This is a genomic window from Flavobacterium zhoui (assembly GCF_042787235.1).
Classification (GTDB): domain Bacteria; phylum Bacteroidota; class Bacteroidia; order Flavobacteriales; family Flavobacteriaceae; genus Flavobacterium; species Flavobacterium zhoui.
The window spans coordinates 346,030-403,700 of the sequence record NZ_JBHZPY010000001.1 but is presented as its reverse complement, the minus strand read 5'-3'; the positions used below and the strand labels follow the sequence as shown (position 1 = coordinate 403,700).

The window sequence follows — 57,671 nt, the reverse complement described above, 5'->3', positions numbered from 1 at the left end:
CGCATGAAGCCAATGACCTGCATTAGGAATTGTTTCAATAGTAAAATTAGGGAAATGCTGCTTTATACTTTCGAAATCAGTGTCTAAAATATAATTAGAATTTCCACCACGTATGAACAATGTTGGTTTCTCAAAAATGGCATTTGGTGACAAAGGAACTCCTATTTCATCCATTTTTTTATTAAAAACTTCCAAATTAAATCGGAAAGCGAGTTGTCCCGGTTCTTGCCAATACAAACTTTTCATCAGGAATTGTCTCGTTCCAAAATCAGGAATATATTGAGACATAATTTCCTCGACTTCGTTTCGAGTTGGTTTTTTGAAGAAATCAACTGCGTTTAATCCAGCCAGAATATCCTGATGGTGCTGCGGATAAAATTTTGGTCCAATATCAGCAACAATCAATTTATCTACTAATTCCGGATGCGTTGTCGCCAAAAGCATGGCTACTTTCCCACCCATGGAATGTCCTATTATATCTATATTTTCTAAATTATGCGCTTCACAATATTCGAAAATATCTTGAACCATTATTTCATAGCTGAATTCATCTGAATGCAAACTACGGCCGTGATTGCGCAAATCGATCATATGAACTTGAAAACCTTCGGCACCAAACTGAGTGCCTAGTGTTTTCCAATTATCCGACATTCCCAAAAAGCCGTGGAGAATTAAAAGTGGTTTGCCTGAACCTTCTATTTTTGAGTAGAGCATTTTGATTTTAGATTTTAGATTGCAGAATTACGTGCGTGAGGGATAGCAGTGGAAATCCTTTTTTATCATGAAACGATAGTGGAATGAAAAAAAGATTGCAACGGATAGCCCGACCACGCTGCAACGTTAGTGAAAGTGTGGTCACGCCCAAATTATTTTATTTTAATTTTTGCAAATACATATTGATCACATTATCCAATCCCAAATAAATGGCTTCAGAAATTAAGGCATGCCCTATAGAAACTTCCAGCAGTCCTGGTAGGTTTTCTTTGAAAAACTGAATATTGTCTAAACTTAAATCGTGACCTGCATTAATTCCCAAACCGATTTGATTGGCCAAAATTGCCGATTCCATATACGGCTGTATACCTCTTTTGTTACCCAAACCGTATTCGTGTGCGAATGCCTCGGTATACAATTCGATTCTTTCAGTTCCAATTTTTTTTGCGCCTTCAATCATTTCTAGAACCGGATCCACAAAAATAGAAGTTCGGATTCCGTTGCGTTGAAATTCTTGCACAATTTCGGTTAAATATTCGGCATGTTTTATGGTATTCCAACCTGCATTGGAAGTTATCGCATCGACAGCATCTGGAACTAAAGTAACTTGGCTAGGTTTGATTTCGAGAATAAGATCGATAAATGTTTTCTCTGGATTTCCCTCAATATTATATTCGGTGTAAACAATGGATTTCAAATCTCTGGCATCTTGATAACGGATGTGACGCTCATCTGGACGCGGATGAATGGTGATTCCTTCTGCCCCGAACTTTTGAATATCAGTTGCTACCTTTAATAAATCGGGAACATTTCCTCCACGCGCATTTCGTAAAGTAGCTATTTTATTGATGTTTACGCTTAATTTTGTCATTGGAACACTTTTTGATTATGAAAAATAGTATTTGTTGTGACAAAAATACAAAGTAAAACCTAGGAGTTTTTGCTTATTTTTGATTATTTTGCATGAAATATTGAGATTGATTTATGACAGAAATTACAGAGTATATTACTAATGATTTTAAACCGATTGACAGCCAAGATACTATTGCGGATGTTCAAGACTTTTTTAATGATGTGCACTTTTCACATTTTCCTGTAATTGAGGAAGAAGTTTATATTGGCAGTATGGCCGCAGATGATATTGTAACTTTTGAAAACAAGAAAAAAATAGCAGATTACAGATTTACGCTCGAAGGATTTTTCGTTAGAACAAATACAATCTGGCTGGACGTATTAGAAATTTTCGCAAAGAATCATACTAACTTAGTACCTGTTTTGGACGAAAACAATAAATATGTTGGCTATTATGAAATCGAAGACATCATGCGATTTTTTCATGAAACTCCCTTTTTGAAAGAGCCTGGGGGAATTATTATTGTCAAAAAAGGAGTGTTAGATTACTCAATGGGGCAAATTACTCAAATAGTTGAAAGTAATAACGGAAAACTTTTAGGCTTGTTCATCTCTGAAGCAGACGTAGAAAGTGTACAAGTTACGATGAAAATTACGTTGGGAGCCATAAATGAAATCATCCAGACCTTCAGAAGGTATAATTATGAAATCATTTCCGAACATCAAGAAGACAATTACATTAACAGTTTAAAAGAACGTTCTGATTATTTAGATAAATACCTTAATATCTAATAAAAAACAAATTGGAAAATGACAAAATTAGCAGTTTAATTATCTGATTTACACATTATCTAATTATCTAATTTAAATAAATGAAAGTAGCTATATACGGACAATATTATCAGAACAGCACCGAACCGATAATTAAAGACATCTTCGTTTTTTTTAATACCAATAAGGTAGAGATGGTTATTGATTTGGCTTTTTTGAAAATACTCTACGAAAAAAAAATTGTTCAAAAAGAATACAAAACGTTTGAATCTCATACCGAATTAGATGCTAGTTTTGATATGCTGATAAGCATTGGTGGGGACGGAACAATTTTAAGAGCTGCAACCTTAGTGCGAGATTCAGGAGTACCTATATTAGGTATTAATGCGGGCCGTTTAGGTTTTTTAGCAACCGTTCAAAAAGAAAATATTGCCGCGTTTATGCAATTTGTAATTGAAAAAAAATATACCCTTTCAAAAAGAACATTATTAAGTTTATCATGTTCTCCAAACAATGAATCTATTCAGGACATTAACTTTGCCATGAATGAAATCACTGTTAGTAGAAAAGATACTACCTCGATGATTACCATAGACACATATCTTAATGATGAATTTTTAAATTCCTATTGGGCAGATGGATTGATTATTTCCACCCCTACGGGTTCAACGGGATATTCTTTGAGTTGCGGAGGACCCATACTCACCCCCGATGTAAAAAGTTTAGTTATCACACCTATCGCTCCTCATAACCTGAACGCGAGACCACTGGTTGTTCCAGACGAAACCGAAATCCGATTAAAAATTTCTGGCAGAGAGGAAAACTATCTCGTTTCCTTAGATTCCAGAATTACTTCTGTAAAAAACGAATCGATTCTGACGATTAAAAAAACGCCCTTTCAAATAAACATGGTAGAAATTCCTGAAGAAACATTTTTAAAAACGCTTCGCACTAAATTACTTTGGGGAGAAGACAAAAGGAATTAAAGCATTTATAACGAATACTATACGATTCAACCTCTTTTTTACGTTTTCATAAACAAATACCAAATTATACTTGTTTTTAGAAAAAACATACAATTAACTAAATAGGTGTCGAATTATATCGATAATTATTATATTTGCACGCAATTTTTAATTAAATGAACCGTATTCTAAACTTTTTTATATTCCTATTCCCTTTCATGGCAATACAAGCTCAAATTCATGAGATTGGTGTTTTTGTTGGTGGCAGTAACTTCATAGGCGATGTAGGTTCTACAACTTATATATCTCCAAATGAACCCGCAATTGGATTATTATATAAATGGAACAAAAGTCCAAGACATTCCTATCGATTTTCCTACACACAATCAAAAATTACTGCAAACGATCTAAATTCTGAGGAAGCAGGTAGAAATCAAAGAGGGTATCGTTTTGAAAACAGCGTTAAAGAATTCTCTGCTGGGCTCGAATTTAATTTTTTTGATTTTAATCTGCATGAATTAAGAACCAAAATTACACCTTACGTCTACTCCGGTTTAAGTTATGTGCAGTACGAAGGTTTATTTTTTGTAGATGGAAGAACTAGATCAGATACAAATCACGGAACTATCGCAATACCCATGATTTTGGGTGTAAAATCAAATATTACACCTAATTTTGTTTTAGGAATAGAAGTTGCAGCCAGATATACCTTCGCTGATGATATTGACGGAAGCAATCCAAAGAATGAAAATCTAAAATTTTTACAATTTGGTAACATAAATAATAATGATTGGTATGTTTTCTCTGGATTAACCTTAACTTATACTTTTGGTAACAAACCTTGCTATTGTGCAGATTAAAGAAATGGAAATATTAAATAAAATTGACGCAACTAACTTACCCAAACATTTAGCCATCATCATGGATGGTAATGGACGTTGGGCAAAACAACAAGGACTTTTGAGATCTTTGGGACATCAAAGTGGAACAAAATCAGTCAAAGTAATAATCGAAGCCAGTGCTAGATTGGGAATTGAATTTCTTACGCTATACGCTTTTTCGTCAGAAAACTGGAACAGACCAAAACTAGAGGTCGAAACATTAATGAAAGTTCTAATTAATTCATTAAAAAAAGAACTTGTAACACTGCAAAAAAATAACATCAAACTGAATGCTATTGGTAATTTGGAAAAATTACCAAAATCGGCTCAAAAGGAACTTCTTGATGTAATAAATAAAACAAAAGACAACACTAAAATGACTCTAACCCTAGCTTTAAGCTATGGTTCTAGGGAAGAATTAGTCAGTGCTGTAAAAAACATTTGTAGGAAAGTTAAAAATAATATAATTTCAATAGACACTATTGATGATTCAATTATAAATGAGCATCTTTACACGCAAAATTTACCAGATGTAGATTTATTAATACGAACAAGTGGAGAACATAGAATAAGTAATTTTTTGCTATGGCAAATTGCCTATGCAGAATTGTATTTTACTGATATATTGTGGCCAGACTTTAAAGAAGAAGATTTATATGAGGCTATTATTAGTTATCAAAAAAGAGAACGTAGATTTGGAAAAACAAGTGAACAAATTAAATAATTTTTTAGTGTTAAATCAAAAAATAGGAATAGCCCTTACCTTATTAATTTTTGGAAGTTTTACCCAAATTAAAGCTCAAGATCGAGTACCCTTTGACCAAGGAAAAAAATATATCCTAGCAGATGTTGCAGTTGTTGGTAAAATAAGTTTTAATAATCAAACAGTAATAACTTTTGCAGGACTTCAAAAAGGACAAGAAATAACAATTCCAGGTGAAGAAATCAGCGGTGCTATTAAAAAACTTGGAAAATTAGGCCTTTTTGATGAAATTTCGTTTTATGTAAATAAAATACAAAATGACAGTATTTATCTTGATTTAAACCTGGTAGAATTGCCTAAGTTAAACGAGGTGAAATTTGTAGGAATTAAGAAAAATAAAACTGAAGGTCTAATTAAAGACAACAGTCTTACAAAAGGCAAAGTAGTAAATGAAAATTTAATTACTACCACTAAAAACTACATCGAAAGTAAATACAAAAAAGAAGGTTATTACAATACTAAAGTAAATATTACTACTATAAAAGACACATCAAGTGTAAATCAAGTAAATATGCTTGTTACAATTGATAAAGGAGATAAAGTAAAAATACAAAGTATTGATTTTGTTGGGAACGACAAATTATCTGATAAGACATTGCGAAATGCAATGAAAGATACAAAACAAAAAAACCCGCTACGTATTTTAAAAGCATCCAAATTTATACAGGCAAAATACAAAACAGACTTAGAAAAAGTAATCGCCGCTTATAAAGAAAAAGGATATCGTGATGCCAGAATACTTTCGGATTCTGTTACTTATAACAAGAATAAAAATGCATTAGCGATTAAAATAAATGTTGAAGAGGGAAATAAATACTATTTTGGAAATATTAAATTTCTAGGAAATACGGTATATTCTGATCAGTTGTTAAGTAGAATACTGGGCGTAAAAAAAGGAGAAACCTATAACGGAGTCTTACTTGAGAAACGTATTGCGGATAAATCAAAACCAGACAGTGAAGACATTACCAATTTATATCAAAACAATGGGTATTTGTTTTCTAATATAAATGCAGTAGAGGTAAAAACGGCAAACGACACTATCGATTTTGAAATTAGAGTTACTGAAGGTCCATTAGCTTATTTTAATAAAATTACGGTTGTAGGAAATGACAAAACAAATGACCGTGTAATTTATAGAGAATTAAGAACAAAACCAGGAGACAAATACAGCAAAGAAGAATTAGTAAGAACCATTCGTGAGATTGGACAATTAGGATTCTTTGATCCGGAAGCAATTGATCCTAAATTCAAAAACGTAGATTCAGGTGCTGGAACAGTTGATATTGAATATAACCTTGTAGAAAAAGGTTCAAGTCAAATAGAACTTCAAGGAGGTTATGGGGGTGGAGGTTTCATAGGCACTTTAGGTTTGTCATTTAACAATTTCTCAGCGCGTAATCTTTTGAATAAAGAAGCGTACAAACCATTACCAATGGGTGACGGACAGAAGGTATCCTTACGATTACAGGGAAGTACTTATTTCCAAACGTATAGTGTATCATTCTCTGAACCATGGTTTGGGCAAAAAAAGCCCGTACAATTCAGCACCTCACTATCTTATAGCAAACAGTTTTTAAATAATTATATTACACAAAGAGTTGATAAAACTAAAAGCTTTAATATATTAACCTTATCCGTAGGATTAGCAAAAAGATTGACTGTACCAGATGATTTCTTTGTATTGTCACAATCTGTAAGTTACCAACATTATGATTTGAATAATTACAATACAGGATTATTTACTTTTGGAAATGGAACATCAAGAAACTTAGCTTATACTATAGGACTAACAAGAAGTAATAAAGGAGTAAATCCTATATTCCCTACTTATGGATCAGAGTTTAGTATTTCGGCGAAAGTGACACCTCCTTATTCGTTATTGAATGGAACTGATTATGCTACATTAGGAGCTAAAGAAGAGTATAAATTAAAAAACACTGTTGACAGATCAAATACACCAGATGCAAACGGAAATACCGTTAAAATAGGTGACTACATAGATGCAGCTGGAAATAAAGTATTCAGCTATCAAGATGCTGCACCGGACGCTGCATTAGTTGATCAAAAGAAATTTAATTGGTTAGAATATTACAAAATAAAGTTCAAAGCGGACTGGTACACAAAAATTTATGGTAAATTAGTACTACGAACATTGACTGAATTTGGATTCCTAGGAGCATACAATCAAGACAGGGGTGTTGTACCATTCGAAAGATTCTATGTAGGTGGTGATGGATTAGCTAATTACTCGATGGATGGTAGAGAAACGATCCAGTTAAGAGGTTATCCAAACAATTCATTGACACCTGTAAACAGCAAAGGAGAACAAATTGGAGCAACTGTGTATAATAAATTTTCATTAGAAATGCGTTATCCTATTACATTGAAATCATCTGCATCTATTTATGCTTTGACTTTCTTGGAAGCAGGTTCGTCATATAAAGATTTCAAAAGCTATAATCCGTTTGCGTTAAGTCGTTCCGCTGGAGCTGGATTACGTGTATTTATGCCGGCGTTTGGATTATTAGGTATTGATTTTGGATATGGCTTTGATGCTTTACCAGGAACATCAAAACCTAACGGGTGGGAAACTCACTTTATCATTGGACAACAATTTTAAAAAAATGACATAAAATTTTCTAATACTATAACGTTATGAGAAAACAATTTTTATTTCTATTTTTAGCATTTATCATACTAGGTACGATGAATGGGCAAACGAGAGGCACTAAAATAGGCTACATTGACATGGAGTACATTTTACAAAATGTTACCGACTATACTGAAGCCAAGAGTCAATTAGATCAAAAAGCCCAAAAATGGAAGCAGGAAATTGAGATAAAAAAAATAGAGGTCAATAAACTTAAAGATGCCTTAAAAGCTGAAAAAGCTTTATTAACGAAACAACTAATCGATGAAAGAGAAACAGAGATCAAGTTTCTTGAAGGCGAAATAATAGATTATCAGCAAAAAAGATTTGGTCCAAACGGTGATTTAATACAACAAAAAATAGTTTTGGCAAAGCCAATTCAAGACCAGGTATTTACTGCCATTCAAGACATAGCAGAAGCAAAGAAATATGATTTTATCTTTGACAAATCCTCAGATTTGACTATGCTTTTTACTGCAAAAAGATTTGACATTAGCGAACAGGTTTTACGCGTACTGAATCGTACTGAAAAAAGAGAGCAGTTGACAAAAAAACAACTTAAAGATCAAGAAACGAAGGAGAGCAAAGAAGATGCAGTTGATGAAAATCCAGTTTTAGCGGATAGAAAAAAAGTATTAGACGAAAAAAAAGCGGCAAGAGATCAGGTTATTGCTGATAGAAAATTACTTCAAGAACAAAAGAAAAAAGAATATGACGACAGAAGAAAACAACTTTTATCCGAAAGAGAATCTAAAAAAAATGGCACGGTTTCTGCCTCATCTAAAACAGAGGAAACAAAATCAACGGCAGTTGTAAACGATTCCTCTAAATTAGCCTCAAAAAAAGTTATTGAGGACGCTAAAATCAAGCAAGCCGCAGACAGAGCAACAACTTTAGAAGAGCGTAAAAAAGTAATCGAAGATCGTAAAAAAGCCTTAGAAGACAAAAAGAAAAAAATACTGGAAGAAAGAGAAGCGCTGAAAAAAGCCAAAGCTGAAAAATTAAAAGAAAATACAAACAAAAATTAATATTAAATATTTTAAAAACGATGAAACAAATTAAAACTTTACTAATTGCCGCTATACTATTCTTTGGCGCAAATCAAACAATTAATGCACAAGCAAAAACAGCACATGTTGATGTAAGTGAAATTATGGCAAAAATGCCAGCTATGATAGACGCTCAAAAACAATTGGAAAAATTGAGTGGTACTTATGATGCAAATTATAAAAAAATGGTTGAAGAATACCAAACAAAATTAAAAAAATACGATTCAGAATCAGCAACGGTAACTGAGGCAGTAAATGGAGAACGTTCAAAAGAAGTTCAAGATATGCAAAAAAGAATTGTTGATTTTAGAGACAATGCTCAAAAAGAATTGCAACAAAAAGAATCTGATATTGTTAAACCATTGATGGACAAAGTAAGAACTTCTATCCAAAAAGTAGGTAAAGCAAAAGGATTTCAATATGTTTTAGATGGTTCTACACTTTTATTAGCTGACGGTCCAAACTTGACTGCTGATGTGAAAAAAGATTTAGGATTTTAAAAAACACACAATTAGCTTATAAAACTGCTCACCCAAAATTTGGGAATGAGCAGTTTTTTTTTGAAAATAATTTTTAGGATATCTAAATCCTAGCCCTTAACTTTGTTTCTATGCACAACGATCAACCTATAGGAATTTTCGACTCCGGCATTGGCGGAACCTCCATTTGGAAAGAGATACATCAATTACTTCCAAATGAAAAAACAATATACCTAGCCGACAGTAAAAATGCTCCTTATGGCCAGAAATCAAAAGAGGAGATTATTGCTTTAAGCATGAAAAATACGGAACTGCTACTTGAGATGAACTGCAAATTGATAGTAGTCGCTTGCAACACTGCAACTACTAATGCTATTCGTGAATTACGCGAAAAGTATGACGTTTCTTTCATAGGCATTGAACCGGCTATAAAACCTGCCGCAACACATTCTAAGACGCAAATCATAGGCATACTTGCTACACAAGGAACACTGAACAGCGAGCTTTTTAATAAAACTACAGAGAAATATCAAGATACCAAAATAATTGAACAAGTAGGTCATGGATTAGTGCAGCTGATTGAAAATGGAGATATCAATTCGCCAGAAATGACCCAATTACTTACCTCCTATCTCGCACCTATGATTGAGGCTAACATCGATTATCTGGTCTTGGGATGCAGTCATTATCCTTATTTGATTCCTCAAATAAAAAAGATACTTCCAGAACATATTCACATCATTGATTCTGGGGAAGCTGTTGCTAAACAAACTCAAAAAATATTAAAAGAAAAAATAGGTCTTTCTTCAGCCGAAAAAAGCAAACCAATTTTCTATACTAATACTGATTCAAAAGTATTATCTGAAATTTTAGAGAATAAATATACCGTGGAAAAAATCGAATTTTAAGAAATTCAGTTTATTCCTCCTTGAACCAACTGGAATACATTACGTAATTATTAGATATACGTTCAATTTCACCAGCAAAATCAGATTGGTCAATATCTTTCACCTTTTTGGCAGGAACACCAGCCCAAATCGATCCAGAACCTACAACCGTATTTTGCGTAATAACAGCTCCGGCTGCAACAATAGAATTACTTTCAATAATACAATTATCCATAACGATTGCTCCCATTCCAATCAATACATTGTCATGAACTGTGCAACCATGTACAATGGCATTATGGCCAATTGAAACATTATTCCCTATAATTGTTGGATGTTTTTTATAGGTACAATGAATAATCGCACCATCTTGAATATTTACTTTATCCCCTATTTTGATGAAATTCACATCTCCTCTAATTACAGTATTAAACCAAACACTACAAGAAGAGCCAAAACTAACATCACCAACAATAGTAGCATTCTCGGCTACATAACAATCCTCCGGTATAGAAGGAGATTTTCCGTTTACAGACTTAATTAACATGGATATAAGGTAAAATTAATTTATTGCAGGACAATTGCATTCGTATTTTTCAGGTTTGCAAAATAAATTGATTCCCAAAGTAATTTGGTGATAACCACCATTATCAAATTTCATAGCTCCTGATACATGCGAATAAGTATAGGCAAACATGAAATTATTGAAATTAACCCCAACAATGGGCGTGAAATATTGAAGTCTCTGCTTAGAAACTCCAGAACCATTGGTATATTCAGCGCTATCAAAACTTCTACGATATGACAAACCTCCCCATAGTTTTCCAAAATCAAAATCTTTGTATGCTTTCATATTAAGGTCTATTGATTTCTCTTTAGTCTTGTCTACCAGTTGAAATAAAATTGATGGTTCCCACAATATTCTATCCTTATCGCCAAAAACATAACCCGAACTCAACAAGTATTTTCTCAAATTATCACTTTCATATTCCGTGTAAATATCTCTTCTGGTTTCAATAGCATTTTTAACCGTACCATGAACATAAAGGTCTAAATAGTTATAGGAAGCGCCAAAATCAATGTTGAAATAAGAATCTTTTTGTACAATTGTGCCATCAATAATGGGATCAAAATCACCAGACTGTCTAAACTCCGTTTCGTCTAATTGGCTTTGGATTAAACCTCCGCTAATCCCAAAAGACAACTGATTCAAATCAATTTCATCTCTAGAAAACATAAGATGATAGGCATATGTAAACTTTACCCCTTTCTGGGAATGGTACCCATTTTTATCATTAAATAGAATAATTCCAGCCCCTGCCTTTTCCCCTACTCTTCCATTAAAGCTCAGTGTTTGAAGTTCTGGCGCATCTTCCTGACCAAACCATTGTTTACGTGCAGTAAGCCTAATTTTAGCACAATTTGCAGCACCAGCCATTGATGGGTGAATCAAATAATAATTATCTGATAAATAATCCGAATAAACGGCAACTCCCTCTTGTGCAAAGGAACAGTGAGATATAAAAAAAAGAAAGGCTATGAGTCTAATTTTGTTATACATTGTAATACAATTATATAAGATGAGTGTGAAACCAAAAAAATTACAATAACCAGTTGTATAACTAAATTTTTGTTAATTTATTTTATTAATATTCAAATATAGCGATTCGTGGAAAATATCTTTACTAAATTTGTAGAAATTTACAAAGATCATGACAAAAATTAGTATAAAAGAAACACAAAACCCAACCATACTCAAATTTGAATTCCCAGATTTTATAACTCAGAACGAGAGTTTTGAATTCAAAAACATAGATGAAGCTAAAGCATCTCCCCTTGCACAACAATTATTTTACCTGCCATTTGTAAAAACAATTTACATCTCGGGGAATTTTATGGCAATCGAGAAGTACAGCATTGTAGAATGGGACGACGTTAAGGATGCCGTTGCGGAACAAATAGAGACATTTGTAAGCAATGGTGGCACAATCATCAATGTTGACGAAAATAAAACAAAAAAACAACCCGTAACTGTTTACGGAGAAACAACTCCTAATCCAGCAGCTTTAAAATTTGTGGTTAGCAAAATGTTAACAAAAAACGCTATCGAATTCAAAAACATTGATCAAACAGGTGCATCACCACTTGCAAAAGAATTATTCAAATTCCCCTATGTGAAAGAAGTTTTTATCGACGAAAATTACATCTCGGTAACTAAATATGAAATCAATGACTGGCAGGAAATAACATTAGAATTAAGAAGTTTCATTAAACAATATATTGAGAACGGAGGAACAGTTCTAGATGAAAATTTCATTCAAGCAGTCACAGCAAAAGAAGACACCAAAGCAAAAGAGTTTGATAATCTGGATGTGACCTCACAACAAATCATCAACATACTAGAAGAGTATGTAAAACCTGCCGTACAAGCTGACGGCGGAAATATCGCATTCGATTCCTATAACGAAACTGATAAAACCGTAAAAGTAATCCTTCAAGGTGCTTGCAGTGGTTGCCCTTCTTCGACATTTACATTAAAAAGCGGTATAGAAAACATGTTAAAAAGCATGCTTAACGATGATAACATTAAAGTAGAAGCAGTCAACGCTTAAAAACACAACATGTTGACAATGTTAATATTACATTAAAAAATACTGAATTTTAAATTAAAATTTTAAAAAATTTGGTACATTTAATATCTAATTTAACACCTAGAAACTATGTCAGTATTAAAAGTAATTGAAGTACTTTCCAATTCAGAAATTAGTTGGGAAGATGCAGCTCGAAAAGGAGTTGCCAAGGCGGCTACATCGTTAAAAAACATACGATCTGCATATATTAAAGACCACAGTGCAGCCGTAAAAGATGGTAAGATTACAGAATATAGAGTAAATTTAAAATTAACATTTGAACTTGAATAGATTAATTTTAATAATAAAATTTAGGCGTTTCATTCGAGACGCTTTTTTTTGTAATTTCTTTTTAGGAGCAATTCCCGCTATCCGTTTCAATCTTTCTAGTCCTTAACTTATTTCAGGATTCTGAAATAAGTTAAGGACTAGAAAGGATTTCCTCTACTATCGGGGCTAAAAATAAAAACCTCCTTTCAAAAACTACTCCTTATCAATACAACATCTCAACAATCCTCAATAGAAATTCTGAAATGCTAATTCATTGGCGGAAGCCAACGAAAAATAAAATTCGTCTTTTTTAACTATACATTTTAAAGATAAAAAAACATCATTTTACTCACACAAAAACAAGCCATATTTAACACCAAACACTGATTTTCAGCAAACTATTAACGATACGTTGGAACAATTTTAAAAATAAATGCTTAATATTGTAAGACTAATCAAATAAATATATCATGGGAGTATTATCATTTTTAAAGAATTTGTTTGGCTCAGCCAAAGAATCAGCAAATGAATTGGCTGACAAAGCCGAAACGACTTTTGACCAAGTAAAAGAAAAAGCAGCGCCTTATATTGAAAAAGCAGAAACTTTTACAGAGGAAACTTTTGATAAAGCAAAAGAAACTGCAACACCTTATTTTGAAAAAGCTGAATCATTTACTAATGAAACAATAGAAAAAGTAAAAGAAACAGCAGCACCACTTATAGAGAACACAGAAGAATATACTACAAAAGCAAAGGAAGTAGTAAGCGAATATTCTGACAAAGCCGAAGATGCTTTTGCAAAAATGACGGGAAGTTCAAAAGAAACTGCTAAAGTAGTAGAAGAAAAAGTTGAAGATATAGTAGATAAGTCTAAAACAATTGTTGCGGAAAATGTGGAAGTCACAAAAGACAAAGCTGTAGATGCTGTAGATGAATCTAAAACTATTGCTTCAGAAACTGCTGAAACTATTTCTGAAAAAACAAGCAAATTTGCAAATGATACCAATTCAGAAGCGGAAGAAATAGCCAAAAAAAATATAAATAAAATAGAAGAAGACGCAGATTAGATTTTAAAAAATAATTAATTTGTATTTTCGCCATTCAAACTTAACCTTCTCCTATGAGAAGGTTTTTTATTATTAAAAAGATGAACTTAGACCCTAATCAACTTACTGATTACGCCAGTACTTTTGTTAAAGTATTGATAGATTATTCGCCAAAATTGATATCTGCTTTCCTAATTCTATTTGCAGGACTTTATACCATTCGGATTATCAATAGATTTATTAGAAGCATGATGATAAAAAGAGATTTAGACCCTACACTAACTAGGTTTCTTTCAGATATTTTACTTTGGGTTTTAAGGGTTTTATTATTTATAACTTTTATCTCAAATCTGGGAATAGAAACCTCTTCCTTTGTCGCTATCCTAGGAGCAATGGGGCTTGCCGTAGGTTTATCACTTCAAGGGTCATTATCAAATTTTGCGGGAGGAATGCTGATTATTCTCTTTAAACCATTTAAAGTTGGTCATACAATAGAGGCGCAAGGAGTCGTCGGAACAGTAAGCGAAATTCAAATATTTGTTACCAAATTAATTAATGCCAACAACCAAACTATTTTTGTCCCAAACGGATCTTTATCAAACGGCACTATCATCAATTACTCCTTACAAGGATTCAGAAGGGCCGATTTGACAATAGCAATTTCTTACGATACTGATATTAAAAAAGCAAAAGACATCATTACAATCGTTTTAGATAATAACCCTAAAATACTTAAAACACCTACTGCTGAAGTTTCCGTAAAAAACTTAACGGATAACGCGATCCAACTTGCGGTGCGACCATGGGCAAATAATGAAGATTTTGGTGCCGTTTTCTCTGAGACTCTGGAAAGCTGTAAGCTGGCATTTGATGCGGCTGGAATTGTTGTTCAACCTTATGTAAGAGAATCGTCCAAAGTTAATTCTTAATTTAAATACCTTATTTTTTTGAAGTGGTAATCAAAAAATCTTTTAAATAATAGGGCTCAAAATAAGCGACATCTACCGTGTCACCAGTTTTGTATTTCTCAAAACTCAACAAACTCATATCCTTTGCAGATGGATATTTGATTTCATCTAAGAAAATAAAATTTTCCCTATTCAAAACCGCTTTACATTTTTCTGAACAATCACCCACAAAATAAATTGTTTCCTCTAAATCACTAAAGGAACCTTCTGTGATTATTTCAGCTATAATTTCTCGTTTGCTTTCTAAATTTGGAGTGAATATGGCACTGTATACTTCCATTCTTCTGGCATCAATCATTGGAACAATTAACCCATCTGTAACAACAACTTGGGAAGCTAACGTTTTTAATGTATCAACTGCAATTAATGGAATGTCTAAAGCATAGCTTAATCCTTTGGCTGCAGAAACTCCTATTCTCAATCCAGTATAAGAACCTGGACCTTGACTTACTGCGATCGCTGCTAAATCATTGACCGTAATCTCTGCTTCTGTTATGATTTCTTCAATAAAAACATGCAAGCGTTCGGCATGGGAATAACCTTCTTCAGCAATTTCTTTGCATAGAATTGTTTTTCCTTCTTTTGCAAGAGCAACAGAACAGTTTTTAGTAGCGGTTTCGATGTTTAGAATGTATTCCAATTTTATTTTAGGTTAAGAATTTTAGATTTAGGATTACTGAATCATAAATTCATTAATTTATTTATTTTTAATTTTCCCAAAACTTGTCATTCAGACGAAGGAGGAATCTCAAATGATTTCTCCTTCGTCGGAATGACAAAACTTGAGTGACTAATTTATTGATAAAACACAATCACACTACAAATCTCGTTATAAAACTTGGAATTTTAGATTTGCTTTTGAAATTTTAAAAAAATTATTTCTTCTCTTTTTCTTTATCTGTTTTTAGTGTCACTTTATCCCCAGAATTCAGATCCTTTGACACCGTTGTATAAGGACCTGTTATGACAATATCTCCTTTTTTAAGACCGGTTAAAACTTCAATATTCGTATCGTCTTGAATCCCCGTTTTTATTATTCTGATTTTTGCTTTGCCTGCTACTTTCACAAAAACACATTCAAATTTTTTATCGCTTTTAGGAGCTGCTTCTTTAACCTCTGTTTTAGAATCTGGCATCTTGCCAACAACCACAGCCGTAGTATCAGATTTTACCACTACTGAACTTATCGGCACGGACAAAACATTATTTTTAGTTTTGGTAATTATATCAACCGTCGCTGTCATTCCTGGTCTAAAAGGAGAATACGTTGCTGGCCTTCCTTCTAGTAAATCTTGGTATGATTCTTTAAGTATTCTTACTTTCACTTTAAAATTAGTTACTTGATCAGCCGTTAAAGAAGAACTTGCCGAATTAGAAATACTCGTAACGATTCCTTTAAACTGTTTTTTCAAATAAGCATCAACTTCGACTTTAGCTTCGTCGCCCACTTTTATTTTTACAATATCATTTTCATTTACATCTACTTCTACTTCCATATTGTTCAAGTTAGCGACTCTCATTATTTCGGTTCCAGCCATTTGTTGCGTTCCCAAAACACGTTCTCCTAACTCCACATTAAGCATCGAAATTGTACCATCTGCCGGAGCATAAATAATGGTACGGCCAAGATTGTCTTTGGCTTCATTTACTGAAGCAGACGCACTTTGAACATTATAATAAGCTGTTTGCTTTGTTGCTTTTGCTACTTCAAAAGAAGCGACTGCTTTGTCCCAATCTGATTTGGATATAATTCCCTTTTCAAATAACGTTTTGTTTCTGTCGTAACTTGATTTAGCTTCTTTAAAAGAGGCGTCCGCCTGACTTAATCCCGCTTTTGTACCTGATAAATTGGCAACCGTTCTATTTAAACCGGAGGTATATAAATCTGGATTGATTTTTACTAGTAGATCTCCTTTTTTAACTACTTGTCCTTCTTTTACAGGCAATGCAATAACTTCTCCAGAAACCATTGAAGATATTTTTACTTCTATTTCAGGTTGAATTTTCCCAGTGGCAGAAACAGTTTCTATGATTGTGGATGCATTTACGGTAGTTATCTCTACTTCTTTTCCTTTATCTTTATTACCAATAACTCCCGTTTTTGAAAGTATTACCAATAAAGCTATAATTGCTACTACGCTACCAATTAAGATATAAATTGTTTTTTTTGACATGTTAAATTAGTTTTTGATAATTGGAATCCCAAAATAGAATTCCAGTATTTTAATTTTAAAAATATAATCGTATTTGGTTCTAGTAACTTCAGATTGTGCATTTGACAATAAGGTTTGTGATTGGTTAAAATCAAATGAATTCATCAAACCTACAGCATATTTTTCTTTGGCATAATTATAGGCTTCTTGTCTTGATTCTAATGCTACAATAGAAGATTCATGTGCGTTTAAAGCGCCTTTTGCATCTGTAAATGCAGTAAAAACGTTTCTTTGCAAATCTAAATCCTGTTGTTCTAATGCGATTTTTGATTTTTCTAAACTTACTTTTGAACGTTCTACATTATTTCTTACTGAAAACCCATTAAAAATTGGAACGGACAATTGTGCTCCGAATGACTGTCCTTTATTATTGCCAAATTGATCCCAAAACGGCAATGCATTTCCTAATACTGGAGAAAAATTATTTTGCAAAACATTTTGATTTGTCCCTTGTACATACCCAACTATAGATGTAGGATTTGACGTATTAGGCTGAACACCTGCAATTCTGTCACTATAAGCAACCCTGGAACTAAAACTATAGAATCCTTGAAGAGTAGGTTGAAAAGCCCCTTTAGCGATTGCAACATTTTTTTCTGCTATCTCCAAATTGGTTTTGGCAATTTTCAATTCGATTTTATGTTCTTTTGCTTTGTCGTAGATTGCCGCTGGTGTTTGCGCTAAAATATTATTTTCGTCTTTAACTAAAGTATTATCAATTACATCAAAATTTTCGAAGTCTTTTAATTGCAATAATTGAGCTAAACTTAATTTAGAAATCAACAGCGCATTATCCGCAGCAATAACCGTTTGGTTATTAGATGCAACAGTTGCTTTTATATCTAACAAATCTCCACGAGGAATCGATCCTGCATTAACTAATTCTTCTGAACGAGAATACTGTTTTTGATTGATCGCTAATTGTTCCTGTTGCACTTTTAAATTCTCTTTATTAAAAAGAATCTGTAAAAAAGCATTAGCAACATTTAGTGCTACATCTTCCTGCATTTTTTGCAATTGATATTTCGCTGCTACTATCGAAAGATTGGCTCTGCGAAGTGTATTTTGATTTTGTAAGCCTTTATAAATATCAATTCCAATATTTGCTCCTGCAGAGGTAAACTGAGTTGTTTTATTTTGTAAAAGTCCTGTTGTAATATCCTGATTCAAACCAATATTCCAAGAGTGAGACGCATTAGCATTTAACGAAGGAAGGAAATTCCCTATTGCGCCTTTTTTATCAATTGCAGCCGTTTTAGAATCTAATTCGGTTTGCTTGATCGAAATGTTATTTTGTACCGCATAATTTACACATTCTTCCAAGGTCCACTTTTTAGATTGCGCCTGAACTGATAGCCCAAATAGAACAATAAAAACGAAACTTATACAACTCTTTTTTTTCATATTCATTTGATAAAAATACAGCAAAAACACTGTACCAATTTAACATTTTTTAAAAACTATTTGTTTTTTCTAGCTCCGATTTATCTATTAATCGATTACTTCTTTAGACAATAATTTTTAACTTTTATTTAAAAAAACTATAATTTAATTTTCAAATTTAATACTAATGCTGCGAATTATTCAAAATTATCAAAATGAATTCTACTACTAAAAAGGCTAGTTTTCCTGATAATATACCAATAAGACATAATAGCTATCAAAATGTTACAGTTTAACTTCAAAATATAATTGTTTTCTTAATTTTGTTCCTTCAAACAAAAACAAAATGCTAAAATTCTTTTCGATCTTACTTGTCATTCTATTTATTGTATCGATTTCTGGTTGTTCAACTTCCCAAAAGATAGCGACTCTAAAACCGGAACCTGACGATGCCATTCCTTTGGTTTACGAAAATGTTCCGTCTTTTATTAATTTACCCATTAGTGTAAAACTGAAGGATATTGAGAACCAAACTAACGCATTATTAAATGGTTTGATTTACGAAGACAACAACATTGAAGATGATGACATTGAAATGAAAATTTGGAAACTGGCCCCCATTACTATCGTGAACAATCATGGGAGTTCGGGTCAAAAGATAAAAACAATTCTGCCATTAAAAGCTATCGTAAAATATAGAATTGGCACAAAAAAACTTGGCATTTCACTTTATGATACTAGAGAATTCAATCTAAACGGAGTAGTGACTTTGCTGAGCGATGTTAGTTTAACCAATTGGAAACTAAACACTATAACAGAATTAAAATCATTAGACTGGAATGAAAGCCCTACGATGACCGTTTTTGGTAAAAATGCACCCGTAACTTATCTAATTAATCCAGCCGTTAAACTTTTTAAATCAAAAATTGAAAAGAAGATTGATAGTGCGATTGAAAAATCAATGGATTTTAAACCTAATGTTCTGGCAGCTTTGGAAAAAATTTCCACCCCTTTTCAAATGAGTGACGCTTATCAAAGTTGGCTTCGAATTGTTCCAATCGAAATTTACTCTACAAACGCCACACTAAAAAACGACACTTTCCTGCTGGACATGGGAATGAAATGCAATATGGAAACTTTGATAGGAGGTAAACCTGAATCTAAATTTGATGCAACAAAAATCATTTTGAAATCAGTAATTAAAATCCCGCAAGAAATAACCGCTAATATTGTGGCTGTTTCAACTTATGAAGAAGCTTCAAAAATAATGACCAAGAATTTTTCTGGACAGGAATTTGGCTCTGGCAGCAATAAAATAAAAATTCAAAATGTAGCCATTTGGCAAAAAAAAGGTAAAATGATAATTGCTTTAGATGTTACGGGATCTGTCAACGGAACCATTTATTTAGCAGGTTTCCCTCAATATAATGAAAAAACCAAAGAAGTATTTTTTGATCAATTGGATTACGCTCTTGACACTAAAAACAAATTAATGCGCACTGCAAACTGGCTTACTCAAGGATTAGTTTTAAGAAAAATTCAACAGAGCTGCCGCTATTCTATAAAACCAAATTTAGAAGAAGGAAAACAAAGTATGATGAATTATCTACAAAATTATTCGCCCATGCCAGGTGTTTATGTAAACGGAAAAATGGAAGACATTCAATTCCAAAAAATCGAATTAACCAACCAAGCTATCATCGCCTTTATAAAAGTAAAAGGAACTGTAAATGTATCCGTAAATGGCCTAAAGTAGATGAAGATTACAAATAATTAACTGTAACCCAAAGAAGGTTATTTTTTATTCTTTCTCATTCGATAAACCGCATAACCAATACCGCCAACAAGTAAGTAAGGAATCACCATTAGATAAACAATTCCGTCATTTACGGCAGCCGCTTTCGTTTTATTTCCCTCACTGTTTAATGCAGCACGACACATGGCACATTGCGCTTGTGAATTTATAGGAAAAAGGAAAGAGACAAGAAGAAAGAATAATACAACCTTTTTTCTTAAAAAAAAATTTCCTTGTGTCTTGTGCATTGTTTTTGTATTAAGCATAATAAGGGGAAATCATTAAATAGACTATTACACCGGTAACGGCGACATACAACCATATTGGAAACGTAATTTTGGCAATCTTTTTATGCTTGTCAAATTTAGTCGCCAAAGCACGTACATAGGTTACTAAAACTAGCGGAATAATCGCAATTGATAAAATTATGTGTGTGATTAAAATTAAAAAATAAACTAATCTTAAGTTTCCCACATTCAATTTTTCAGCTGCATCTAATTCGCCATTATGATTTACATCTCCAAATATAGTGGAGTCGGCTGTCATGTGATACGCAACATACAACACTAAAAAAGCAATAGAGCAACCAATTGCTGCTTTCATTAAATTCTCATGAAGCTTTCGTTTTTCATTTTTGATAGCGATCACCGCCGAAACTAATAAGACAGCAGTAACACCATTAATAGTAGCATATATGGAAGGTAAAAAATGTAAAGGGGTAACATGAATACCAAAATCTTTAAGTTTCACCTTAAAAAGTATAGCAACCGCTACAGGAATTACTACAGAAAGGATAATGATCCATTTATTATATTTTTGTTCAATCGAATTCTCTTCCATCTTAATCTTTTAATAAAATATTAATGTCTTGTTGAATATCTCTAACTCCTTTTTTATCTAAACCGTCATAATATAAAATTGGATTCCCAAAATCATCTTTTCTACAACGAATATCTCCGTTTTTATCTACTAACGCAAACAAACCAGAATGCTCAAAACCACCATTTACCTTACTGTTCTCACCGGCATAAAGATTAAAACCCTTGTTCGCTAAATTAAAGATATAAGCTCTGTCGCCTGTCAAGAAATTCCAATTAGATGATTTAACCCCAAGTAATTTTGCATGCGCTTTCAAAACTTCTGGAGTATCATGCGAAGGATCTATAGTAATAGAAACAATTCCGAAATTTGGATTACCGAAAAATTTATTTTCAATAGCCAACATGCTCAGATTCATTTTTGGACAAATTGAAGGGCAAGTTGTAAAGAAAAACTCAAGAACATATACTTTACCTTTGTACGTTTCATTACTGATTTTCTTATTGTCTTGATTCACCAACTCAAATTTTGGAGCCGGACCAATTTTTACCAATTTTTGATCATTCTTGGACACAGAACCAATCTTATCCAAACGATCTCCCTTTACGACATCGTTATTTTGAATTCTGTTGACTATTCTTGGAACAGCATATATTCCAAAAAGTAGGATGATAAATGAAATCCCTATATATGATTTGTTTTTAAGCATCGTTTCTATGAATTAAAGTTCTTTAGTGGCATTATGATTTTTTTTAAGCGCAGCGCGATATTCATATAAAATAACTTTAAAATCATCTAACATTTCATTACTCAACTCGGCTAAATGGAATGTATTGTATCCTTCTTTGTAATCTTTCTTTTCTTTCCTCCCTCTAAGATTTCTTTCTTTATCCAATATATACACATTTGGAGTTCCAAAGTTTTTATCCAATTTCCCGACTAATTGCAACTGGTTATAATAAGCAGTAATTTCCTGAGGCGAAGTAAAAAGAAAATGCCATTGCGAAACATCAGTAAAATCATCTAAAGCATCTATGATTTTTCTTGCTTCATTTTCCGTTCCTAAAGGACAAATAACAACAAATTGTAAGTCTGCAAAATCATGATATCTTTGATAAATTTTTTCGTTTAAATTAAAAAAATTACCCCTATTTTTTAAAAGCTCGGTCCCAGAAAATCCTAAAATAGTTATTTTCTTATTCAAGCTGACTTTCTCTCCATTTAGAGATTTCCATTGTCCGAAATCAGCAACTTTAGGAGTAATTACAGGTAGCTTCGTAAAACTATTTATTCCTGACGCGAAAAAAAGATAAGCTACAATAGGCAAAATAAAAAGCACAAAAAGAACGATATTTTTTTTCATTTTTTTGAAAATATTTAAAGTACAAAAATAAAAAAAGGCACGCAATGCGCACCCTTTTATTGAATTAATATCTTGTTAAAAATTCCATTTGATAGTAGAATTCTTAAAAACCTCATAAATATAATTCCCTTCAGTCAAAAGAATGAAAAGCAAATATAATACTAGAAAAATTACTGGTAAAACAACCGCGTTTTTTAAGGTACTTTTTTCGCCTTCCATGTGCATAAAGGCCCATACAATAAAATATGCTTTTACAAGTGTTAAGATTATAAACAACCAGTTTAGCAAACTCATTGCCATAAAACTATTCATGTGAAGAAAGTCTGGCTTAATAATTCCAAAAATTACCTCTACAATCGTTATTACTGACAAAAGAGCAAAAACGGTCCAAATTCTTTTTGTATTAGAAACATGTTCGTGTGACATAATGATAAATCTAAAATTAAACTAAGTAGAAAAATGTAAATACAAATACCCAAACTAAATCGACAAAGTGCCAGTATAAACCAACTTTCTCAACCATTTCGTAACTTCTTCTTTTTTCATACGTACCTACAAGTACATTAAAAAATATTATAATATTTATAATAATCCCCGAGAATACGTGAAAACCGTGAAATCCAGTGATAAAGAAAAAGAAGTCAGCAAATAGTTTACTTCCATATTCATTGTGGGTTAAATTAGCCCCTTCAACAACTAAACTGGCTTGAGTTAATCTCAATTCAGAATCTTTTCTGGAAAGAATTGTTTTATGCTTTTCTTTAGTGATTACCTCTGTTCTTATCAAAAGATCAGGGTGCGCTTTAAATCCTGCTTGAACTTCGGCAACAGAATAAGAAGGCAATGATGATTCTGACATGAACCATTTTCCTTTACTTCTTGTCAACTGCTCTCTTTCCTCAGGCAATGTTGCAGCAAAATCAGCAAGAGCTACTCGATGCCCTTCTTTATCCACAAACTGAAGTAAACTCCCCCCTTTTGTTTCGATCGCACCATATTCTCCTTTTATAAAATTTTTCCATTCCCAGGCTTGAGATCCCACGAAAATCATACCTCCAATAATGGTTAAAAACATATAAATAACAACTTTATCTTTTTTCATTTGATGACCAGCATCAACGGCTAAAACCATTGTTACTGATGAAAAAATCAAAATAAAAGTCATCAATGCCACATAATACATCGGAGCAGATACTCCATGCATAAATGGAAAGTGTGTAAACACTTCATCGGCCAATGGCCAAGTTTCAATAAATTTGAATCTAGAAAATCCGTAAGCCGCTAGAAATCCAGAAAACGTTAAGGCATCTGATACGATAAAAAACCACATCATTAATTTACCATAACTTGCTTTCATTGGCTCATTGCCGCCTCCCCAAGTTTTCTCTTCACTATTTGCAGTAGTAACTGTCGCTTCCATAAAAGTTATTCGTTAAAAAGTTCCCAAATTTACGTTTTTTTCTTATTTAAAGAAATATAAAAACAAAAACAAATAAACCCACAATAAATCAAGAAAGTGCCAGTACATTGCACCCAGTTCAATTCCAAGGGTTTGAGATGAATTATATTTTTGTTTAAAATGATTATAAATTATAATAAGGAGAGAAATTACCCCACCAGCAAGGTGAATCAAGTGTACAACGGTAACAACATATAGAAATGTTGTCGTTATTGAACTTTCACTTCCGGTAAAATAATACCCGTTTTCCACTATTTGTCCGAAACCTACAAACTGTAAAATAACAAACAATATTCCCAATACTAAAGTAGACAAAAGAAACTTAGTAGTGGCACTTTGGTTGTCTTTTCGAATCGCTTTTTTTGCCAAATGAAAAGTAACACTGCAACCAATAATTACTAATGTGCTAAAATAAAACGCTGTCGGTAACTGAAAGTCCTTCAACCAATCGGTTCTTGATTTACTAACTACATAAGCACTTGTAAGCCCTGCAAACATCATTATCATGCTCACCATAGCAAAAAGCAACAGTAACTTGTACGATCTTGCCGTTCTAGATTTGTGGTCTTCTTCGGTTGTCATTGTGATTTCCATAACTATCTTAAAAATTTATCAAATATATAAACTAACTGTAACAACGTAATATACGAAACACTTACCAGCATCAAAGTTCTTGCCGCTTTAGCAGTTCGTTTTTTATACAACCGCACTCCATAATAAAGCATCCAAAGACCCAATAAAAATACCAAACCGGCAGCTACCGGCGTAATAAACAACTGACCAGTGTAACCCAACGCTGGTAAAAGCGAAGCTATTATAAGCCAAACCGTATATAAAATAATCTGCAAAGCCGTTGATTTATCCTTTTTCCCGGTTGGCAACATAAAGAAACCCGCTTTTTCATAATCCTCATACAAAAACCATCCGATGGCCCAAAAATGAGGGAATTGCCAGAAAAACTGAATCAAAAATAAAGTCCCTGCTTCTATACCAAATTCTCCTGTTGCCGCAACCCATCCCAACATAAAAGGAATTGCTCCGGGAAAAGCTCCTACGAAAACTGACAATGAAGTCATTGTCTTCAAAGGCGTATATACACTTGTGTATAGAAATATTGAAATCGCACCAAACATGGCAGTTTTAGAATTGATAGTATACAACAAAATAATCCCAATAATAGTGAGAAGAGTTGCAATAATCAATGCCGTGTTAGATGACATTCTGCCAGCTGGAACCGGCCGATTTTTTGTTCGATCCATCAAAGCATCTAAATCTTTTTCAATAACCTGATTAAAAGCATTAGAAGCCCCTACCATACAATATCCGCCTACGGCAAGTTTCAGCAACACCATCCAATTAAAAGAATGAATATCATTAATGCCAAGCATAAATCCTGCAATTGACGAAAACACTACGCTAACAGCGAGACGCGCCTTAGTTATCTCGCGGAAATCAATGTAAACAGACTTTAATGAAAGGGTATTTTGTGTTGCGTTCAATGCTAGTGGTTATTTTCTTTGTAAAAACTTTTGCAAAAGTAGTTCATCAAAAGGGATTTGACAAAAAACAATTCATAAAAAAGATTTTTTAGAAATATTATTATACCTAGTAATCAAAATACCAATTAAAAACATCCGAACGTATACCCAATGTAAACCAATTGGTACTTTGATTAAAAGTAGTTGCCGTATTCATTTCAGGATCAAAACTTCTGTAAATATAACTTCCGAAAAGTTTTAAATTAGTAGATGGATTTATTAAATATCCTCCTTGAAGATCTGCTATAAAAACGGCGGTTTTATTACCTTGACCGACTTTCACTCCAGAATCGAAAGGCCTGTTTTCATCATAATCTTTATAAATATTTCCTCCATAATTATAACTGTCATCAACCGTATCAAAATCCAATCCTCGAGTTCCTATTGTAAATTTAGCATCACCAAAATACCTTCCTTTATGATAACGTGCTATCGCCAAAAACTCTTTGAAATTTCCGCCCCATTGATGTCCAATACTTTGATTGTTGTGTCCGTAATTTGTAATAGGATTACTGTGAGAATACACATAAGGACGAACATGATTGTATTCCAACTGCAATACTAAATTATCAACCTGAAAAGCATTGTAATATTTAACACCTAACTGGTATCCAAATTTATTTTTCCAGCTATTATCCGCTTTTTTAATATCGCCAAGAGAAAATTCATCCAGAATGAATTGTCCGTAGGCGTTTATCTGATTATCCCATTTATACTTATAGGTCAATCCTAAAACTGCATTTCCACTTCTTGCCGAAGAAGCAAATTCAACCGAACGATAAAATATAATTGGATTTACAAAATTGACATCAAATCCTCTATCATTCGTATTGGTCCAAATTACCGATTCAAATAAACCAATATTTAATTTATTCGTTACATTCCAACTCAAATAATGATTTGCCATGAATTTTGTGGCGTATGTTCTTTCAAGAGTCACCGCCGGGCGAACATCTTTGAGCCACATATACGTATTTGTATATTTTATTTTCCAAAAATTTGTATTGATTTTGAAATACGGATACGGACTCGCTCCATCACTTTCTAATAATGAGCGGTATCCATCTCCAATAAAATTTCTCCCGTAACCCAATTGCAGATCAAAATGTTTACTGGGTGCAAAAGTTATATTGGCTTCCGCCAAAGGAAAATCATACGCATCCGTTTTGAAATTTTTAGAAATTCCCATACCCGGAATAATTGCAGGATTTCCTCCCGCTGGCTTTATAGATTCAGCATAGCGATTGTAATAATCAGCAAATCGACCCTGACTTTCAAAAACCGTAGTTGTAAAATTAATTTGCTTCCCAATACCACCGCGAAAATTTATCCCTCGTGTGTTTATATATGTATAATTTGCTTTGGTCTGCGATGCTTTACCAACTTGTAAATCCAATATCGGATTTAATGTAAACCAATAACCCTCCCCTTGAATTTCTACCGTACTTTCGTTCCATAATTTTCTAGACCACCAGCCAGAAGTATTTTTTTTTAGCTTTTCATTAACTGCCTTAAGATCATAATATTTTGAAACCTCCACATAAGTATACGGTTTAGATGCAGTATGATTATTGCTGCCCACTCGATTTAAAGAAGCATCAAACTGAGAATAATAACTATGGGAAAAAGGAACGTTCAGATGGCTTTCAAACTCAGGGCTTCTAAATTTTTTATAAACGATACTATCTAATTCAGTCAATTGTTTCGTATCGTACTTTATAACTTCTGCGCGAACAAGTGCTTCAGAAGCCAACTGTTCCGGACTTTTTAAGGGTATTGCAATTGTAATGGTATATTTAGAGTAAGTTGGCTTACCGTTATATGTTGACGGTTTAATTTTGGGAAACTTCGCAAAAACTCTTTTCGTTTCATTTATTAAACTTTCATCGACAGCATCCGTATAAATTACTTTAAAAGAGCCATTACTGTCTACTTCAAAAAGAACCTTGACATTGCCGTGATAATTGGTTTGTTTTAAATTTTCCGGGACTTCAAAATTTTGAAAAATAAAATCCAATACTTTATTGTAAAAACAGTTTTTTAATTCCGTGGATTGCAAATTTTCGCAATTTGAAAAAACAGGAAAACGCTCAGCAGAAGGATCTGATTGTAACGAACTATTATTTACTTCTTGTGAATAAATAAAAAACGAGTAAAATAATAAAAATACAGTTGACAAACCTTTTTTCATGTTGACTTTTTTTTGTGAATTCAGTATTCCGAGCTAGAATTTTGTCCATTAGCAATTGATTTTGCACCGGAGGTGCCTATTCTTTTTACACCCAGTCGAATCATTTCAACCGCCTCCTCATATGTCCTTACTCCACCTGCTGCTTTAACAGGTAGTGGTGAGGCATTTTCAAGCATCATAATAATAGACGGAATCGTAGCGCCATTAGGCAAATTGTTTTCTGTTTTATAAAAGCCAGTGGATGATTTTACAAAAACATTAGGAAATGATTCTTGTTTAAAATTTGAAACAACAATGTTTTTAATAAAAGCTGACAATTGAATGATTTGTTTGTCATCAAGTGCAGCTACTTCTATAATCCATTTTACTACTTTCCCATTATCTAAACCTAATAGTGTGCATTTTAAAATTTCATCCTTCACTAAATCTAATTCACCGCGTTTGAATGCTTCGTAATTGCAAACAAAATCTAAATCATCCGCTCCATCTTCAATAGCTTGAATCGCTTCTTCCAGCTTTTCTTCAGCACTTGACCTTCCTTCAGGGAAATCAATCACAGTTCCTATTTGCACGCTTGAATTAGCAGCTGTAATCATTTTATTGGCCAATAAAACCATATTCGGACGAATCATTATGAGTTTAAATTGTTCCTCAATAGCTTCCTGAATATTGTTTTTGACTACCATAGCATTCTCAACTTCACTAAGCCCAGCTTGAGTTGCCGTTTTTAAATAGGTTGCGTCCAGATATTGTTTAATATTCATTGTTCTTTTGGTTTTATAATGATATAAGGTCTAATGAGCAAAAATACATTTTAAATTCACATATTTTTAATATAAACATTTACTTTTTGAACTTACTAACCCTTTTAACACATCCATTATTAACAACGAAATGTTCAGGTATAAAAAATCCCACCTAAGTGGGATTATATTATCTGCTAAATTTTATCTAAACTACGATACTTATTAAATATTAAAACGATGCAAACTGCCAAAATTGCTCCTGCCATATTTGCCAGAACATCAATAAAATCTGCTCTTCTGGTTGTCGTACAGCACCCTTGCAATATTTCTATTCCTATTCCAAAAAAAACAGAAAAAACAAATGAAATACCTAAAGGCTTAAGAACGTTTGAACCTAACTGTTTTTTAAAAAACAAAAACCAAAATACCGTAAATACAAAATGAAAGCTTGCATGTACAAATTTATCTAAATAGAGTATACTTACACTTGGAAGATTACTTGAAGCCGTTAAGCAAAAATAGGCTATAACTCCTGTCCAAGATAAAGCTATCCAAAAGTACAGTAATTTAGGCACCAATAAGTTCTTTGTATGATTCACTTGAAAGCAATGAATCAACTTCATCCATTTTAGCAACTTTAATCTTTATCATCCACCCGGCACCATAAGGATCTGAATTAACAACTTCCGGCGTACTTTCTAATGAGTCATTAAAAGCAATAATTTCTCCTGATAAAGGAAGAAACAAATCAGAAACTGTCTTAACCGCTTCAACTGTACCAAAAACCTCATCTTTTTCTAAAGTTTGGTCTAAAGTTTCCACCTCAACATATACGATATCTCCTAATTCTTTTTGTGCAAAATGAGTAATTCCTACTGTTGCAATATCACCTTCTAAACTAACCCATTCGTGATCTTTTGTGTACTTTAAATTTGCTGGTATATTCATAAAAATATTTATTGATAATTACTATTTAATAATTGAAATTTTATGCCACAAATGTAACAATCTCAATTCAAATCACCTTTAGATTTTAAGAAAATTAATTGCCAAAATTATATCGCATTGTAAATCCAGATCGAATATTGGTTAATGGAAATGAAGTTGATATTACGGCTTTCGAAAAGGAATGATCATAGTAGAAAATTGCAGTCAAGTTTTTACTGAAAGCATAATCAGCAGTAAATTTTACTGACCAAATATTTTGCCCTCCGGCTAATTGATTATTATCATAATCCAAATAACGAACAATTGTTTGATTATTACGGTATGACAAATCCCCCTTTATGTTAATATCACTTTTTATTATCCCCGTAGGATTATCAGCCAACCTGGAAGAAAAAATTACATCCTTAAATCGATACCCTAGTCCAACAACGTATTCTATTCCTTTAACCTCGGTCAATAAATTATTATCAAAACTCATGGATAAAGCTCTGTCTTTCTTTATTTCAGTAAGTATTTTTAACGAATTTTTTAATTCAAAATCCATTCTAATAAGCGGACTGAATTGCTCCACTAAATTGATATTAGACATAATTGTCTTATTGAAAAAATTTCCGCTTGCATCCACTCCATCCGGGTTTTTATCATATTCAAAATTAGACCTAAATGCATTAATTGTATAAGAAGCTCGGTAACCATGCTGCATAGAAAAACGCTTGAAATTTTCTTTGAAAAAACTATAACGCATCAATCCATTATATTTCACAGCCCAGTTTGGTATCGGAAAACTTCTGAAAATCCCAAGAGAAACATCTGAAGCATTAGAACCAGAATAAGAGGCTAAAAAAGCAGGTAATAATACCGCTTGATTATTTTTACCATATCCTAATGGATAACCTTCAGCATCGAGATTAGCCGGGTTATTTACGTCTATCCCACGTTGTGAAGCTAATCGATTCGCAACAGTGAGTCTATTAATTCTAAAATCATCAAAAGCTGCAGATCCATTCTCATCACTCGTCGAAAATGCTGTTTTTATTAGAACAGTCGATATAGAAAAAAGACCGTAACTATAAGGCGATTGAGGTATGTAACCTTCTTGAATATCAACTCTATATTGTTCCGAGGAATTTCTAGAATAAGCTCTATCCAATGACAAATCAATTTTTAAGTCCGGAAATAAATCCACATTTGCTGTTGCCTTAAATATTCTATTTTTTACTTGGGTAAAATTCTGATTGAATTCTTGATAATTGGTCAGCCATCCATTTCTGGCCGCTTCATATCGCACGTCATCTTGGCTACCAAAAATAAAACCTAATGAAGGTCTTGATGACCCTAAAAACCCAATCCCTGGAGTATATCCCGGTAATACTGTACCGCTATTCTCCGTGTAATTCATTTGAATATTTTTGACACTGGTTAATACCCCAATCAAGCCGTCCACAAATTCATTATTTTTAGCAGGTTGTTGGGCGTTTGTATTCACCACTTTTTCACCAGGCTTCGGAATAGCGGCTTTAGGTTTAGCGACTGACTTATTTGTATTTTTTGACAATCCTAAATACTTATATAATAAATCCATGTTGAGCGCAGCATTCAAATTATTTGAACTAGCGTTTTGAATCGTATTACCCAAATTATAATTATTCCCATCAATTTCTATTTGCGACAATGCATTAGAAGCACGCTGCCAGCTATAGTCTCCGGTATAGGTATAATTAGCTTTTATAAAACTAAAAAGTGGAATTTTATTAATTGGTAGTTCATAATTTAGTACCAATTGTTGCATATGTTGGTTAGGATCTCCAATATCCCAGTAACTATCCCAAATTGTAAAAGAATCAATAGGTTCATTGTTCTCATTCAAATAATTTTTGACAATATTACTAGACGAAGCTGTATAATTTAATTTTAAAGATTTTGTCAAATTAAAATTAAACCCATATTGATAATTAAACGCAAAATTTCTTCGGTACAAAGGATCAAGTCCTATTCCCTCCACATCAACTTGTCTAAATTGCTGGCGGTTATATTGTCTGTTGATATTAGAGTTAAATGAAATATTAGATGGCAAATAATTAAAATTAAAATCACTTAACAATTTCCAATAACCACTCTTTTTCATGAAAGCGGTTTTCTTAAAAGGCTCAACTGGTTTAGGCTGAAAACTAAAGCCGTAATCAACTGATGAGCTTACATGTTGTTCGATATAATCTTCGATTTCAAAATCATGTCGCTCCACTTCATTAATAGATTGCGAAAAGGTGAAGTTTTCTGCATCATATACATGTTGTTTTTGCTCTGGCCTTCTTTCTTTTCGAACTCCTATAAAATTAATACTTGTTCGTTTTGTGTAATCCGTTGCTCTGCTTTTAATATTATCTCTTTCTGCTTGATTATCTGTATTATCTAACAACTGTTTTAGTTTAATATCTTGATTGAAGGGATCATATTCTGGGGTAATCATTTCTTCGCCAACAGCATAATTAAAAGGTAAATTCACGCCCCATTTTATTGGTAATAATTTTCCAAGATTTAAATTTGTAACGATGTTGTATTGCTTTGTATCTTCACGGCTTCTTTCATTTGGCCCTTGTTCTAACGCCCCAAAACCAATTGTACTCATTTTACCTGTGGCAGAAACTGTAGCAAAATCTGCAAGATTTGAATCTACATTCAGCACTGCAGCCATACCGCCTTGATTATCCATATCGGCTATACGCAATTCATTGAACCAAACCTCCCCTTTAATATCCTGATGCGTTTCATTACTCTTAACACCAACCATTAAAGTTCTAACTTGACCAAAATTAGGGTTCCCTTTTATCCCTAATCTCAATTTATTAGGTTTATTGGATAATGATGGATCCAGTTTATCATCATCTTCATATTTATAATAAATTCCGTCTAATGGCAAATCATTTGGATTTACACTCATCGCCAAAATCTTCAATTTGGTCAATAAAGCCAAAGACAAATCAATTTCATTATCCGCTGGCCAAACCGCATCGGCACTTAAAGCAGAGCAATCAGAAGTTGACGAAGAAGAAGGCTTCGTTATTTTTAAGGGAATTTCTATTTGGTAGAAATTTTGGGTAAAGTCATTTCCAAAACGTATAAAACCTACCATTTGATCATCCTGAAGTGCAATTTCATTTGGCAAAGATTCCGCATGCAAGAACATTTTCAGTTTTTTGAACTGACGCATGTCGATACTCACATTTTTAAAAACAGCTCTCGAATCGTTTGGTTCCAACCCATCTCCAGAAACTCTTAGCGATAATGATTGCTCGTTTTGATTAATAACCGTATTATTATTGTACAGTTGCTCTCTTACAACCCCCGGCGGAGTAATGTAATTTACTGGACATCTCTCATTGTTTTCTTGGACATTAACGGCTAATACATCTAAGTCAGTTTTGTCATCAAGTACATTGGTGTCATTAAAATCAAGTGTATTTGTATACCGTCTCCATTCGCCCCTTACTAAATCTAAGGCTCCAAAACGAACTGTCACCTTATCATTAAAACCAGTCATAAACATTCTCATGAAACGTATCGATCTAAAATCGGAAATATTTCCAATCGTATTTTCAGGTTGTGAAACTGGCACTTTAAACTGAATCCATCTTGCATCAGTTACGGAACCATTTGCCATAGTGACTTGGGTATTTCTAATATCAGTAATGTAATTTTGTCCTATACTCATATTTGGCTTGACATCAATACTATATTCATAATACGCATTGATAGTATTCATGGTATTGTCTCTGTTAATATCCTCCACATCTGGAACCGTGGAGGCACCTCTGTTAGGGTCATTAATATCAACGGCGGAGTTTCCATCTACTCCATTATAATTTTTATATCGGTCTGAAACATTTCCAGAGGCATTCAAGTAATACGTATAATCATCCGCTGCAGGATCCGGCTCTGATGCGAAATTATTGTAAACAGTAGCTTCCTTGACATTTGCCAAACCATCTAAACCGACATCCTGATTTTTTCTATTATCAGCATTGGTATCAAACGCATAAATTAAAGATTGCGAAGCAGGCACATCTCCCCATACAGATGGCGGATTTGATAAAATTTGATCTGGACCAAGACCATTTTCATATTGTTTTCTTCCGTCTTTAAGAACATCCTCAGAGACCTCTCCTAAATTGAAATAAATTTTACCTGTATTAGTTTGAGGAATTTGCCCACTTCCAACATACGGATCTAATACCCAAAATTGAATATATTCTACATTTCCTTGTTCGAAATTAGTTGAATTCAATGATCTCATTATCCCCCCATAATTTGACGTTGGGTTTGTATTATAATTCGAACTATTATTATAAGGCCCTCTTTCAGAAGGATAATAACTTAAATCCAATGTATTGACAACTTGAGATTGACCTTGTGCAATATCCGTCAAAGGATACAACTCCTCGCTATAAATTCTTCGGGTAGTATTGAAAGACAAATCTGCATTTGAGATTCCAGCTGGTTTTTGAGTGTAAAATACAGGGTCAATTGAATACCAAGCTAATTTTGCTCTTTTAAAACCATAACTCAAATCATTAGAATTGGCATTAAAATCATACGTACTTCTGGCATTTCTTTCCGGTGTAGACGATAAACTCCATGCATACGGGGATCGCATATCAATTGTTGACTGAGAACCTTCAAAATCATCAACATAAATAGTAGATTCTCCTTGAAAACGATCCGCTTTTGGTGAATCCGGTTTCAAAAATGCAATTTCGCCTCTTATGGAAAGATTCGAAGGAACATCCGTATCAATATTTGGTAACTTATTTACTAATCTGGTTAAAAAAGGAACCTCTGTGGAAAAATTAGAATTGAATCCGAAAATCGTGTTATTCACTGATTCTTGGCCGAAGCTTGATTTTTGTGTAAATGGTCTTTCGGACATTTTTAAAAATGTAGCACCCACTAAAAAATTATCCGAAATTTTATGTTCCACATTAACGCCCATAAACCTTCTGGTTTGTTGTCCAAAAATTGAATTATTCTCCAAAGAAACATTTATTGGCGTATTTGATGCTTGAAGAGATGGATCCAGAATTTGAACTCGTCCCAATTGATAATTGACACTATAATCTATCCCCTCAACTAAAATCCTTCCTCCTGCCGTCACAACAACTGATCCTCTTGGAACATTAAAAGCCCCAATGGGAATTCCGTCACCACCAGTAGATTTGTACTTACCTCTTAATAAAAATTTGTTTTTATCACTGTCTTGTAAGGCCCCCGATTGCGTGTTTCGATACATGCTTTTAAACACGTATTTCTTTTGATTCGCGTTATAACTACTTTCATTGTTATAATTTTCTGCTGAACCAGTGTTCGATAATTTAGAAAATAATAATTCTCCAAATGGCTCTTTAGTTGTAAAAATAATTCTCCCGTTTTGAGCATCGATAGTTAAGCCTTGCATGAAATCAAAAAAACCATCTCCTCCTGTTTGTGGATCATTATTGTAATTCAGTTTATCTAAATTGAACACTTTAAGTAAAGGGGTTTCAGCTACTTTATTTTCTGGCAACGGATTTGCAGGAAAAGGACTTCCAGACACCTCTGTAATATAATTTAAAGCCGAAGGATCAGTATAAAGAATATTAAATCTAAAATCTTCTTGTTTTACTTGATATGCACCCGGAATTTGATAGATATTTTTCATCATCAGGTTCCAAACCGGATTTTTGACATTGGTCAAATTACTTTTCAGCATTTTCAATATCAGACTCTGCGTAATAATTGCCTGATTTGATTGATTAGTACCTGTTACAACGGTCGCATCTACCCCGTCGCTTCCAAACTCCCCTACTTGGTAAACTTTGTCACCAATCGTATATTGATAAGCAACGGCTAAAACCTCATCATTGGCTAATCGTTGTTGTAACGAAATATATCCTAATTGAGCATTAAATGTATATTCATTAGGATTCAGCTTTCTGGCATTTTCGAGCTTAGAATAATCCTGTCCTTCACTTACAGTAGCATTAAAACCTGAACTTGAGGTTACTATTTCGCGAATGTTATTGTTTAACAAACCACTTCCGGCTGCTATTTGCGCAGGATCAAAATCATTATTTGAATTGTCTGAAGGAGAATCGATTGGATTATTAAAAATTCCGGCAGAAGGGTCTAACACAACCACCTCATTATCCACTAAACCAGATAATTGCCCTTCCCCTAAATCCTGAAGCGCAATAATATTTCGGAGATTGTTATTGGTTGTAGTTACTCTGTTTTGTTTATTGGTAACCCAGATTTCTAATCTTGAAATTTGAACTCTACTATCAATAAAAGGATAGTTTTTTAAGGAAGCATCGTACTTATTTCTGAAATATTGTGACAAGAAAAAATGCCTGTCATTATCATAATCTAATCCGTAAATATCAAAATCCTGAATTGTTCCACCTCCTTGAGCAACGATACTTTTGGTTTGCGATTTTTGTTCTGAAAACACACCTGTTACTGTAGTTTTACCAAATTGCAATTGTGTTTTCACACCAAATAAACTTTGAGCCCCTCTAATCAAGGAACTGTTTAATGGCATACTTACGTTTCCTACCTCAATTTTTTGAATAATATCATCTTCAGAAGGGGCGTATTCTAACTTTATTAAATTTTGAAAGGCAAAAGTAGACTGCGTGTCATAGTTAGCATTTACATTAAGTCGCGTCCCTACTTTTCCCATCAAGCTCATACTTATCCTTTGATTGAAATCAAAAGAAAGATTTGATCTGTTCCTCGGTGAAAAGGAAGGATTGTCTTGTTTTGTGTAACGCATCCCTAAATCCATTTCTACAGATCCGGTCGGTTTCACATCAATGGTATTGCTTCCAAAAATGGATTCAAAAAGACCAGATTTTACGTAATATCTTGGCAGTAAATCTTTTTTAGCGGCTTCACTCCCCTCTTTTTTTCCATCTATCGCATCAACTTTTTTCTGGAAATAATCCCGCATGGATTCTTTCAAAACCAAGTTTTCATATTCTTTTGGAGTTAAAATAATTGGATAGTCAATAGAAAAACCGTCGACAGAATTGGTATAAACATATCTATCTGTGACAGGATCGTAGGTATAAGCCGAAAGAATACTTTGAGGGTTTTTAAGTTGGACTTTCCCTGTAGAAAAACCAGTTTTAACTGTATCCTGAGCAGCTGGTGTTATCTGGGCTTGCGATACAAAACCACAAAATATGACTAGCAAAAAAATAGAAATTTTATGCATATAATCCGTTTTTTGAGTCTCTTTTATAAGTTTTTTAAAGCTTTTTTAATAATCGATTCAACAGACGCCTCTGGATCCTCTTTTACAATTTTTTCTACGATTCGTTCTGAAGTTTTTCGAACAAAACCTAATACCTCCAAAGCAGATAACGCTTCATCTCGATTTGTATTGTTATGTGATAAAGAAACTTCGTCTAAATCATACAATTTCAGTACTTTTTCTTTCAAATCAAGTATCACTCTTTGGGCCGTTTTACTACCAATTCCTTTTATCGATTGAATAGCAACTACATCACCTGATGCAATTGCATTCGTAATTTGTTTGGGATCTAAGGAAGACAACATCGTTCTGGCAATGCTAGCCCCAATACCAGAAACTGACAATAATAATTTAAAAATCTCCCTTTCCGATTTTTCTACAAAACCAAATAAAGTATGCGCATCTTCTTTTATTTGAAGATGCGTATACAATTTTATAAAGTCAGTATTAGGAAGCAACGAGTAGGTATGCAAAGAAATATTTACATGGTACCCAACACCTCCGCAATCAATAACTACCTGTGTTGGTGACTTTTCTACTAATTTTCCTTGTAAATGTGCTATCATAGTTATTATTATATGTCGCCAAATATAACAAAATTAGCAAATTATCTTACTAAATTTATCTTTATAACTATTTTTATTGCCAAAAAACAACTTATTATAGTTGTTTTTTCTTTTGCTTTTCTTGTGCGTCAATCACAGCAATAGCTGCCATATTTACCATTTCTTCTACGCTTGCACCTAATTGAAATATATGAACAGGTTTACCCATTCCTAACATAATAGGTCCTATTGAGTCCACTTTATTTAATTCTTTCAATAGTTTATAAGTAATATTAGCCGATTCAAGATTTGGAAAAATTAAAGTATTTACTTTTTTACCTGCTAGTTTAGAAAACGGAAACTTTGCTTTTAACATTTCTGGATTTAAAGCAAAATCAGCTTGAAGTTCGCCATCAATAACCATCTCTGGATGATTTTTATGCAGATAAGCCACTGCCTCTCTCACTTTTGAAGCACTTTCATTCGTTGAAGATCCAAAATTAGAATAAGAAATCATCGCAATAACCGGTTCTACACCAAACATTCTGGCCGTTTTAGCAGTCATTATGGCAATTTTCGCTAAATCGTCTGCTGAAGGATTAATGTTTATTGCAGTATCAGATAAGAACATTGGCCCACGAGCTGTCATCATCATATTTGTAGTAGCAACTAGTGACGCTCCATGCGCTTTATCGATAAGTTGTAACATTGGTTTTACCACAGAAGGATAACTTCTGGAATGTCCTGTAACTAATGCGTCGGCTTCTCCCTCATTGACCATCATAGCAGCAAAATAGTTTCTTTCTCGCATTAATTTTTGAGCATCCAATAATGATATACCGCGCCTTTGTCTGGAAGACCAATAGGTGGTCGCAAACTTATTTCTTCTAAATTCCTCCACTTTTTCTTTTGGATCAATAATCTGAACATCAGCATCAAAACCTAGCTCTTCTTTTAATTCCAAAATAATTTCTTTATTTCCAAGCAAAATTGGGAAACCGATTCCTTCTTCTAATACAATTTGAGCCGCTTTAAGAACATCTAAATGGTCTGCTTCTGCAAAAACGATTTTTTTAGGATCCGTTTTGGCTCTATTGGTAATCAATCGAACCATTTTGTTGTCATTCCCCAATCGATCTAAAAGCTCTTCTTCATACTTTTTCCAGTCTAATATTGGATTCAACGCTACTCCTGAGTCCATAGCTGCTTTAGCAACAGCTGGGGCAACAATTGTAATCAATCTCGGATCAAATGGTTTTGGAATAATATAATCTCTTCCAAAAATTAACTTAGTTGCTCCATAAGCAACATTTACTTGCTCCGGAACGGATTCTTTAGCCAATAATGCAAGTGCTCTTACCGCTGCCATTTTCATAGCCTCATTTATTTTGGTAGCTCTAACATCTAGTGCACCTCTAAAAATATATGGAAATCCAAGAACATTATTTACCTGATTAGGATGGTCAGAACGACCAGTTGCCATAATAACATCTTTACGAGTTGCAATTGCGAGGTTATAATCTATTTCAGGATCTGGATTTGCCATCGCAAAAACGATCGGATTTTCTGCCATCCCCAATAACATTTGAGCCGTCATAATATCTCCTGTTGATAATCCTAAGAAAACATCAGCTCCAACTAATGCTTCTTCCAGACTCATTGGCTCAACATCCTTTGCATATTTTTGCTGTAAATCAGAAAGAGATTTATTGTCTTTTGTCAAGACTCCTTTACTGTTAAACATCAATATGTTTTCTATTTTCACTCCAAGTAAAACATATAAATCAGCACAAGCAAGAGCTGCAGAGCCTGCTCCAGAAACTACTAATTTTACGTCTTCTGATTTTTTATTTGCTAACTCCAATGCATTCAACAAAGCCGCAGATGATATAATTGCAGTACCATGTTGATCATCGTGCATCACAGGAATATTTAATTCTTCAACTAATCGTCTTTCTATTTCAAAAGATTCAGGAGCTTTGATATCTTCCAGATTTATCCCACCAAAAGTTGGTGCAATATTTTTGACAGTTTGAATAAATTCTTCAATGTCCTTAGTCCCTATTTCAATATCAAATACATCTATATCTGCAAAAATTTTAAACAATAAACCTTTACCTTCCATTACCGGTTTTGATGCTTCCGGACCAATATCACCAAGTCCTAAAACTGCAGTTCCGTTTGTAATTACAGCAACAAGATTTCCTTTTGCTGTATATTTATATACATTATTTATATCTTTTGCAATTTCCAAACAAGGTTCTGCTACACCTGGCGAATAGGCCAAAGACAAATCTCTTTGCGTTGCATATTTCTTAGTTGGAACTACTTGAATTTTACCTGGAGTAGGCTTTGCGTGGTATAATAATGCCTCTCTTCTTTTGCTGTTTTTGTCCATTTTTTAGATTTTATCCTAGTTTACAAAGATATACCACTTGGCCCAAAAAGTAAGCTATTATCTTATTCTTTTACAAAAAAGAGCCTAAGTCATTATGTATAAATTAAAATAGCTGCAAAAATTTGCAGCTATTTTAATTTATAATTTATTCTTTTTACATCTTGCTTCCGCTGATATAAGAATCTAAATGTTCGATTGTATTTTTTTGAACTTCAATAATCGCTTTTACAACGTCTCCCATCGAAATAATCCCTATAGTTTGATCATTTTCAATAACCGGTAAATGCCGGATTCTTTTTGTACTCATCAATTCCATACAGTAGTCTAGATTGTCAGATGGTTTTACAGTAAAAACTTCCTTTTCCATTATTTCATTCACATGAGTTTTCTTTGAAGATTTGTCTTTAAGAACAATTTTTCTAGCATAATCTCTTTCAGATAAAACGCCTTTTAATACATTATCTTCAATTATCAATACTGCTCCAATATTCTTTTCTCCCATCACTTTTAAAGCCTCATATACAGTAATAGTAGAGACTATTGAATATACTTCTTTTCCTTTTGTGCTTAATATTTGATTTACAGTCATCTTGAATAAATTTATTGAATTATAAAGTTAGAAAAAATAACATACAAATGACAAAAAAAATTATTTTTATTTTTAAAACAGTTCGTCCGGAGCAGTCAATTTGTTTAGTTCCTGTTTCAAATTATCATTCAATATTCGTAAACCATATTGATAGGAAGCATTTACCCACCCAAATCCTTCTTTTGCGATATAATCAAATTCAGTTCCTACATTGCCATACTCCGCAAAAACTTTATGAGAACTAATTTCTAAATCAAACTTCTCAGGAATAGTTCCGTTATACTCGACCGCATTTTTTGTGATTAGCCACAGCCAGCGATAAACCATCTCTTGCGCTTTATCCAGATAGTTATAATTAATTAATCCTTCCCATAATAACATTTGATGTGGTGCCCAACCAAATGGATAATCCCATTGTCGCTGTGGCCCATCTTTTGGAAAATTAGCGATACTTGCCCCGGTACTTCCTGTAATTCCGCCCGACTTTATAAATTGAGGCAAAGCTATTTCTACTAATTTTTTAGCCTGATGTTCACTGCATAATTTAGCCCACAAAGGGAAAAAAGTTGTGGCTGCTTCAAATGGAAATTGTTTATTATTCACAAAATCATAATCAAAATACATACTTAATTCTTCATTCCAGCATAATTCATTGATTTTATCTTTTCTTGAAAGAGCCTTTTGTTCCCATTCTTCTGAAGTATAGATCACCTCTTCAATTTGAAAAGAATCATGAAAATACTCTTTTATCAGATAAGCAATATCTTTTTCATATTTATAAAGGAAGCTATTTACATCAACTGAGTTCAAATTGGCACAAGTATTTATCAACCTGTTCGTTGTATCATGACCACTTTCTCTCATACTTCGATCATGTACAAAATATAGATCGAGCTCCGCATCAACCAATGTTCTTTCCAGATATTTTTTCTCGAATTCTCGAATTGGTAATTTATATTTTTTTGCGTAAGGTTCTAAAACATCGTCAAAATGTCCTGGTTCAACCTCAAAAGGCATGCCCACACCTTCAGCTTTATATCTATTTAACCCCGTTTCAGTCAATCGATTTCCTTGTACCATCCAAACCGTGCTATATTCCAGAATTACGGTCTCAAGATGACTTCGCAACCACTCTAAACTTGGCAATTTATATTTAATAATATCAATTATTAGCGATGAATACAACGGAGGTTGTGTTCTTGTTAGGTAATAACTTCTATTCGCATTTAGGATTTTTCCATAATGTACAATCTGATACTTGAAGTTTTCGGCTATAGCCATTGCTTTTTCCAGTTGGTTGTCAACTAACAACCCAACTCCAATGAAATAACTGTCCCAACCATACATTTCATTAAACCTTCCTCCAGGCACTACAAAAGGAACACCTTGTAAACTATATAACTTTTGTTCTAGCGCCAAGGCAAGAATTCCTGGTTTTGTATTTAAAGTATCAACATATTCAACCGAATAATTTTCAGGTAAGATTTCGAGTTTAAAATTTCTAAGCTCCTTTTCTAATTCTTTAAAATAAACTACCCCTTGTTTATCTTTCGCAGAAACATAGAGCGTAGGCACTTTATTGGACGTCTTTTCGTCTTCCATGATTTGGGTTAGCCCCTTTTTATCAATTGTACGCGTAAGTTCGTCCCAATAATCTTCTTTGATTTTTCTCGAAATACGTTCTACAGGATTTTCTTGAATTCGATTTAAATCTACCTCTCCAACTTGAATATTACTTTCTTTCAGCTTCGCCAATTCCTGAAGTAAGTTAGATAAATGATACGTTCCCTCAATTACTTGTTGCTGCTTTGTTTTTTCATCACTTAAAACAAATTTCTTAGGACCCTCATCGTCTTTGGTGATTTTTTTGTCATTATCTGTATCTTCCTGAAGCAGCAGTTCTTGGAATACCTTGTCTATGTTAAGTAAGAATTTCATTTTTTTTTGAAGTAAGTTTTTTTAATATAAAGAAAGAAGCTAGCAATAAAGACATTGGAATTAAAGTATAATAGAATGCATTTTCAGGACCTTCATTTTTGAATAAATACCCAATAATTCTAGAGCCGAGAGTGCCACCAAGTGCCGAGAAAACCACAATTAATCCCGTCATGGAGCTGTGCATTTTTTTAGGCAGCGCACTTAAAACTACCGAATTCAAAAGTGGATAAATTGGAGCAATAAAAAGTCCTACCAATGGGAATGCGAAACCGATTAATGGAATATCGCTTAGCGAATTAATCTGTTTTACATCTAAACCAACTGTTTTTGGAAGTACAAAAACGACAATTAACATCGCTATTACAATACAGGAACTGAGTACCCAAATCCAATTTACTTTTTTAGTTATCACACCGGCCAACAGTCTACCAACTGCTAATGAAATTGCCAAAATACTCGCCATCATAATGCTGATATTCTCTGGTAGATGTAATACTTTACTATTAAAAGTAGGCAACCAGGACATTATTCCTTGTTCAATCATCACAAACAAGAAAGCACTTATTACAAAAACAATTGTTAATAGCTTTGCAAATAATTTAAACATTTGTTTAAAATCATCCGCTAAGTCAACTCCAGGTATTTCAGTTTTATTTTCAAATTTGGCAAAAAATAAAAATCCAAAAGACACTAATGAAATTGCTGCTAACAACCAATATACATTTAACCAGGCGTCGGGATCCACTTCAGAATTGAAAGCGGGAAATAAAAAGTAAGCTACTGCAATCCCTATCATAAAAACGCCTTCAATACTACTCATCAAGCTATTATGTTCCTGTTGATTATCCGTAACGGTTCCAATAAGAGAATAAACTGACACTTTTATTAATGCAAAAGAAACACCCACGGTAGCAAAAAGCAATTTTGCGGTGCCAAACGAATTTCCAAAATACATACTCACACAGGCTACAGAAACTAATGCCAATCCAATAAGCATAGCTCTTTTATATCCGATTCTTGGCAAAAAAGAAGCAATTAAAAAAGAAACTATTGCTATAGGCAAATCCTTAAAAGCCTCTAGAATACTCGCCTGTAATTCATCTACGCCATAATTTTTTTGTGCTTTTAATATTACTATCCCAACACTATTTAGCAGTATAGCAAACACAAAATAATTCAAATACATTGCAATTTTTATAGTACTTTTTCTCATTTAATATATATTTGGTTTTGGTTTAACAAAAATTACGATTCGATATTCAAATAGTCTTTAAAATTTATTCCCTCCGGTAACCTTCCCACGTTTTGAAGTTTTAGCACCGCTAATTTTTGGGCTATTGTAATAGATTCTTCCAGATTTTTATTTTCTAATTGTGCATATAAAAAACCAGTCCAAAAAGCATCCCCTGCACCGGTAGTGTCTTTTATGTCTTCTATTGGCAAAGCTTTTTGATGAAACATACCAAAATCACTATTTGACAATACAACTCCATCTTTTCCTTTTGTCAAACAAATAGTTGAAGCACCTAATCCATGAAAATATTCAAAAATAAAGTCTTCCGTTTTAGATTCGGCGAAGAGTCTATAACAGTCGTCCTCACTAAGTTTTACTAGAGGATTAGTAGATAAATATTCTTTTAAGACAACTTTTGCTTCTTCTCGATCAGGCCAGATTCTTTCCGAAAAATTAATGTCGATGCTCGTTAATAATCCTAATTTCTTTGCTCTTTTAGCACCCTCTAAAATAGTAGTTCGCGCCGGATCTTTGCTCAATGCAAAGCAAGTGGTATGAAATATTTTTGCACTTTCTAGCAGTTCATCTGTAATCTGATTTTGTTCAATCTGATAATCCGCCTCACGGTATGGAATAAAATCTGGTGTTCCCGAGGATTTTGAAACAAGAATGATTGAGGTAGGAACCCCTTCCAATTTCTTTACCTGAGTGGTACTCACATTATTCTCCTTTAATTTACGAACGATATATTCTCCCAAACCATCCTGACCACAAGTGGCAATTAATGCCGATTTCAAACCTAATCGTGAAGCATTCACAGCTACATTAGTTGGCGATCCACCAAGAAAACGATGGTAATCTTTTGTTCTATTGATGGACGTATTTACTTCATGTCCTATAAAATCAATCAGTACTTCGCCAGCACATATTATATCTATTATTTTTTCCACTTTACACTAAAAATTTAAAGTTAGTATTTATACTTTGATGCAACATAACCGATGCTGCTGCACTCCACGCACAAAAAGGAACACCATTTGGTACTTTAGTCTTGCTGTTAAAATTCTCATAAAAACTAAAATCCTCCACGGCATTCATTTCATTTATCGAATCTAAAAGAAGGTTTGCCTCCAATCGTTTTTCTTTGGCTAATAAAGCCAAACCATAAAATCCGTTCACCATCGACCAAGTCCCCCCGTTGTGAAACTCATTAGGGTGATTCCTAAATTCGTATTTACAATTACTTTTAAGCAAGTTCCAGTCCAAATCACTGTCTTTTATAGCAGGCCAAAAAGCGGGCAATAATTGTAAAGACATTTCATTTTTAAGTTCTAATGAGTACTCTAAAATACTATTTTGAAAATCTGTGGAACCAATATTTAAGAACAGCGCCAACGAATTTCCGAAGGCATCAAATTGCATTTTGTATCCTGCTGGAGAAAAAGAACAAGGCATATATCTTTGAAAATTCACTTCATTGTATGCTCGCTCATGGTATTTCTCACCAACCGAATTTGGGGTAAAATTAATTTCGATTTGCTCCGTAATTTTTTCAATTTTATTGGTAATCGAGTTGTCTTTTGTAAAATGATTGTAACTCTTTAATGCCCATATTCGAAGCAATTGATCGGATAAAACATAACCATCTGTAATGTATTCATCAGCCCAGTTTCCTGAAAGCGGCACATACAATAAATGCTTATTATTAAACTCCCAAGCTTCCAAAAGCTGCAAACACTTTTGAATATTACCTTCGTATTTTTTCACGAAAGTGGAATCATTTGTATAAAATGAATATTGACAGATACCTATAATAAACCAAGTCACTGCATCAACTCTTCCCGCCAAACCTCCGTAACTCACTTCAATGACATCCTCATTGGTCCTTACATTTGAAGGAATCGTCCCATTATGGTGTTGATTATTGGCTAAAGTTTCTAATGTTCTTCGAAAAATTTCAATCAATTCCTCATTTCCTGAAGCCAATGCAGCCAATCCACAGATTACACCATCCCTGGCCCATACTCTTTTATAATTAGAAACATCTTGAGCACTTGCTAAAAAACCTTCGGTTGAGGAAGCACTCTGTAGCAATTCAATTGCTTTACTGTAATTTAAATCATTCACTTAATTCTACTTTCTTAGTTTTAATAAATAAGGTGCACACTGCGCCAATTATCAACAATACTCCTGCAAAAGTTATTGCTAATCTAGGGTCATTATTCAAAAAATGTTTTAAAATATAACCAAAAGTTATCGTTTGAATAAACATCGGAATTACAATCATCATATTTATAATTCCCATATAAACTCCATAACGTTCCTTTGGAATGTCGTTTACGACCATTAAATAAGGAATTCCCATCATACTAGCCCATCCAATTCCAAAACCAGTTATGGCTGGAAATAATAAATATTTGTTTTCTATATGAGGAAAAATTAAAAAGCCAATTGCTGCCAACATCAAACAAGTAAAATGAACAAATTTTGCCGAATACTTTTTAGCAAAATACACTAATGAAAAGGCACATAAAAAGGTAACAATATTATACCATCCATTTACTAATCCAGTCCATCCTACCGCTTCGGAATATAATTTCATGTCTTTTTGAGGTGTGGTATGCCAAACTGAGAGAGCAATACTTTTCGATGAATTTTGCCAATAACAAAACAAAGCGTACCATTGAAATAGATACACCAAAGCCAGTTGCCACATTACCTTAGGCATGTGTTTTACGGCACTAAAAATATCTATGAATGGAGTATAAACATTTAAAGGCTCCTCTTGTATCTTTTGCAACTCTTCCTCTGTAGGCGGAATTTCCTTTGTAGTGTGTGAACTCCACAAAACGGACGCTATTGAACACACTGCACCTAGAAAAAAAGAGGCATATACCCAAGTGGGTAATTTTCCAGTTGTACCGATAAAGATCATGGGAAATATAAACAACGATATGTTTGCCAATGTTTGTCCAAAACCGGTGAAGAAGCTCTGAGCCTGAAAACCGACAGGCTGTTGAGACACATCTAATTTGTCTGCGATAAAGGCACGATACGGTTCCATTGCGGTATTATTCCCAGCATCTAAAATCCATAATAATCCCGCTGCCATCCAAAGCGAACTACTAAACGGGAATAGGAATAATGCAATACTGCAGACTAACGCCCCTATTAGAAAAAAAGGTTTTCTTCTTCCTCCAAATTTTGGAGACCAAGTTTTATCACTTAATGCTCCAATTATTGGTTGGATCAATAATCCCGTCAATGGTCCTGCAAGATTAAGTAATGGCAACTGGTCTGGACTGGCACCAAGAAAATCATAAATGGGATTTACTGCACTTTGCTGTAAACCAAAACTATATTGAATACCCAGAAAACCAACATTCATATTGATAATCTGCCAAAAACTTAATTTTATTTTAATTCCCATTCCCTGATATGTTAATTTTTTCTAAATTTAATTTTAAAATTCCCAAATGAATAAAGAAATAAAACAAAAACGTTTTCGGAATAACCGAAAACGTTTTCGAAGTGTTAAAATTACAATAGAAAAAACTACTTATTTACTGGCATATGGAATAATAATTTTAGTTTCCCATTCTAACTCATTTCCTCCATTAAAAGGATTTGCGAGAAAGTGCTCCAGGGGTTTATTATCTAATTTAATGTCATTTTTCTTTGCATAATCAAGCAATGTAAACCAAGCTCTGTCTGATGTTCTGAAATTTCCGTAATAAGTAGCTTTTAAGCCTTTAAGAGCTGGTATCGTTTTGAAATGCACCACCTCACTTTTTACAATTGCAGCGTCCTTTTCAATTGGAAAACAATAGTTAAAATTTAGCGTTTCCGTATCTTGATTCCAATTTACAATTTCTACGTAAGGACTGCCAATAATTTTAATCTTGTTTTGTTGCAAATACCCTGTAATAATTTCATCATTACGAATCATTGTCTGTGCCTTTTCTTGCATCACACTTTTTAACTTAATGTAAGCTACATAGGTATCTTCAGACGAACCCTCTCCTTCAATTTTAACTTTAAAATTTTTGATATGATTCTCCAAAGCATCTTTGAAACTCGTAATTTTCTTTATTTGCTCCACTTTAAAACTAGTGCTAAAAAAAGGAGCAGTAAGTCTGTTGTAAATACTGTTGTTAAAATCCTTTATTGAAACGTTGATTGATGTGACTGAATCATTTATAGATTTCATTTCCCAAGTATATTCCATACGAGTATTACCTTTATTCATTTCTTGCTTAATAAAATCGAAATTTTTCTTTTCAAGAGTGACGTAGGTTTCTTTTTGGCTTACAGATTGAGCGAAAGACCATTCTTGAACGCCTTGAAAAATTGTACCAGTAGCAGCTTTAACTTTAAATGAAATACAGTAATCACTCTTTTTAAGAAATAAATACCAAACTAAAAACAATGAAATTAGAAGAGTCAGTAGTAATGCGATTTTTTTTCTGCTTAACATTTATTTTGTCATTTTTAATTTTCCAACAATAAAACTACCTAAATTTTCTCCTTGCGTTATGCCGTTTACAATCGCTGCTTTATAATGTATTCCGCCATAAAATCGACTCATTGCAGCTTCTTTAGCTGCATCGTTAAACGATTTAAAACTCCTATTTGGCAAACCATATGGCAACTCTGTATTATCAAGATAGGCAAAATTATCCCCAAAAACTGATGTCAATATAGCGGCTGAACAGGCAGAAGCTACTGAATGTCCACTGCAATATTCAGGAAATGGCGGTGTTTGTAATAATGGTCTCCAATTTTCATCTATATTTTGATTGATCACAGTTTCTGGTCTTACAACATTACTTCTGAATTTTTCATCCCAACAACTGATAAAGGCATCAAAAAGCCCAATTGAAGTTTGGGTGTATGCATATACCGTTTTCTCGAAATCAGCATTTGACTTTTTGCAGGCAATTTTAACAATTCCCATCCAATGACCTCCAGGAGTTATTTTCTTTTTAGCAAACATCATGTGGCCTTGATTAACCGTGACATAAGGATTACAGTCCCAAAATTGAGCCATTTTTATTTCTTCAGATGAATCCCCTTTTTTTATCATTTGCTGACTAATATCATACACTTCTTGAACTTGCTTAAAAAAAGGAGATTTTTTGTCTAACGAAAATGGTAAAGCGGGAACTGGTTTGAATTGGGAAGCCGAGTCTAAAACCAATGTTCTAATCTCACCCCAATGTGGTTCTACAGCATCCATATACGCTGGTGGAGTAGGCTGCCATCTTCCGGGTTGATTAGCATAAACAGAAAATTTAGACATTGTTCTTGTTTGTTTGTAATTATCTTTTCCCATCCATTTTTTAATCCTCTCCGCCACTTTAAGCCCGTATTCTTTTGAAACTTCAAATTCATTTTCGTTTTCATTTCCCCATTTCTGGTACAAACTATCTCTAAATTTTTCAACCAATTCTTCAGAAAACACTAATGCTTTGCTCACTTCCATGTGCGCGATAAGAGCAGCTATATTTTTATTTACACCACTTTTTGGATCTAAAGCTGGGATAGAATCTAATCCGTTTAATTGACCTTGCAAACTGGAATACCTTTTACTGTTTTGCGCAATTATTTCAAAGGCAGCAATATTAGGATACGTGTAAATCCTGCTCGCTACTGGTGGTGAAAAAATATCGTGAATCAAAATTTGAGTTACATTGTCAATTGAAGCGGAGTAGTCACTCGGTGTTACAACAATAGATTTTTCTTTTTTGCACGAAACAAAAAGAAAGATCATTACAGCCAGTGTTAAAAAATGTGTTTTCATTGTTTTGTATTTATTATCTGTTAAAAGCAAGGAACGGTATAGAATTCTCGTAACAGCTCATTATTATAAATTAATTTTTTGTCATTGCCAGTTCGTAAACTTCAGCTGGCTTATTATTTATTGTTACTAATAAATATTTCTTCCCATTTAAATTGATAAGGTCCAAATGTCTTATGGCCTTCTGAGTTAAATCTATTCCAATTTGATTTCCTAAATAGATTGTTTTTTCACTCTTTATTAATGCTCCTGAAAACCCATCAAATCTGCTGTGATACGGTGACACCCCAAAATAATTTCCTGCTGCAAAAACTTCTACCTTTTTATCCGCATCAAAATTTCCTTTGACGAAACACGTAATAGGGGAGACTTGCAGTTTATTCGAAAAAGATACAAAGGTAAATTTCCCATTGTCATTTCTTAAATAACCCGATTTCAAATTATGAACTTCAAATAATTTCGCTTTTTCTAGCATTTTTGGATCAAAAACCTCGTCAAGTGTTTTTCCGGCAAATGATTTATAACTGTTAAATTTCTTTTTTAATAAACCACTAAACTGTTCTGCTAATTCGTCTAGTCCTGCCGTCGTATAATACTGACCGTTTTTTTCTATTGCAACTATAGTTTCAAAACTACCATTGGCGTCAAAATCATCATAATACATTTTCATAGGAAAATCTATACTGGCTTTAAATTTAGAATTCATTCCCCAGTTTCCAACCAAATAATCTTCATCTCCATCATTATCAATATCGAAAGGAATTATAGATTGCCATAATCCATTGCTTTTTTCAGGAAAAATAGTTTCGGTGACATTCTTGAATTTACCATTCATATTTGCGAAAAAAGTTGGCTTCATCCACTCGCCTATTACTATAATATCGATTTTACCATCTTTGTTAAAATCAGTAAAAACAGCATCTGTAGCCATCCCAATTCCTTCAAATGTTTTATTCTGAACAATTGTAAATACCCCTTTATTATTGTTCAATAAATAGCAATCCGGCATACTGCCGAATCTATTACTCACAGAGTTATTACCAACAAAAATATCTAAATCCCCATCTTTATCGTAATCGAATGTTTTGACAACTGATGCGTTTTGGGCAAGTTTTGGCAAAATAGTTTTAATTAATTCTCCATTTTTAGCAAGGTATAATCTATCTTGTAGATTAGATGCATTTTCTCCTCCGCCAGAGGCTACATACAAATCATTTATTTTATCATTATCAAAATCTCCAATTACAGCCGAAGCATCTTCAAAAACAGAATCACTTTCAATTGCTCTATATATTTTCTTAGAAAAACCTTGAGGATTTTGAAGAAAAACAGCTGCTTTTTTTCCTTTTGATCCTCCAAAGAAAATATCCTCCTTTCCATCTCCATTCAAATCCCCAACGGCTGTGGCAGGTCCTCGATCAGAACGTTGATAAGGAATTAATTTTTGTGTTAAAATATCAATAAAGTCATTTTCCTGATGTGTGAAGTCAATACCTAAATTAGTTTCTACTTTTTTGAAAATAGGCAAAACACTAGGATGTAATTTTCTGTAATCAAAGAGTTTCCTGTTTTTATTGGGTTTAACAGTTAGTGTTTGACAAGTTTTAATATTCTTAAAGGTTTGATATGTTCTGTCCGGCCAAATAACTACTAATGAATCGACCGTTTTTATTTTGCCGTATCCAAAGTGAATCATTGGCTCAGATGAAGACTGGAATCCTCTTGTTGTTTGCAGTTCCATGAATTGTTTTTGCCCTTTCACATAAGAAATAACTTTTGCCCCAATTCCGAAAGTATTTTTACCTAAAAACCGTAATTTCAACTTTAAATAGTTAGAATTCTTGTTGGTTTGGTTTATGTAAATTGACGCCACACTGTTTAAATTATTTGTGATTACATCTAAATCTCCATCATTATCAATATCAGCATAACCGCTTCCATTTGAAATTATTGAATCATTTTCAATCCACTCATTCGATCTATTTTTAAACATTAAATCCTTTGACCCTTGAAAAACATAATTTGTTACATTGCCTTTTGGCATTTTTTTCAACGCCTCTTTATCTAATAATTTAGTGGTGCTAATTTTACTTTTTATCTGATCATTAGAATAATATTTCACATAATCTAAATCATTAGGGCGCTTTGGAATTCCATTACATACAAATATATCTTGCTCACCGTCCTGATCATAATCTGCAAATAAAGAGCTCCAACTCCAGTCTGTAGCCGCTACACCACTTAGTAATGCCGTTTCTGTGAAATTATTCCCTGCTTGATTCAGTTGCAACATATTTCTGGTATACTGATAATGGTAGCCTAATTTTTCGGTCCTCATTTTCAGCATTTGTACATTGTCGTCTCCTAAAGAGGATTTCAAAACTTTTTCATCCTCAGGAAGCATGTCTAAAGTCATAATATCCGGGAAACCATCATGGTTAATATCCGCGACATCAACACCCATTGAAAATCTGCTGGTATGTCCAAAATGTTTTTTCAAACTTTCCGTAAAAGTTCCGTCACCATTATTCAAATAGTAATAATCATCTTCATGAAAATCATTACATACATAAATATCAGGATAACCGTCTAAATTAAAATCAGAAACTGCCAATCCTAAACCATATCCATTGGCCCCACCAAAAATCCCTGCTTTATCACTTACATCAACAAATTTACCATTGTCGTTTCTAAATAATTTATCTCCACATTCATAACTTCTGTTATTTCTAATTTGAGCATTTCCATAGGACGCTTCAGAATGTACGGCATGATTTAGCAAATACATATCTAAATCACCATCCAAATCATAATCAAAGAAAGAGGCCGAAGAACTATAATTATCAAGATCCAATCCATATTCAGCGCCACTCTCTGTAAAAGTGTTGTCCTTGTTATTAATAAACAATTCATTATGGCCTTCAAAACCATTAATTCCTACGACAGCACAAACATAAATGTCTAAGAATCCATCCCCATTTACATCAGCCATGACTGTTCCTGCTTTCCAATCGTTTTGTCCTTCAACACCGGCTTTTGCAGTAATATCTTGAAACTTATTTTCTCCTTTATTCAGATACAATTTATTTTTACCTTGATTTGAAGTAAAATACACATCAACTAATCCATCATTATTTATATCTCCTAAAGCAACTCCTCCTCCATTGTAATAGTAGAGATAATCTAAAATAGATATGTTTTTTGACGGATCTAACTGATTATTGAATGTAATATTGCTCTTTTCAGGCGATAGTTTTTCAAATAATTGATCTTGTTTTTTTGAACAACCAGCAATCAGCAATGAAGCTAGTCCTATTCTAAAAAAATTATTCATTGCTTTTAAATATTTTAGGTGTGCTATTATTAACAACAGCAATAATCAAATTAGTATTATTCTTGTTCTTGATTGATTTAATATGCTTTACTTCTCCTTTTACAAAAAACCCGGAGCTACTGTAGGGTAGCCATGTGAAATTTCCATTTTTACTTCCTAGAAGTACGCTTCCATAATTAACATCTAATCTTGAAAATTGTGGTTTGAATTCGTATTGATTACCTCCTAAAATCAAATCCAAAATTCCATCCTTATTAACATCCATTGTAATTATCGTGTTTACACAGGAAAACTGTACTTCTTTTGGTAATGCTTTTACTTCAAATTTTCCGTTTCCTTTATTAATGGCAATTACGCTTTCTTGAATATTTACCATTTTTTGGATAGAATTATCAACGATTTCTTGCGCAAATAATTCCTGAAATGATTTCTTAGAATAATCTGCGTAGCTCAAATTTTTCTTTTTTATCAATGGAATTTGTTTCGCTAATTCTTGCTTTAAATGGACTGGTATATCTTTATTATTGATTGTTCGAGTTGCAATTTGCTCAATAGTACCGTTATTATCAAAATCATTTACAAATAATTTCATCGGATTTGTATTTGATGCTTTATAAGAAGTATTTGTTCCTTTATTGCCAAGAATCAAATCCTTTTTACCGTCATTATTCAAATCTACACAACTAACAGCGTTCCAAAAACCATGATAATAAGTAAGATTTGATTTGAATTCTACGAGTCGTCTTCCTGTATTTTTAAAAATTTTTGGAGCCATCCAATCTCCAACGATAATTAGATCTTTTTTGCCATCATTATCAATATCCTCCCAAAGAGCATCCGTTATCATCCCCACTTCATTCAGTTTGAATGCTTTTTTATCCGTTGCATTTGTAAAATTTCCCTTGCCGTCATTCTCCAACAATAATTGCTTTGGATCGATTCCATAAACGCCGGGAACACTTCTACTTCCTATAAAAACGTCAATATCCCCGTCATTATCAAAATCATTTACAGCTACAACTGACACGTTATTATTGGTAGTTGGAATATTCGTTTTGCTTTTTGAAAAAACTCCTTTTCCATTATTTAAATACAATCGATTTTTATAATTCGCTTGATCTGCTTTTTCATTTCCACCTGAACCTACAAGTAAATCTTGATCTCCATCATTATCAGCATCAAAGAAACTAGCGGCAGTATCTTCATAATTAGCATCGTTATCTATATCTTTCTGAGTTGTAATGGTAAAATTATCATTTCCGTTGCTTAGATACATTTTACCTGGAATTCCTTTGGCTCCGCCTATAAAAACATCATCATTCCCGTCTCCGTTAATATCGGCAACTGCTAACGAAGGTCCTTCTTTTGACAGTTCTTTTGAGATTAAGCCTTCATAATCAAAATCGATATAATCATTCTCTTTATTTATCAAAAAAGTGTTTGTTTTCTCAGAGAATAACTGTTTCGGCTTATTAATTTTAGGAATATAAATTGATTTGGCGTCAGCAATATTCAAATTAATTGTACAATTATTTCTTATTTTCTTAATGGTTTGAAATTTACTATTTGGCCAAATTACTTGAATCGAATCAATTTTTTTTGTACCGATTCCAAAAGTCATTACGTAATCTATCGAAGATTGAAAACCCCTTGAGGGAATTAACTCTTGTCTTAAAATTTCTTTCCCCGAAAATAATTCAACGACACTTCCTACTCCAAATTTATTTAGGTCATCTCCCTTTAATTTCACTTTTACATAATGGTTCTTTTTATTTTTATCAGAATTATTTTGATAAACAAAAGCTTCCATATTTACGTTATTGACAATCAAATCCAAATCACCATCATTATCCAAGTCACCATAAGCTGCTCCATTGGAAAAACTTGGCGTGTCTAATCCCCAATTTTGAGCTTCATTAGTAAAAGTTAGATTTCTATTATTTTTGAATGCATAGTTTGGTATAGGGGTACTTGGCATTTTATTGATTATAGTTTCAATCTGCTCTTTCTTGCCAGTAACAATCATTTTTTGCATGAATTCATTAGCAAAAAAGTCAACAAAATCCTGATTAGTTAAATCGTGGTAAATCCCGTTACAAACATATATATCTTTATAACCATCATTATCCATGTCAAATAATAAGGCTCCCCAACTCCAATCCGTTTTAGCAACGCCAGCATAATTTGCTATTTCAAGAAATTGATTATTTCCATTATTGAGTTGCAAAGTGTTTTGCATGTATTGATTAAAAAAATCCAGATTTAACTTCCTAAGATATAAATCATAGTTTTCAAAATTAGTTGTTGTTTTTAGACGCTCATCCTCTTCAGGCAACATATCTGTTACAAAAATATCAGCTTTTCCGTCATTATTAATATCGGCCATATCAGCCCCCATCGATGATTGACTAATATGAGAAGTCCAAACCTGAATTTGTTCCGTAAAGGTTCCGTTCTTATTATTTATATATAAATAATCTTTTTCGTAAAAATCATTTGAGATATAAATATCCGGATATAAATCTCCATTAACATCGCCTACCGTTACACCAAGCCCAAAACCTATTAAGCTCCCGTAAATACCTGATTCTTGGCTTACATCAACGAATTTACCGTTATCATTACGGAGTAATTTATCTCCTCCTCCTTTTAAAATATCTGCAACATCCCAGTCTTTATCGCGTAATTCTCTTTTATTAGAATAATTTAAGCTACTCACCGGTATAAAACTATTATTCAAAATATAACAATCAAGGTCTCCATCTTTATCATAATCAAAAAATGCGGCATGAGTTGTTATTCCAGTATCGGCAAGATTATACCCCTCAGCTTTTTCAGTAAAAGTACCATTCCTATTATTGACAAAAAGTTCATTCTTCTGGTTGTCCCCTTTAGTATTTCCTGCATTACATACATAAATATCAAGAAAGCCATCTGCATTTATATCCACCATTACCACACCTGTCGACCAGGATTTGGTTCCTTCGATACCAGCTTTTTTAGAAATATCTTCAAATTTAAAATTCCCCTTGTTTAGATAAAGCTTATTGGTACCAAGATTAGAAGTAAAGTACACATCAGACAATCCGTCGTTATTGATATCTCCTATTGCAACGCCTCCGCCATTGTAGAAATTTCTGTACTTGAATATGTTCATATCCACGCCATTCTTCACTTCATTAACAAAGTTAATTCCTGTTTGTGAAGCCTCTAATTTAGAGAATAAAGTGTCGTTGTTTCCTGAGTTTTCTTTAGAACAGTTAGAAAAAATAATTATAAAAAGGATAAATAAAAAAATACGATTAAACATATTTACAAACTATTTGATTAGGTAATTAGAAGTGCCTAATTTATATAATAAACATTATATAAAAAAATTAAAAATAGATTAAATAGAAGCTTTAACAGTTAAAAAAAAAGCTTCTTATTTCTATAATTACTTGAAGACTAAGACTTAACACTGATTAAGAACTCAAGATTAAATTAAAACGCATTTTGGTGTATTATATAAAAAATAAAGAGGGTAATAAATACCCTCTTTATAACTAACTCAAAACATAATTAATTGTAAACTATTCTTAGTAACCTGGGTTTTGTTTTAAATTTGCATTGAACAAAGCATCCGCTGGAATAGGGTATAAGGCATATCTATCAGCAGACACATATGGCTTCAGTTCTCTTGCTGCCAAGAATTTACCAAAACGAATCATATCATTTCTTCTCCAACCTTCCCACCATAATTCTTTGGTTCTTTCTGCATAAATTCCATCTAAAGTAGAAGGTGAAGCAGCTTTTCCTGTTCTTACGGCAATATCAGCCATAATAGTACCTAAGGTTCCAGCACCACCTCTAGCAATAGCTTCAGCTTTCATTAATAAAGCATCAGAATAACGCATGAATTCATAATCATTTTCTGGCGTACCTAAATTAGCAGCGTCCGGAACGTATTTTTGACCTCTAATACCTGCAGTTTCTAAAGTAGCACCACTTGTAATTAAAGTTAAAGCAGCGGTAAAAACTAATGGATGACCATTTCTGTCTTGTAATGGAGTCACCCCTCCTGGTTTGAACATTTGACCTTTTTGGAAGCCAACTGGATTACCAAAAGCAGCTATAATAGCTGGATCTGCATTTAAAATACGTTTGTCAGTTGGATCAAATTTGTTATAATATTCAGCAACGGTAGCGAAACCATTCCATCCATCAGGTGTTTGATTGTAATGCATTCCCATTCTCCATCTTGATTGAATATTTCCACCTTGTCCACCTCTTAAATTCTTAGATGAAAATAGTATTTCCGGAGAAGTATTATTAGCAGGTTTAAAATTATCCCAATAATCTGTTGCCAAAGAACTGCTTATTGCATTTACATAAGTTATTACTTTAGTCATATCAGCAGCATCAAAAACATAAGGACCTGCTGGATTGGCGGCATTAAATACTCCTTTGTTTAAGTAGATTTTGGCCAATAAGAAATTCGCAGCATCTTTGTTTGCTATACTTGCATCACCAGCTACACGAGCAGGTAAAGACCCAACAATAGCCTCTAATTCAGTAATTACAAAAGCTGTTGCTTCTTGTCTTGTCCAAACTTTAGGATCAGTTTCTAATGAAGAGCCAGCTTCTCTATATGGTGCCTGACCAAACAAATCAACCACATTATAATAGTAAAATGCTCTTAAAAAACGCGCTTGTGCCACTTCTGAAGCCGTCCCGTTTTCTACAACTAAATTACAATTATAAACATTTGACAACAAAGAGTTCCACGCACCTCTAACTTCATTATGATCTGGCGCCCATGTATGCGTATGGATTTGTCTCCATGTCGCATTATCATCCCAGTCACCACCACGAGTAGGCCCTACTAATGCATCTGTAGACATTTCGTCTAAAGCGAACATTTGACCTTGCCCTTGAAATTCTCTTAACCCTTCGTAAGCTTTAGTCAACAGAGACGCACTATTAACTGTTCCGCCTGCTGAATTACCAATAACCACACCATCTAATACTTCCTCATCTAGATTGGTACAACTTACCCCTAGCACGATTGTACTAGCGAATAAGATGCTTTTTATAATATTATTTCTTTTCATTGTTCTTTAATTAAAATGTTACGTTAAGTCCAACAGCTACACTTTTCTCTCTTGGATAAGATAAAT

47 protein-coding genes (2 of these 47 only partly in view) are annotated in these 57,671 nt (G+C 33.3%); 13 read left to right on the top strand and 34 right to left on the bottom strand.

All coding sequences use genetic code 11. The features are described 5' to 3' along the window. Together ACFX5F_RS01765 and ACFX5F_RS01760 are read right to left on the bottom strand one after the other, a co-directional pair. A protein-coding gene (locus ACFX5F_RS01765) for an alpha/beta fold hydrolase (RefSeq protein ID WP_379849326.1) crosses the window boundary here: on the bottom strand, positions 1-714 show its 5' portion. 48 nt of this gene lie to the left of the window's left edge; 714 of the gene's 762 nt are visible here — the first part of the coding sequence; it begins with the start codon at positions 712-714; its stop codon lies off the left edge, out of view. A gap of 157 nt (positions 715-871) precedes the next feature. Then, positions 872-1,585 (bottom strand): pyridoxine 5'-phosphate synthase, encoded by a 714-nt coding sequence (locus ACFX5F_RS01760; RefSeq protein ID WP_379849324.1) that lies wholly within the window; start codon positions 1,583-1,585, stop codon positions 872-874. Between the two features lie 113 nt (positions 1,586-1,698). Between ACFX5F_RS01760 and ACFX5F_RS01755 the strand changes: the two genes are divergently transcribed. From ACFX5F_RS01755 to murI, 8 genes are all read left to right on the top strand, one after another. Next, positions 1,699-2,358, top strand: a complete 660-nt coding sequence (locus ACFX5F_RS01755; protein ID WP_379849322.1) for a CBS domain-containing protein — start codon at positions 1,699-1,701, stop codon at positions 2,356-2,358. 80 nt (positions 2,359-2,438) lie between these two features. Beyond that, positions 2,439-3,323: an NAD kinase gene (locus tag ACFX5F_RS01750; RefSeq protein ID WP_379849320.1), complete on the top strand. Its 885-nt coding sequence runs from the start codon at positions 2,439-2,441 to the stop codon at positions 3,321-3,323. A gap of 155 nt (positions 3,324-3,478) precedes the next feature. Further along, entirely contained in the window at positions 3,479-4,162 is a 684-nt protein-coding gene (gene porG, locus ACFX5F_RS01745) for a type IX secretion system protein PorG (protein WP_379849318.1), read from the top strand. A gap of 4 nt (positions 4,163-4,166) precedes the next feature. Beyond that, on the top strand, positions 4,167-4,907 hold the full coding sequence (uppS, locus tag ACFX5F_RS01740) for an undecaprenyl pyrophosphate synthase (RefSeq protein WP_379849316.1): 741 nt from the start codon (positions 4,167-4,169) through the stop codon (positions 4,905-4,907). Then, a complete protein-coding gene (gene bamA / locus ACFX5F_RS01735; protein WP_379849314.1) occupies positions 4,840-7,569 on the top strand; it encodes an outer membrane protein assembly factor BamA in 2,730 nt (909 codons plus the stop codon). Before uppS ends, bamA begins: the two co-directional genes overlap by 68 nt. A 35-nt stretch (positions 7,570-7,604) precedes the next feature. Further along, the gene (locus ACFX5F_RS01730) at positions 7,605-8,627 is read left to right on the top strand and encodes an OmpH family outer membrane protein (protein ID WP_379849312.1); all 1,023 of its coding nucleotides are present in this window, start codon (positions 7,605-7,607) and stop codon (positions 8,625-8,627) included. A gap of 20 nt (positions 8,628-8,647) precedes the next feature. After that, a complete protein-coding gene (locus tag ACFX5F_RS01725) occupies positions 8,648-9,148 on the top strand; it encodes an OmpH/Skp family outer membrane protein (RefSeq protein ID WP_379849310.1) in 501 nt (166 codons plus the stop codon). A gap of 110 nt (positions 9,149-9,258) precedes the next feature. Continuing rightward, positions 9,259-10,035 (top strand): glutamate racemase, encoded by a 777-nt coding sequence (murI, locus tag ACFX5F_RS01720; RefSeq protein WP_379849308.1) that lies wholly within the window; start codon positions 9,259-9,261, stop codon positions 10,033-10,035. A 10-nt stretch (positions 10,036-10,045) separates the two neighbouring features. Here the strand turns inward: murI and ACFX5F_RS01715 are convergent, their stop codons facing one another. Both ACFX5F_RS01715 and ACFX5F_RS01710 read right to left on the bottom strand, forming a co-directional pair. Next, positions 10,046-10,561, bottom strand: coding sequence for a gamma carbonic anhydrase family protein (locus tag ACFX5F_RS01715; RefSeq protein WP_379849306.1), 516 nt, complete (start codon positions 10,559-10,561; stop codon positions 10,046-10,048). A 15-nt stretch (positions 10,562-10,576) separates the two neighbouring features. Continuing rightward, complete coding sequence (locus tag ACFX5F_RS01710) at positions 10,577-11,575, bottom strand: PorP/SprF family type IX secretion system membrane protein (protein ID WP_379849304.1); 999 nt, start codon at positions 11,573-11,575, stop codon at positions 10,577-10,579. A gap of 151 nt (positions 11,576-11,726) precedes the next feature. Between ACFX5F_RS01710 and ACFX5F_RS01705 the strand changes: the two genes are divergently transcribed. The 4 genes from ACFX5F_RS01705 (at position 11,727) to ACFX5F_RS01690 (ending at position 14,889) form a co-directional block, all read left to right on the top strand. After that, the gene (locus ACFX5F_RS01705; protein WP_379849302.1) at positions 11,727-12,626 is read left to right on the top strand and encodes a NifU family protein; all 900 of its coding nucleotides are present in this window, start codon (positions 11,727-11,729) and stop codon (positions 12,624-12,626) included. A 108-nt stretch (positions 12,627-12,734) separates the two neighbouring features. Continuing rightward, positions 12,735-12,935 (top strand): dodecin family protein, encoded by a 201-nt coding sequence (locus ACFX5F_RS01700; RefSeq protein WP_073204318.1) that lies wholly within the window; start codon positions 12,735-12,737, stop codon positions 12,933-12,935. Positions 12,936-13,384: 449 nt separating this feature from the next. Beyond that, entirely contained in the window at positions 13,385-13,981 is a 597-nt protein-coding gene (locus ACFX5F_RS01695) for a hypothetical protein (protein ID WP_379849300.1), read from the top strand. Between the two features lie 80 nt (positions 13,982-14,061). After that, the gene (locus ACFX5F_RS01690) at positions 14,062-14,889 is read left to right on the top strand and encodes a mechanosensitive ion channel family protein (protein WP_379849298.1); all 828 of its coding nucleotides are present in this window, start codon (positions 14,062-14,064) and stop codon (positions 14,887-14,889) included. Between the two features lie 10 nt (positions 14,890-14,899). Here ACFX5F_RS01690 and tsaB read toward each other — a convergent pair whose 3' ends face one another. The 3 genes from tsaB to ACFX5F_RS01675 all read right to left on the bottom strand — a co-directional run bounded on the left by tsaB (position 14,900) and on the right by ACFX5F_RS01675 (position 18,545). Continuing rightward, positions 14,900-15,568: a tRNA (adenosine(37)-N6)-threonylcarbamoyltransferase complex dimerization subunit type 1 TsaB gene (tsaB, locus tag ACFX5F_RS01685; protein WP_379849296.1), complete on the bottom strand. Its 669-nt coding sequence runs from the start codon at positions 15,566-15,568 to the stop codon at positions 14,900-14,902. 235 nt (positions 15,569-15,803) lie between these two features. Continuing rightward, a complete protein-coding gene (locus ACFX5F_RS01680) occupies positions 15,804-17,102 on the bottom strand; it encodes an efflux RND transporter periplasmic adaptor subunit (protein WP_379849294.1) in 1,299 nt (432 codons plus the stop codon). Between the two features lie 6 nt (positions 17,103-17,108). Continuing rightward, positions 17,109-18,545, bottom strand: a complete 1,437-nt coding sequence (locus ACFX5F_RS01675) for a TolC family protein (RefSeq protein WP_379849292.1) — start codon at positions 18,543-18,545, stop codon at positions 17,109-17,111. A 325-nt stretch (positions 18,546-18,870) separates the two neighbouring features. On the opposite strand from ACFX5F_RS01675, the gene ACFX5F_RS01670 reads away from it, so the two are divergent. Further along, complete coding sequence (locus tag ACFX5F_RS01670; protein ID WP_379849290.1) at positions 18,871-20,280, top strand: DUF4403 family protein; 1,410 nt, start codon at positions 18,871-18,873, stop codon at positions 20,278-20,280. A gap of 38 nt (positions 20,281-20,318) precedes the next feature. Here the strand turns inward: ACFX5F_RS01670 and ACFX5F_RS01665 are convergent, their stop codons facing one another. The 27 genes from ACFX5F_RS01665 to ACFX5F_RS01535 all read right to left on the bottom strand — a co-directional run. Beyond that, positions 20,319-20,567 carry a hypothetical protein gene (locus ACFX5F_RS01665; protein ID WP_379849288.1) on the bottom strand — a complete coding sequence of 83 codons (249 nt, stop codon included), beginning with the start codon at positions 20,565-20,567 and terminating at the stop codon, positions 20,319-20,321. A 10-nt stretch (positions 20,568-20,577) separates the two neighbouring features. Continuing rightward, positions 20,578-21,159: a DUF420 domain-containing protein gene (locus ACFX5F_RS01660; protein ID WP_379849286.1), complete on the bottom strand. Its 582-nt coding sequence runs from the start codon at positions 21,157-21,159 to the stop codon at positions 20,578-20,580. A gap of 1 nt (position 21,160) precedes the next feature. Further along, the gene (locus ACFX5F_RS01655; protein ID WP_379849284.1) at positions 21,161-21,847 is read right to left on the bottom strand and encodes an SCO family protein; all 687 of its coding nucleotides are present in this window, start codon (positions 21,845-21,847) and stop codon (positions 21,161-21,163) included. 12 nt (positions 21,848-21,859) lie between these two features. Next, positions 21,860-22,501, bottom strand: a complete 642-nt coding sequence (locus ACFX5F_RS01650) for a hypothetical protein (RefSeq protein WP_379849282.1) — start codon at positions 22,499-22,501, stop codon at positions 21,860-21,862. A 75-nt stretch (positions 22,502-22,576) separates the two neighbouring features. Continuing rightward, entirely contained in the window at positions 22,577-22,927 is a 351-nt protein-coding gene (locus tag ACFX5F_RS01645) for a cytochrome C oxidase subunit IV family protein (RefSeq protein WP_379849280.1), read from the bottom strand. Between the two features lie 16 nt (positions 22,928-22,943). Further along, positions 22,944-23,921 carry a cytochrome c oxidase subunit 3 gene (locus tag ACFX5F_RS01640; RefSeq protein ID WP_073204349.1) on the bottom strand — a complete coding sequence of 326 codons (978 nt, stop codon included), beginning with the start codon at positions 23,919-23,921 and terminating at the stop codon, positions 22,944-22,946. A gap of 42 nt (positions 23,922-23,963) precedes the next feature. Continuing rightward, positions 23,964-24,554 (bottom strand): cytochrome c oxidase subunit 3, encoded by a 591-nt coding sequence (locus tag ACFX5F_RS01635; RefSeq protein ID WP_379849277.1) that lies wholly within the window; start codon positions 24,552-24,554, stop codon positions 23,964-23,966. Between the two features lie 2 nt (positions 24,555-24,556). After that, positions 24,557-25,459 carry a heme o synthase gene (cyoE, locus tag ACFX5F_RS01630; RefSeq protein WP_379849275.1) on the bottom strand — a complete coding sequence of 301 codons (903 nt, stop codon included), beginning with the start codon at positions 25,457-25,459 and terminating at the stop codon, positions 24,557-24,559. Positions 25,460-25,565: 106 nt separating this feature from the next. Continuing rightward, entirely contained in the window at positions 25,566-27,689 is a 2,124-nt protein-coding gene (locus ACFX5F_RS01625; protein ID WP_379849273.1) for an energy transducer TonB, read from the bottom strand. A gap of 20 nt (positions 27,690-27,709) precedes the next feature. Next, a complete protein-coding gene (deoC, locus tag ACFX5F_RS01620) occupies positions 27,710-28,453 on the bottom strand; it encodes a deoxyribose-phosphate aldolase (protein ID WP_379849271.1) in 744 nt (247 codons plus the stop codon). Between the two features lie 176 nt (positions 28,454-28,629). Further along, positions 28,630-29,034: a VanZ family protein gene (locus ACFX5F_RS01615; RefSeq protein WP_379849269.1), complete on the bottom strand. Its 405-nt coding sequence runs from the start codon at positions 29,032-29,034 to the stop codon at positions 28,630-28,632. Beyond that, the gene (gene gcvH / locus ACFX5F_RS01610) at positions 29,003-29,383 is read right to left on the bottom strand and encodes a glycine cleavage system protein GcvH (protein WP_379849267.1); all 381 of its coding nucleotides are present in this window, start codon (positions 29,381-29,383) and stop codon (positions 29,003-29,005) included. The genes ACFX5F_RS01615 and gcvH overlap by 32 nt, the downstream gene beginning before the upstream one ends. 94 nt (positions 29,384-29,477) lie before the next feature. After that, complete coding sequence (sov, locus tag ACFX5F_RS01605; RefSeq protein ID WP_379849265.1) at positions 29,478-36,635, bottom strand: T9SS outer membrane translocon Sov/SprA; 7,158 nt, start codon at positions 36,633-36,635, stop codon at positions 29,478-29,480. A 23-nt stretch (positions 36,636-36,658) separates the two neighbouring features. After that, positions 36,659-37,240, bottom strand: coding sequence for a Holliday junction branch migration protein RuvA (ruvA, locus tag ACFX5F_RS01600; RefSeq protein ID WP_379849263.1), 582 nt, complete (start codon positions 37,238-37,240; stop codon positions 36,659-36,661). A 94-nt stretch (positions 37,241-37,334) separates the two neighbouring features. Next, a complete protein-coding gene (locus ACFX5F_RS01595; protein WP_379849261.1) occupies positions 37,335-39,617 on the bottom strand; it encodes an NADP-dependent malic enzyme in 2,283 nt (760 codons plus the stop codon). Between the two features lie 154 nt (positions 39,618-39,771). Then, on the bottom strand, positions 39,772-40,206 hold the full coding sequence (locus ACFX5F_RS01590; protein WP_073204382.1) for a CBS domain-containing protein: 435 nt from the start codon (positions 40,204-40,206) through the stop codon (positions 39,772-39,774). Positions 40,207-40,278: 72 nt separating this feature from the next. After that, the gene (locus ACFX5F_RS01585) at positions 40,279-42,144 is read right to left on the bottom strand and encodes a trehalase family glycosidase (protein ID WP_379849259.1); all 1,866 of its coding nucleotides are present in this window, start codon (positions 42,142-42,144) and stop codon (positions 40,279-40,281) included. Continuing rightward, positions 42,128-43,357 carry an MFS transporter gene (locus ACFX5F_RS01580; protein ID WP_379849257.1) on the bottom strand — a complete coding sequence of 410 codons (1,230 nt, stop codon included), beginning with the start codon at positions 43,355-43,357 and terminating at the stop codon, positions 42,128-42,130. Before ACFX5F_RS01580 ends, ACFX5F_RS01585 begins: the two co-directional genes overlap by 17 nt. A gap of 32 nt (positions 43,358-43,389) precedes the next feature. Then, entirely contained in the window at positions 43,390-44,328 is a 939-nt protein-coding gene (locus tag ACFX5F_RS01575) for a carbohydrate kinase family protein (RefSeq protein ID WP_379849255.1), read from the bottom strand. Position 44,329: 1 nt separating this feature from the next. Further along, on the bottom strand, positions 44,330-45,505 hold the full coding sequence (locus ACFX5F_RS01570) for a glycoside hydrolase 100 family protein (protein ID WP_379849253.1): 1,176 nt from the start codon (positions 45,503-45,505) through the stop codon (positions 44,330-44,332). Further along, a complete protein-coding gene (locus tag ACFX5F_RS01565; protein ID WP_379849251.1) occupies positions 45,498-46,808 on the bottom strand; it encodes an MFS transporter in 1,311 nt (436 codons plus the stop codon). Before ACFX5F_RS01565 ends, ACFX5F_RS01570 begins: the two co-directional genes overlap by 8 nt. A gap of 129 nt (positions 46,809-46,937) precedes the next feature. Next, positions 46,938-47,855 (bottom strand): GyrI-like domain-containing protein, encoded by a 918-nt coding sequence (locus ACFX5F_RS01560; protein WP_379849249.1) that lies wholly within the window; start codon positions 47,853-47,855, stop codon positions 46,938-46,940. Beyond that, complete coding sequence (locus ACFX5F_RS01555) at positions 47,856-49,181, bottom strand: vanadium-dependent haloperoxidase (protein WP_379849247.1); 1,326 nt, start codon at positions 49,179-49,181, stop codon at positions 47,856-47,858. A 70-nt stretch (positions 49,182-49,251) separates the two neighbouring features. Next, positions 49,252-52,512, bottom strand: coding sequence for a VCBS repeat-containing protein (locus tag ACFX5F_RS01550; protein WP_379849245.1), 3,261 nt, complete (start codon positions 52,510-52,512; stop codon positions 49,252-49,254). After that, a complete protein-coding gene (locus tag ACFX5F_RS01545; protein ID WP_379849243.1) occupies positions 52,505-55,822 on the bottom strand; it encodes a VCBS repeat-containing protein in 3,318 nt (1,105 codons plus the stop codon). The genes ACFX5F_RS01550 and ACFX5F_RS01545 overlap by 8 nt, the downstream gene beginning before the upstream one ends. A 268-nt stretch (positions 55,823-56,090) precedes the next feature. Further along, positions 56,091-57,605 carry a RagB/SusD family nutrient uptake outer membrane protein gene (locus ACFX5F_RS01540; RefSeq protein WP_379849241.1) on the bottom strand — a complete coding sequence of 505 codons (1,515 nt, stop codon included), beginning with the start codon at positions 57,603-57,605 and terminating at the stop codon, positions 56,091-56,093. A 10-nt stretch (positions 57,606-57,615) separates the two neighbouring features. Further along, a protein-coding gene (locus tag ACFX5F_RS01535; RefSeq protein ID WP_379849239.1) for a SusC/RagA family TonB-linked outer membrane protein crosses the window boundary here: on the bottom strand, positions 57,616-57,671 show its 3' portion. It continues 2,917 nt past the right edge of the window; only the last 56 of its 2,973 coding nucleotides appear in the window; the start codon falls outside the window, past its right edge; its stop codon occupies positions 57,616-57,618.

Coding starts and splice junctions, on each gene's coding strand:
- ACFX5F_RS01635 (WP_379849277.1), bottom strand. CDS start 24,554: ATGGAAATCACAATGACAACCGAAGAAGACCACAAATCTAGAACGGCA.
- ACFX5F_RS01655 (WP_379849284.1), bottom strand. CDS start 21,847: ATGCTTAAAAACAAATCATATATAGGGATTTCATTTATCATCCTACTT.
- ACFX5F_RS01595 (WP_379849261.1), bottom strand. CDS start 39,617: ATGGACAAAAACAGCAAAAGAAGAGAGGCATTATTATACCACGCAAAG.
- ACFX5F_RS01645 (WP_379849280.1), bottom strand. CDS start 22,927: ATGTCACACGAACATGTTTCTAATACAAAAAGAATTTGGACCGTTTTT.
- ACFX5F_RS01755 (WP_379849322.1), top strand. CDS start 1,699: ATGACAGAAATTACAGAGTATATTACTAATGATTTTAAACCGATTGAC.
- ACFX5F_RS01560 (WP_379849249.1), bottom strand. CDS start 47,855: ATGTTAAGCAGAAAAAAAATCGCATTACTACTGACTCTTCTAATTTCA.
- ACFX5F_RS01590 (WP_073204382.1), bottom strand. CDS start 40,206: ATGACTGTAAATCAAATATTAAGCACAAAAGGAAAAGAAGTATATTCA.
- ACFX5F_RS01690 (WP_379849298.1), top strand. CDS start 14,062: ATGAACTTAGACCCTAATCAACTTACTGATTACGCCAGTACTTTTGTT.
- sov (WP_379849265.1), bottom strand. CDS start 36,635: ATGCATAAAATTTCTATTTTTTTGCTAGTCATATTTTGTGGTTTTGTA.
- ACFX5F_RS01705 (WP_379849302.1), top strand. CDS start 11,727: ATGACAAAAATTAGTATAAAAGAAACACAAAACCCAACCATACTCAAA.
- murI (WP_379849308.1), top strand. CDS start 9,259: ATGCACAACGATCAACCTATAGGAATTTTCGACTCCGGCATTGGCGGA.
- deoC (WP_379849271.1), bottom strand. CDS start 28,453: ATGAATATTAAACAATATCTGGACGCAACCTATTTAAAAACGGCAACT.
- ACFX5F_RS01650 (WP_379849282.1), bottom strand. CDS start 22,501: ATGAAAAAAAATATCGTTCTTTTTGTGCTTTTTATTTTGCCTATTGTA.
- ACFX5F_RS01730 (WP_379849312.1), top strand. CDS start 7,605: ATGAGAAAACAATTTTTATTTCTATTTTTAGCATTTATCATACTAGGT.
- ACFX5F_RS01565 (WP_379849251.1), bottom strand. CDS start 46,808: ATGGGAATTAAAATAAAATTAAGTTTTTGGCAGATTATCAATATGAAT.
- ACFX5F_RS01750 (WP_379849320.1), top strand. CDS start 2,439: ATGAAAGTAGCTATATACGGACAATATTATCAGAACAGCACCGAACCG.
- ACFX5F_RS01695 (WP_379849300.1), top strand. CDS start 13,385: ATGGGAGTATTATCATTTTTAAAGAATTTGTTTGGCTCAGCCAAAGAA.
- ACFX5F_RS01725 (WP_379849310.1), top strand. CDS start 8,648: ATGAAACAAATTAAAACTTTACTAATTGCCGCTATACTATTCTTTGGC.
- ruvA (WP_379849263.1), bottom strand. CDS start 37,240: ATGATAGCACATTTACAAGGAAAATTAGTAGAAAAGTCACCAACACAG.
- ACFX5F_RS01540 (WP_379849241.1), bottom strand. CDS start 57,605: ATGAAAAGAAATAATATTATAAAAAGCATCTTATTCGCTAGTACAATC.
- gcvH (WP_379849267.1), bottom strand. CDS start 29,383: ATGAATATACCAGCAAATTTAAAGTACACAAAAGATCACGAATGGGTT.
- bamA (WP_379849314.1), top strand. CDS start 4,840: ATGAGGCTATTATTAGTTATCAAAAAAGAGAACGTAGATTTGGAAAAA.
- ACFX5F_RS01585 (WP_379849259.1), bottom strand. CDS start 42,144: ATGAAATTCTTACTTAACATAGACAAGGTATTCCAAGAACTGCTGCTT.
- ACFX5F_RS01680 (WP_379849294.1), bottom strand. CDS start 17,102: ATGTCAAAAAAAACAATTTATATCTTAATTGGTAGCGTAGTAGCAATT.
- ACFX5F_RS01700 (WP_073204318.1), top strand. CDS start 12,735: ATGTCAGTATTAAAAGTAATTGAAGTACTTTCCAATTCAGAAATTAGT.
- ACFX5F_RS01545 (WP_379849243.1), bottom strand. CDS start 55,822: ATGTTTAATCGTATTTTTTTATTTATCCTTTTTATAATTATTTTTTCT.
- ACFX5F_RS01665 (WP_379849288.1), bottom strand. CDS start 20,567: ATGCACAAGACACAAGGAAATTTTTTTTTAAGAAAAAAGGTTGTATTA.
- ACFX5F_RS01760 (WP_379849324.1), bottom strand. CDS start 1,585: ATGACAAAATTAAGCGTAAACATCAATAAAATAGCTACTTTACGAAAT.
- ACFX5F_RS01660 (WP_379849286.1), bottom strand. CDS start 21,159: ATGGAAGAGAATTCGATTGAACAAAAATATAATAAATGGATCATTATC.
- ACFX5F_RS01675 (WP_379849292.1), bottom strand. CDS start 18,545: ATGAAAAAAAAGAGTTGTATAAGTTTCGTTTTTATTGTTCTATTTGGG.
- ACFX5F_RS01550 (WP_379849245.1), bottom strand. CDS start 52,512: ATGAATAATTTTTTTAGAATAGGACTAGCTTCATTGCTGATTGCTGGT.
- ACFX5F_RS01715 (WP_379849306.1), bottom strand. CDS start 10,561: ATGTTAATTAAGTCTGTAAACGGAAAATCTCCTTCTATACCGGAGGAT.
- ACFX5F_RS01625 (WP_379849273.1), bottom strand. CDS start 27,689: ATGAAAAAAGGTTTGTCAACTGTATTTTTATTATTTTACTCGTTTTTT.
- ACFX5F_RS01710 (WP_379849304.1), bottom strand. CDS start 11,575: ATGTATAACAAAATTAGACTCATAGCCTTTCTTTTTTTTATATCTCAC.
- ACFX5F_RS01580 (WP_379849257.1), bottom strand. CDS start 43,357: ATGAGAAAAAGTACTATAAAAATTGCAATGTATTTGAATTATTTTGTG.
- ACFX5F_RS01670 (WP_379849290.1), top strand. CDS start 18,871: ATGCTAAAATTCTTTTCGATCTTACTTGTCATTCTATTTATTGTATCG.
- uppS (WP_379849316.1), top strand. CDS start 4,167: ATGGAAATATTAAATAAAATTGACGCAACTAACTTACCCAAACATTTA.
- ACFX5F_RS01640 (WP_073204349.1), bottom strand. CDS start 23,921: ATGGAAGCGACAGTTACTACTGCAAATAGTGAAGAGAAAACTTGGGGA.
- ACFX5F_RS01555 (WP_379849247.1), bottom strand. CDS start 49,181: ATGAAAACACATTTTTTAACACTGGCTGTAATGATCTTTCTTTTTGTT.
- porG (WP_379849318.1), top strand. CDS start 3,479: ATGAACCGTATTCTAAACTTTTTTATATTCCTATTCCCTTTCATGGCA.